Origin of the sequence: Rhodopirellula sp. MGV, assembly GCF_002251265.1 — a bacterium.
GTDB classification, from domain to species: domain Bacteria; phylum Planctomycetota; class Planctomycetia; order Pirellulales; family Pirellulaceae; genus Stieleria; species Stieleria baltica_A.
In genome coordinates, this window is the sequence record NZ_NPDI01000020.1 from 1 (window position 1) to 57,671 (window position 57,671).

At 55.9% G+C, this 57,671-nt stretch carries 40 protein-coding genes, 2 tRNA genes and 1 pseudogene (1 of these 43 running past the window's edge); 23 read left to right on the forward strand and 20 right to left on the reverse strand.

The features are described from left to right. Positions 1-524: 524 nt before the first annotated feature. The 3 genes from CGZ80_RS06160 to CGZ80_RS27860 all read right to left on the reverse strand — a co-directional run bounded on the left by CGZ80_RS06160 (position 525) and on the right by CGZ80_RS27860 (position 1,144). A tRNA-Ala gene (locus tag CGZ80_RS06160) sits at positions 525-597 on the reverse strand. 72 nt (positions 598-669) lie between these two features. Continuing rightward, positions 670-743 (reverse strand) — tRNA-Ile (locus tag CGZ80_RS06165). A gap of 254 nt (positions 744-997) precedes the next feature. Further along, complete coding sequence (locus tag CGZ80_RS27860) at positions 998-1,144, reverse strand: hypothetical protein (RefSeq protein ID WP_158222578.1); 147 nt, start codon at positions 1,142-1,144, stop codon at positions 998-1,000. Between the two features lie 102 nt (positions 1,145-1,246). On the opposite strand from CGZ80_RS27860, the gene CGZ80_RS27545 reads away from it, so the two are divergent. Together CGZ80_RS27545 and CGZ80_RS06185 are read left to right on the forward strand one after the other, a co-directional pair. After that, positions 1,247-2,047 (forward strand): hypothetical protein, encoded by an 801-nt coding sequence (locus CGZ80_RS27545; RefSeq protein WP_143543768.1) that lies wholly within the window; start codon positions 1,247-1,249, stop codon positions 2,045-2,047. After that, the gene (locus CGZ80_RS06185) at positions 2,014-3,174 is read left to right on the forward strand and encodes a TlpA family protein disulfide reductase (protein ID WP_094412450.1); all 1,161 of its coding nucleotides are present in this window, start codon (positions 2,014-2,016) and stop codon (positions 3,172-3,174) included. Before CGZ80_RS27545 ends, CGZ80_RS06185 begins: the two co-directional genes overlap by 34 nt. 15 nt (positions 3,175-3,189) lie before the next feature. Here the strand turns inward: CGZ80_RS06185 and CGZ80_RS06190 are convergent, their stop codons facing one another. Then, on the reverse strand, positions 3,190-3,591 hold the full coding sequence (locus CGZ80_RS06190; RefSeq protein WP_094412696.1) for a GNAT family N-acetyltransferase: 402 nt from the start codon (positions 3,589-3,591) through the stop codon (positions 3,190-3,192). Positions 3,592-3,744: 153 nt separating this feature from the next. Beyond that, positions 3,745-5,238 (reverse strand): shikimate dehydrogenase, encoded by a 1,494-nt coding sequence (gene aroE / locus CGZ80_RS06195; protein WP_094412452.1) that lies wholly within the window; start codon positions 5,236-5,238, stop codon positions 3,745-3,747. Positions 5,239-5,593: 355 nt separating this feature from the next. Between aroE and CGZ80_RS06200 the strand changes: the two genes are divergently transcribed. Continuing rightward, positions 5,594-6,718, forward strand: a complete 1,125-nt coding sequence (locus CGZ80_RS06200) for a PQQ-binding-like beta-propeller repeat protein (RefSeq protein WP_158222579.1) — start codon at positions 5,594-5,596, stop codon at positions 6,716-6,718. 85 nt (positions 6,719-6,803) lie between these two features. On the opposite strand, the gene hisI is transcribed toward CGZ80_RS06200, so the two are convergent. Further along, positions 6,804-7,190 carry a phosphoribosyl-AMP cyclohydrolase gene (gene hisI, locus CGZ80_RS06205; RefSeq protein WP_198953639.1) on the reverse strand — a complete coding sequence of 129 codons (387 nt, stop codon included), beginning with the start codon at positions 7,188-7,190 and terminating at the stop codon, positions 6,804-6,806. Positions 7,191-7,456: 266 nt separating this feature from the next. Between hisI and CGZ80_RS06210 the strand changes: the two genes are divergently transcribed. Next, on the forward strand, positions 7,457-8,131 hold the full coding sequence (locus CGZ80_RS06210) for a glycosyltransferase family 2 protein (protein WP_094412456.1): 675 nt from the start codon (positions 7,457-7,459) through the stop codon (positions 8,129-8,131). Here the strand turns inward: CGZ80_RS06210 and CGZ80_RS06215 are convergent. The 3 genes from CGZ80_RS06215 to CGZ80_RS06225 form a co-directional block, all read right to left on the reverse strand. Then, positions 8,104-9,219, reverse strand: coding sequence for a polyprenyl synthetase family protein (locus tag CGZ80_RS06215; protein WP_094412458.1), 1,116 nt, complete (start codon positions 9,217-9,219; stop codon positions 8,104-8,106). The genes CGZ80_RS06210 and CGZ80_RS06215 overlap by 28 nt on opposite strands. 104 nt (positions 9,220-9,323) lie before the next feature. Next, positions 9,324-9,872, reverse strand: coding sequence for a cyclic pyranopterin monophosphate synthase MoaC (gene moaC, locus CGZ80_RS06220; protein ID WP_094412460.1), 549 nt, complete (start codon positions 9,870-9,872; stop codon positions 9,324-9,326). Between the two features lie 75 nt (positions 9,873-9,947). Beyond that, the gene (locus CGZ80_RS06225) at positions 9,948-10,520 is read right to left on the reverse strand and encodes a response regulator (protein ID WP_094412462.1); all 573 of its coding nucleotides are present in this window, start codon (positions 10,518-10,520) and stop codon (positions 9,948-9,950) included. 1,193 nt (positions 10,521-11,713) lie between these two features. Between CGZ80_RS06225 and CGZ80_RS06235 the strand changes: the two genes are divergently transcribed. Continuing rightward, complete coding sequence (locus CGZ80_RS06235) at positions 11,714-12,799, forward strand: M42 family metallopeptidase (protein ID WP_094412466.1); 1,086 nt, start codon at positions 11,714-11,716, stop codon at positions 12,797-12,799. Positions 12,800-12,801: 2 nt separating this feature from the next. Beyond that, entirely contained in the window at positions 12,802-13,662 is an 861-nt protein-coding gene (locus tag CGZ80_RS06240; RefSeq protein WP_094412468.1) for a hypothetical protein, read from the forward strand. A gap of 89 nt (positions 13,663-13,751) precedes the next feature. Here the strand turns inward: CGZ80_RS06240 and CGZ80_RS06245 are convergent, their stop codons facing one another. Both CGZ80_RS06245 and CGZ80_RS06250 read right to left on the reverse strand, forming a co-directional pair. After that, entirely contained in the window at positions 13,752-15,284 is a 1,533-nt protein-coding gene (locus CGZ80_RS06245) for a S8 family peptidase (protein WP_158222580.1), read from the reverse strand. 294 nt (positions 15,285-15,578) lie between these two features. Beyond that, positions 15,579-16,940: a hypothetical protein gene (locus CGZ80_RS06250; protein ID WP_094412472.1), complete on the reverse strand. Its 1,362-nt coding sequence runs from the start codon at positions 16,938-16,940 to the stop codon at positions 15,579-15,581. Between CGZ80_RS06250 and CGZ80_RS06255 the strand changes: the two genes are divergently transcribed. Continuing rightward, entirely contained in the window at positions 16,928-17,992 is a 1,065-nt protein-coding gene (locus CGZ80_RS06255) for an extracellular solute-binding protein (protein ID WP_094412474.1), read from the forward strand. The two genes, CGZ80_RS06250 and CGZ80_RS06255, sit on opposite strands and share 13 nt — an antisense overlap. A 3-nt stretch (positions 17,993-17,995) precedes the next feature. On the opposite strand, the gene CGZ80_RS06260 is transcribed toward CGZ80_RS06255, so the two are convergent. Further along, a complete protein-coding gene (locus tag CGZ80_RS06260) occupies positions 17,996-20,344 on the reverse strand; it encodes a DUF4159 domain-containing protein (RefSeq protein WP_094412476.1) in 2,349 nt (782 codons plus the stop codon). A gap of 185 nt (positions 20,345-20,529) precedes the next feature. Between CGZ80_RS06260 and CGZ80_RS06265 the strand changes: the two genes are divergently transcribed. Next, positions 20,530-21,519 (forward strand): AAA family ATPase, encoded by a 990-nt coding sequence (locus tag CGZ80_RS06265; protein ID WP_094412700.1) that lies wholly within the window; start codon positions 20,530-20,532, stop codon positions 21,517-21,519. Next, on the forward strand, positions 21,516-22,433 hold the full coding sequence (locus CGZ80_RS06270; RefSeq protein WP_094412478.1) for a DUF58 domain-containing protein: 918 nt from the start codon (positions 21,516-21,518) through the stop codon (positions 22,431-22,433). Before CGZ80_RS06265 ends, CGZ80_RS06270 begins: the two co-directional genes overlap by 4 nt. A gap of 133 nt (positions 22,434-22,566) precedes the next feature. Here CGZ80_RS06270 and CGZ80_RS27550 read toward each other — a convergent pair whose 3' ends face one another. Beyond that, entirely contained in the window at positions 22,567-22,746 is a 180-nt protein-coding gene (locus CGZ80_RS27550; protein WP_143543770.1) for a hypothetical protein, read from the reverse strand. Positions 22,747-23,025: 279 nt separating this feature from the next. Between CGZ80_RS27550 and CGZ80_RS06275 the strand changes: the two genes are divergently transcribed. Together CGZ80_RS06275 and CGZ80_RS06280 are read left to right on the forward strand one after the other, a co-directional pair. Continuing rightward, positions 23,026-26,082 carry an FG-GAP-like repeat-containing protein gene (locus tag CGZ80_RS06275; protein WP_143543771.1) on the forward strand — a complete coding sequence of 1,019 codons (3,057 nt, stop codon included), beginning with the start codon at positions 23,026-23,028 and terminating at the stop codon, positions 26,080-26,082. Beyond that, positions 26,079-29,105 (forward strand): FG-GAP-like repeat-containing protein, encoded by a 3,027-nt coding sequence (locus tag CGZ80_RS06280; RefSeq protein WP_094412482.1) that lies wholly within the window; start codon positions 26,079-26,081, stop codon positions 29,103-29,105. Before CGZ80_RS06275 ends, CGZ80_RS06280 begins: the two co-directional genes overlap by 4 nt. Before the next feature lie 21 nt (positions 29,106-29,126). Here CGZ80_RS06280 and CGZ80_RS06285 read toward each other — a convergent pair whose 3' ends face one another. Continuing rightward, positions 29,127-32,108, reverse strand: coding sequence for an FG-GAP-like repeat-containing protein (locus CGZ80_RS06285; RefSeq protein WP_158249768.1), 2,982 nt, complete (start codon positions 32,106-32,108; stop codon positions 29,127-29,129). A gap of 670 nt (positions 32,109-32,778) precedes the next feature. On the opposite strand from CGZ80_RS06285, the gene CGZ80_RS06295 reads away from it, so the two are divergent. After that, positions 32,779-34,011, forward strand: a complete 1,233-nt coding sequence (locus CGZ80_RS06295; protein ID WP_094412488.1) for a DUF1559 domain-containing protein — start codon at positions 32,779-32,781, stop codon at positions 34,009-34,011. Positions 34,012-34,297: 286 nt separating this feature from the next. Here CGZ80_RS06295 and CGZ80_RS06300 read toward each other — a convergent pair whose 3' ends face one another. Beyond that, positions 34,298-35,455 (reverse strand): DegT/DnrJ/EryC1/StrS family aminotransferase, encoded by a 1,158-nt coding sequence (locus CGZ80_RS06300; RefSeq protein WP_094412490.1) that lies wholly within the window; start codon positions 35,453-35,455, stop codon positions 34,298-34,300. 157 nt (positions 35,456-35,612) lie between these two features. Continuing rightward, positions 35,613-36,905 (reverse strand): anti-sigma factor family protein, encoded by a 1,293-nt coding sequence (locus CGZ80_RS06305; protein WP_094412492.1) that lies wholly within the window; start codon positions 36,903-36,905, stop codon positions 35,613-35,615. Between the two features lie 544 nt (positions 36,906-37,449). On the opposite strand from CGZ80_RS06305, the gene CGZ80_RS06315 reads away from it, so the two are divergent. After that, positions 37,450-38,217 (forward strand): class I SAM-dependent methyltransferase, encoded by a 768-nt coding sequence (locus tag CGZ80_RS06315; RefSeq protein WP_094412702.1) that lies wholly within the window; start codon positions 37,450-37,452, stop codon positions 38,215-38,217. Between the two features lie 8 nt (positions 38,218-38,225). Here the strand turns inward: CGZ80_RS06315 and CGZ80_RS06320 are convergent, their stop codons facing one another. Next, entirely contained in the window at positions 38,226-39,542 is a 1,317-nt protein-coding gene (locus tag CGZ80_RS06320) for a hypothetical protein (RefSeq protein WP_094412496.1), read from the reverse strand. Positions 39,543-39,765: 223 nt separating this feature from the next. On the opposite strand from CGZ80_RS06320, the gene xylB reads away from it, so the two are divergent. Both xylB and CGZ80_RS06330 read left to right on the forward strand, forming a co-directional pair. Further along, the gene (gene xylB / locus CGZ80_RS06325) at positions 39,766-41,286 is read left to right on the forward strand and encodes a xylulokinase (RefSeq protein WP_094412498.1); all 1,521 of its coding nucleotides are present in this window, start codon (positions 39,766-39,768) and stop codon (positions 41,284-41,286) included. An 18-nt stretch (positions 41,287-41,304) separates the two neighbouring features. After that, positions 41,305-42,093, forward strand: coding sequence for an enoyl-CoA hydratase/isomerase family protein (locus CGZ80_RS06330; protein WP_094412500.1), 789 nt, complete (start codon positions 41,305-41,307; stop codon positions 42,091-42,093). A gap of 57 nt (positions 42,094-42,150) precedes the next feature. Here the strand turns inward: CGZ80_RS06330 and CGZ80_RS06335 are convergent, their stop codons facing one another. After that, the gene (locus CGZ80_RS06335; protein ID WP_233148257.1) at positions 42,151-43,236 is read right to left on the reverse strand and encodes a beta-ketoacyl-ACP synthase III; all 1,086 of its coding nucleotides are present in this window, start codon (positions 43,234-43,236) and stop codon (positions 42,151-42,153) included. Positions 43,237-43,647: 411 nt separating this feature from the next. Between CGZ80_RS06335 and CGZ80_RS06340 the strand changes: the two genes are divergently transcribed. Together CGZ80_RS06340 and CGZ80_RS06345 are read left to right on the forward strand one after the other, a co-directional pair. Next, entirely contained in the window at positions 43,648-44,499 is an 852-nt protein-coding gene (locus tag CGZ80_RS06340) for a S26 family signal peptidase (RefSeq protein ID WP_158222582.1), read from the forward strand. Positions 44,500-44,501: 2 nt separating this feature from the next. Then, positions 44,502-45,566, forward strand: a complete 1,065-nt coding sequence (locus CGZ80_RS06345; protein WP_143543773.1) for a tetratricopeptide repeat protein — start codon at positions 44,502-44,504, stop codon at positions 45,564-45,566. Positions 45,567-45,582: 16 nt separating this feature from the next. Here CGZ80_RS06345 and CGZ80_RS06350 read toward each other — a convergent pair whose 3' ends face one another. Continuing rightward, positions 45,583-47,418, reverse strand: coding sequence for a response regulator (locus CGZ80_RS06350; protein WP_094412506.1), 1,836 nt, complete (start codon positions 47,416-47,418; stop codon positions 45,583-45,585). 915 nt (positions 47,419-48,333) lie between these two features. Between CGZ80_RS06350 and CGZ80_RS29210 the strand changes: the two are divergent. From CGZ80_RS29210 to CGZ80_RS06380, 6 genes and pseudogenes are all read left to right on the forward strand, one after another. Continuing rightward, positions 48,334-50,486 (forward strand): annotated as a pseudogene (locus CGZ80_RS29210) (hypothetical protein). A 145-nt stretch (positions 50,487-50,631) separates the two neighbouring features. Then, positions 50,632-51,060 (forward strand): hypothetical protein, encoded by a 429-nt coding sequence (locus CGZ80_RS06365; RefSeq protein ID WP_094412510.1) that lies wholly within the window; start codon positions 50,632-50,634, stop codon positions 51,058-51,060. Between the two features lie 271 nt (positions 51,061-51,331). Continuing rightward, on the forward strand, positions 51,332-52,981 hold the full coding sequence (locus CGZ80_RS06370; RefSeq protein ID WP_094412512.1) for a putative transporter: 1,650 nt from the start codon (positions 51,332-51,334) through the stop codon (positions 52,979-52,981). Between the two features lie 154 nt (positions 52,982-53,135). Beyond that, complete coding sequence (locus tag CGZ80_RS28525) at positions 53,136-54,428, forward strand: phosphoribosylformylglycinamidine synthase subunit PurS (RefSeq protein ID WP_233148258.1); 1,293 nt, start codon at positions 53,136-53,138, stop codon at positions 54,426-54,428. Next, positions 54,395-56,104 (forward strand): AIR synthase-related protein, encoded by a 1,710-nt coding sequence (locus CGZ80_RS28530; protein WP_233148259.1) that lies wholly within the window; start codon positions 54,395-54,397, stop codon positions 56,102-56,104. Before CGZ80_RS28525 ends, CGZ80_RS28530 begins: the two co-directional genes overlap by 34 nt. Beyond that, positions 56,101-57,102, forward strand: coding sequence for a ferredoxin family protein (locus tag CGZ80_RS06380; protein WP_094412514.1), 1,002 nt, complete (start codon positions 56,101-56,103; stop codon positions 57,100-57,102). The genes CGZ80_RS28530 and CGZ80_RS06380 overlap by 4 nt, the downstream gene beginning before the upstream one ends. Before the next feature lie 332 nt (positions 57,103-57,434). Here CGZ80_RS06380 and CGZ80_RS06385 read toward each other — a convergent pair whose 3' ends face one another. Further along, positions 57,435-57,671, reverse strand: the final stretch of a protein-coding gene (locus CGZ80_RS06385) for a YceH family protein (RefSeq protein WP_094412516.1). Its footprint extends 438 nt past the window's final position; only the last 237 of its 675 coding nucleotides appear in the window; its start codon lies beyond the right edge, outside the window; its stop codon occupies positions 57,435-57,437.

Below are 57,671 nucleotides of genomic sequence, written 5' to 3' on the forward strand. Positions count from 1 at the left end.
TGGTTCGTTAAAACCGCTTGGCAGATTACTGATGCCAATTACCAAACAACCAAATTGTCAAATATCAATGTTCCGGCGTTCGCCCTTTCAGGCACGTCTCGGAAGACGCTGCTTATCCGCAGCCGAGTGAAGCACCGCAGTGCGTCACTCGGTTGCCGATCAGCGAGGCGGGAAGATACGGGCGACAGTTCGTGTCGTCAACCGGTCTTCTCGAGAATTTCAAAAATGTTTTTTAAAGCTCTCGAAACCGCTCCGTGAGGAGCAGGTCCCGTTTTCCCCGGGTCGGGGCGGGTAAGATAGAGACTTCCTTGCTCAGGTCAACTCCATCCTTGAAGATTCTTGCGAAGATTTTCGCTGTCGTCTCCGTGCTTCGGTCCGGCGTTTGCTGTCGATCGTTTCTGATCGGGCAGAGCCGTGAAGCGTGAGGATCCGCTGAGTTCAGCGGGGCGAGGAACTTAGTGTCTCGCCAGTTTCTTTGAAACCCCTGGTTCCAAAGAAAGGCTACCCTCTCAGTCTTCCTTCAGTGGAGGTAGACGGACTTGAACCGACGACCTCCTGCGTGCAAAGCAGGCGCTCTCCCAACTGAGCTATACCCCCTTCCGGAAGCTTGAAGTGCTTGCGGTTGTTTTGCGAAATTTACTCTCGCTTGTCAACCGGCTAACTTCAAAGTGGGCGTGCCAGAACTCGAATCTGGGACCTCGTCCTTATCAGGGACGCGCTCTAACCAACTGAGCTACACGCCCGATTCCTTGACGTCGTTCCAACAAGTGGAGGACATCTCGGTCGGCCCTCGCAGTCACATGTGCTGCGAAGCGAGGGAGAAGTGTACGCAAACGATGTGGTCTGTCAAAGCCATCTTGGCTTTTGTTGGACGAAATTTTCCCGAGGGATCGTTTCGCTGCGAATTCCACGATGTTTGCACCCGCAAAAATGGTTCTCGCGAGTGGTCCGAAGTGTGTTTCGGTTGTTGCCATCGCTTTCATTTGCTGCTGGAGCACTAATCTTCGGTCAGTGCCCCCGAATCACTTAAATCGACATTCCAATAAACTTGCAGGTTCGGGCAAAATAGTTTTGGTGGCGGCTCGGTTACCAGCGTTCGGACCAGCGTTCGGTCGGAATCCGACTGGCGATCGTTTTTCGACACCGAGAGTCCTACCTCGAGGAACCTCGGTTTTCGGTCACGTCCTACGATCCGCACAGCCGAAGTATGTGACCAACACAGCCCTTCAACTGGACAGTTTTGAAAATGATGGATCGATTGCACATCGGAAACTTGTTGTTGCCACGCCGCAAACGATGGATGGCACTGGTGGTGCCTTCGCTGATGGCAGCCTTTACGGCGTCAGTTCATGCCGCCGGGCCGTCGGTTGCCAAGGCATTGTCATTGAAACCGATTCAAGCGGATGCCGTTTATGAATCCGTTGAAGAGGCTGACTTCGACCGCTGCCAAGTCGTAACTGTCGACGAATCGGGCCAGTCGGGGTGGGAAGTGATCGGCCCCGAAGGGACGCTTCTTCGCCGTTTTGTCGACACTAACGGCGACAAAAGCATTGATGTGTGGTCGTATTACAACTTCGGAATCGAGTCCTACCGCGACATTGACGACGACGGAAACCGCAAGGCCGACCAATACCGTTGGCTGGGCAACGCTGGCACGCGTTGGGGGATCGACCGAAACGAAGACGGTAAGATTGATGCTTGGAAACGTTTGTCGGCCGAAGAGGTTACATCCGAGGTGGTCAGTGCGCTTCGCGAACAAGATGCAGCGCGGTTCGCGGCCTTGTTGATTACACCAGAAGAGCTCGATTCACTCGGACTAGGCACGGAGAAGTCTGAACAGATCGCTGCCAAAGTACGCTTAGCGAACCGCGAGTTCGGCAAGCTAGCACAAGCACAATCTGCAGTATCAAAAAACGCGAAATGGTTGCAATTTGCTGCGCCAGCACCCGGGATCGTGCCTGCCGGAACCGCCGGATCGAGCAAAGACGTTCTGGTCTATGAAACGTTGTTGCGATGTATGAGGATGCCGGGCAAGGCGGGCAATTGATGGTCGGTACACTCATTCAAGTCGATGATCGCTGGCGATTGGTTTCGCTGCCGACGATCGGCGGTGGGGACGGGACGCTTGCACAAAGCCAGCCGATTTTCTTCTCGCCAGCCGCAGAAACATCCAGCCTGGGTGGCGCACTCGGTAGCGAAGAGATGCAAGCGTTGGTCGCTAACTTGGAGTCCATTGATAAAGAGTTGGCGGGAGCATCTGGCGCCGACGCGGCGAAGCTACATGAGTCGCGGGCAAAGCTTGTGGAGCGTTTGATCGCCCAATCGGTCACTCCCGAAGACAAAGAGTCTTGGGCGAGACAGTTGGTGGACACGTTGCGAGTGGCGGTGCAAAGTGGTCAATACCCCGGCGGCATGGAACGCTTAAAGACGGTCGCAAGCCGCTACGTGCGTCAGAATCCAGAGTTGTCTGCTTACGCGGACTACGAAGCGTTGCAAACCGAGTGGATTGTTCGGCAGCAGCAAGCCAAGGACGAAGAGCAGCCCGAGGTGCAAGAGTGGTACCACGAATCTCTCAACCGTTTCGTTGACGAGCATCAGCGTAGCGTTGAAGCCGCAAAGGCGCTGTTGCAACTGGCGCTTGGCAAAGAGTTTGAGAGCGATAGTGGCGCCGCCCTCGAGTACTACAAGAAAGTTCGCGACAACTACGAGGGAACCGACGAGGCGGAGAAAGCTGCTGGTGCGGTCAATCGTTTGGAATCGGTCGGTCGTCGCATCGAATTGACCGGAAAGACAATCGAGGGCAAGGAATTCAAGCTTTCGGAACTGCGTGGTCGGCCTGTCATTCTGCACTACTGGGCGACATGGTGTGGTCCCTGCAAGCAAGACATGAAATTGCTCAGCCGACTGCAAGCTCGCTATCGTCGTGAAGGATTGACGTTGGTCGGGATCAACGTCGACGCACAGCGAACCGACGCGGTCGCGTTTTTGAACGAGAACCGTTTGCCTTGGGTTCAGCTATTCGAAGAAGGCGGCTTGGAGTACAGCCGGTTGTCAAAAGCGTTCGGCGTTCAGACGTTGCCGACGATGATGTTGATCGACAAGACCGGAACGGTTGTCAGCAACAACATCGGTGCAAACGAATTGGACGAAGCGATTGACAAGTTGGTCAAATAAGCATCACGGCGGTGATTACTCGCGGTCTTCATAAGGCCGCGGGCGGAGCTGGTGAAAGAGAGCTCGCTTCTGATCGGGGAGCGAGTAATCAAATCCGCAGCTCTGTAGGAATCGCTCGGAAGAGCTGATCGCCATGATTTCCATCACGCCGAGCCCACGCGCACGCTCGACACACATGCCGACCAAACGCTTGCCAATGCCCGCATTGTGATAGTCCGGGTGGACGGCCAGGCACTGCAGTTCTGCCAATTTGGGGCTGTAGACCTCAACCGCGCAGAACCCGTAGCACCGCTGTGGCTTTGTTTCTGCGTCTTGTTTTTCTGACAACTTCATCGCGACGAAGCCGTGTCGCGATAGCTCGACGATTTCTGCTTGGGTTCTTGAGAGCAACAAGTGTTGCATCACATAAGGACGCATCAAGGCATGAATCGCTGGGACGTCACTGGGCAAAGCCTGGCGAAATTCCAATTGGTCGATGATCTCGGTCACGTGTCGTCATCCTGCGGCAGAAGGTCTCCGAAGGCCATTGGTACCCAACGGCCGACTTCGCAAGCCATTTCGTGCGACGCGTTAGTGGATTTGGACAGGGTTGGTGGCCTGTTTGATCGTTTTACGCATCAGTCTTGCTGGGGCATCTTTACCGGTAAATAACTTGTACTGGTAGGCGGCTTGCCGGACAAACATATCGATGCCCGTGATGATGCGACACTGGGCCTGTTGGGCGTACTTGATCAGCAGCGTGTTTTCCGGGTTGTAAACGGTGTCAAAGACCACCATGAACTGGTTCAAAGCAGACGCGTTGAACGGGGAGGTGTCGACGTTGGGATGCATCCCAACGGGGGTGCCGTTAATCAGCAATTGAACCTTTTGGTTATGGCGGTCTTCCCAAGGAACGGCTCGGCAGCCGATTTCCGAAGCGAGGTGCTGTGTCCGTTCTTCGTTGCGTGAGGTAACGATCACGTCGGCTTGGCGTTGTTTCAGTCCCCAAGCGATCGCGCGCGAGACTCCGCCGGCACCCAAGACCATCGCGGTTACACCTTGTAGCGAGTTCTCTTTGGGGGCATCGCCGCGTTCCAGAATTTCTACGATGCAGTCCATCGCGGCGCGGTAGTCGGTGTTGTAGCCCAGCTTTTCACCGTTGTGGAAAACCATGGTGTTGATCGCACCGATGCCATTGGCGCTGGCTTCGGCCTGGGTGCAGTAATCGAGTGCACGCTCTTTATGCGGAATCGTAATGCTGATCCCTTTGAGTCCGATTTCTTCGACCGAATCCATGAAGTGGTGAAGGTCGTCGTGTGGGACTCGCAGCGGCAGATAGCGGGCGTTGAGCTGCTGATCGGCGAACGCAGAGTTGTGGATCATCGGGCTGTAGCTGTGACTGACCGGGTCTGCGATCACGCCAAACAATTCGGTGTCTTGATCGATGCCTTTCACATCATAAAGACGCGTCATGTCTTTCCAGTTCAGCTGACCTGGTGCCATCTTTTTGTCCACGCTGTACGTCGCGTAGGTGAACGGCGATCCGAAACGGTTGGCCAGGATTCGCGTGAGCATCCCGATTTCGCCCATGCAAATACCAATCGTCGGAACTTTGGCTTCGCGAACCAGTTTCAACATGCGAACGTTATCGCGGAACGTGTTGGCCATCGTCGCGATCTTGACGATGTCGGCGTCTTCTTCCGCCATCGCCGCGTGCAGGTCCTCGAGGTTTTCGGGGGTGCGTTCGAAATCGTGGTAGCTGATGATTCGCTTGGTTGTCCCGTACCTCGGGATTTGCGACGCAATATCGGTTTCGATGTCGACGTATTCGGCGCCGGCGACGATTGCCGATCGCAGCAGCATCAGCCGTTCTTGTTCGCTTTTTGTCCAGCGTCCGCCGTCGATGCGCCGGCGGGCGGTGATCACCACTGGTCCCGGACGGTTGTCCATCAAACGTCCCAGATTGACCGCGCGGCCGATGTAGTCGACGCGCAGTTCGACCAACTCGGCACCTTGCTCAACGAGTTGTTGATGTTCGCCAATCATCCGTGCATGACGGCTGCGGCCGAGGCTAACGCAAATCATAGGGGCTCAGTTCAGGAGTAAACGCGGGGATAAATAGGTGGTCGATGCGACGTTCGATGATCGAACAAAATCGGTTGGGTGATCGGTTGATGGCCCAGAGGAATCAATTTAGCAGCTAGCTAATTGATGACTTTGCCAGGGGGCGAGTTCGCCTTTCAACACGGGGTCGTATAATAAATCGCCGATACTGCCACGAGCAGGGGGGGGCGTTATTTCCACGATATCAGGTGATCCGCTGTGATCCGCTTGATCACCACTGGTTTTCCGGAGTCTGCAGATGACCGCGTTAAAAATGAACACAATCCGCCGGACACCTGAGTGTGGGCGAGCCTGGACGCGATGTTCGAACGCCGCGATGAGCCGATATCGTCGCCATTTGGGGTTCGGCTGCTTCGCTTTGCTGTGGTTCGGCAGCCTGCTCACTGCCCCTTCAACGGGACTGGCTGAGGATTGGCCGTTTCCACGCGGCGACGTCCATGCATCCGGAGCAAGCCCCACGGTGCTACCCGATTCATTGAAGGTGACGTGGGAATTTAAAGCGGACGAGGCTGTCGAAGTCACCCCTGTGGTGAGTGGCGACCGCGTTGTCGTGGGGGATGTGATGGGGACGCTCTACGCTTTGGACCGAAAAAACGGGAAAGAGGTTTGGCGGCACGCTTATGACACAGGTTTTTTGGCCTCGCCCGTCATTGCCGGTGACAAAGTAATCTGCGGTGACATCGACGGAAATGTCTATGCGTTGTCGCTGCTCGATGGGACTGAGGCATGGAAGCAGTCGACCGACGGCGAAATCAGTGGCTCGGCAGCCGTTTACGAAGGCCACGTTTTGGTCGCCAGCCAAGACGGAAAACTGTATTGCTACGAACTGGAAACTGGTAAACCCGTTTGGACCTACCAAGCGGACGACCAGATTCGCTGCTCACCGACGATTGCCGGCGACGTCACGCTGCTCGGCGGATGTGATGCGAAACTGCACGGAGTGGACTTAAAGAGCGGCGAGGCAGCTGGGGATCAGTTACCGCTTGATGGTCCGACTGGCAGCACGCCTGCGGTTCGAAACGATTTTGCGATTGTTCCGGTGATGGACGGTGTCGTTTACGGATTCGATTGGAAAAAGAAAGCGACACTTTGGAAATACGAAGACGTCGATCAGTCACAGGAATACCGCAGCAGTGCGGCCGTCAATGATTCGGTCGCGGTCGTATCCAGTCAACGCAAGAACATCGATGCACTCGACCTGAAAACGGGCAAGCGGCTGTGGAGATACACGCTGCGTCGTCGCGCCGATGCGTCGCCGGTGATAGCTGGCGATGACGTCTGGGTTCCCGCGACGGACGGACGCTTAGTGCGACTGTCAATCAAAGACGGATCGGAAAAGTGGGTTTATGAAATCCGTGGCGGATTCGTGTCCGGCGTCGCGATTGCTGGCGAACAACTGTTCGTAGCCGATGACGAAGGCGTAGTTCGCTGTTTCCAGTAGGTCGTTCGCTGTTTCCAGTAGACGGTGTGGCGCGAGACCGTTTGGTGCGGCAAACGCAGGTAAAACCACGCCTTGTTGCGAACGTTTAATAGACGTCTTTCGGGTCGACCAAACGCTCGTCAGCGATTTCTAAGGACGCGCCGTCGTTGACGACTTTGCGGAAGAAGCAGCTTTTGTAACCCTCGTGACAGGCCGCTCCGACCTGTTCGACTTTCAGCAATACAGTGTCTTGGTCACAGTCAACGCGAATTTCGGAGACCTTTTGACGGTGTCCACTGGTTTCACCTTTGCGCCACAGTGACTTCCGACTGCGGCTGTAGTAAACCGCGTAGCCTTCATCGAGGGTCGCTTGCCACGCTTCCTCGTTCATCCAAGCCATCATTAGGACTTCGCCGGTGCTCTCGTCTTGAGCGATCGCGGGCAGCAACCCGTTGGTGCCTCGTGAAAAATCGGCGATGGGGTTGGAATTCAATGCAAATCACTCCTTCAATGATGGTGGCGTCAAGGTATGACGGTCCTGAGAATCGGGCGGGCTGCCACGTTTCGGGTGGCCCAGTATTTTGGGTGGGCTCAATTGGCCCCTGAATTATAGGCAGATTCGGTCTGTGCGGAACGTCCCGCGAGAGTTGACCGTCTCTTTCGAAGGCACGACGTCCGCAAGTTGAATTCGACGCCGTTGGTGCGTCGATAGCGTTACCAGTCGGAGACACCAATTCTCTTCAATGGGCGGCCGCGGCTATGCCAGATAGGATCTCGATCGTATTGCCGATCCGAAATCGTGAGCATGAAATCGCGAATCGGGTCGAGGAATTGATTCGCGGTCTGATGGCACTGCTCGATCCGGCTCCCGAGATCTTGCTTGTTGATGACGGCAGTCGTGACCGTACGCCCGAAATTTGCCAACGTTTGGCGCAGCGCTACGATTCGGTGCGTTATCTGCGGCACGATCGGCCGCGTGGAATGGAGGCTGCCGGGCAAACCGGTCTGGAGCGATCAGGTGGCGACGTCGTCTTTATTCAAGAAGGAGACGTCGAGCTGAACTTCATCGATCTGCAGCATCTTTTGCGACTCATCGACGACCCGAGTATTCTCGCCGCGCGGGCCGAAAGCCTTTGTGAGCCGGTCTCGGAGGCTCTGGTGCGAAGAGTCCGCTTGTGGGGTGTCGAGGATTCACACGCATTGCAGTCGCTGCAAAGTCGCGGCGCGTCGTGTGGGTTGCAAATGGTGCGACGTTCCAACGTCCAGCGATTGACCGCACATGGCACCGGGCAAGCGGTCGGCAAACGCTACCGACTCGAAGGTAAATCGAAACGCTTGGTCTCGCTGGCTCGTACGCAACGCAGGGTTTACCGCAAAGGCTTCGCCGACCTTCGCATCCAAGACAATCAGAACGTGCGGTCAACCGAGAAGTAAGCGATTTCGGTCAGGCATCGCCGCGAGTCTTTTTCCGGCAGGTTTGCGATTGCCGCAAGTGCACGATCGCGGTACTCGGCCGCGACGTTTGCGGTGTAAGCTTTGGCGTCGGACTTGTCGAGCAATGGACGAATGCGATCGACTCGCGAATCGGGGGCGCCGGAGAGAATTTCTAGGACAGACTGTTTGACCGTTGATGTCGCGGTCTCCAACAGCCGAATGATCGGCAGCGTGAGTTTGCCTTGTTGCAAATCGGTGCCCAACGTTTTGCCGACCGCACCGTCGTCGCCCCACAGGTCCAAATAGTCATCGGCGATTTGAAATGCGATGCCAAGGTGATCGCCGTACGCCGCGATCGCTTCGATGTCTCGTTCGTTGCGTCCCGCTTCGGCGGCAGCGAGTGAGCAGGCCACGCGACACAGTTCCGCCGTTTTGCCGCGGATCATCGCAAAGTAGGTCGCCTCGTCGAGTTCCAGCCAATCGCGATGCAGGACCTGGCGCAGTTCACCCTCGCAAACCAAACGTGCCGCTTCGCCAACCCATTGGCATGTCCGGGTGTTGTCCAGTGTCGCGGAGAGTCGGAAGCTTTGTGCGAAGAGATAATCGCCGAGCAAAATGCTGGTGTGGTTATTCCATTTCGCGTTAACGGTTTCGACGTGTCGCCGGGTCAATGCGTTGTCGAGCACATCGTCGTGAACCAGAGTCGCCGTATGGACCATTTCCAGGACGGTGGCGATCACGACGTTGTTGTTGGTGACTTCGCCCAAGGCATCGGCGAGCAACAAATGGATTGCGGGGCGGAGTCGTTTACCGCCTAAGTTGACACCGTGTCGCAGCAGCGCGGCGACGTCTTCGAAAGGACTTTGCAGTTCTTTGCGGAGTAGTCTTTCGACCGCTTCGAGAGGTTGTGTGATCGGTCCGTAGAGGCGATCGAGCAGGGACGCCGACGGTGAGTTCTTTGTTCCTTGCTTATTGGCGGGACGCGCGATGGTGCCCGGTTCACGATTGCCGTGATGATTTTGAACGCCATCGCCGATTTCGACCCCGCTGGAGGGCGATCGTTTATCAAACGTGTTGGAAGCGTCCATATCTCTCGGCGTTGGTGCAAGGAAAAGTCTGCAACGTCATACCTTCTATGCGGTAGCAACCGCAATCCGGGGGCGATCGCAACGACGGAACGTCGTTGTGTGGGTCACGATTCTCTTTCGTAGTCGCCGGTTGCCCCGCCGGATTTGTGTGTCAGCTTGACTTGGTGGATTTCGATCCCGCGTTCGACACTTTTTAGCATGTCGTAGACGGTTAACGCACCCACGGTTGCTCCGGTCATCGCTTCCATCTCAATTCCGGTTTTCCCGGTGGTTTGGCAAGTCACGCGGCATTGCAGTGTGTCTGTCTGATCGGAAGTTTCTTTCCAACTGAAATCGACGTCAACCGACTCGATCGGAATCGTGTGGCAGAGGGGGATTAGGTGGGCGGTCCATTTGGTGGCATTGATGGCTGCCAGACGGGCGACCGCCAGGACATCCCCTTTTTTGCTTGTCCCGGTGCGTACGACACCCGCGGTTTCGGTGGACATTGTGACGCAGGCGACGGCGACTGCTTTGCGGACGCTGATCGCTTTGGCGGAGACGTCGACCATGCGTGCGTTTCCCTGAGCGTCAAAATGGTTCGAAGCCACGTGGTGACCGGTGGGCTGGGCGGACGCGAACTTGGCGCGGGACAAATAAAAAACGCCACGCATTTCCCGCAAATGCGTGGCGTCTTTTTACGTTTGGTGGCAGACGAATCAAGAGGCGGCGAACCGCAGACTTGACGCTTACACCAATTCTTTCTTCGCTCCGACGAGCGTTCGCAAGCGTTCTGCCAACAGGTGGGCGTCGAACGGCTTCTTGAACGTTTCGTTGATGCTGCTTCGGTCGAAGCTCATCGGTTGTCCATCATCGGGCAACAGGGCAATCAAGATCACATCGGTGAAATCTGCATTCTTGCGAAGGTTTTGGCAGATTTGGACGGCTTCGATCTTGCCGATCGAGAAGTCCACGATGATGCAATCTGGTGTAAAACTCTCAGCCTGGATGCCGGCTTCAAATCCGCTGGCTGCGACGGCAACCTTGAAGGATTTCTCGGGTGGCAATTCACGCTTGAGGTTCTCGATCAAAACTTGGTCCTGGGCGACGATCAAGCACTTGGCCATCGCTTCGTCTTCCAAGTCACCCAATGGCATGCCGTGTTCCTTCAGGAACTTGATCAGGTATTCACGAGGAATACGACGATCTTGTGATCCTGGGATTCGGTAGCCTTTCAAACGCCCCGAATCGAACCATTTTGAAACGGTTCGGGGTGCGACTTTGCAAATCTTGGCGACCTGTCCAGTCGTAAAGACCTTCATATCAGGCTCTCCATAACGCCTCGTTGATTATTCCCTCGAACAATGGTGCGTCGGTACCCAATGTTCTCATGGCCTAGGTCAATCAGTCACACAAACGGTCTACCGAGAAAGACGTCCGATGCCGCGGTCCTGAACGCGACGAAGGTCGTTTACCCAGTTGACTTTAATGTTTGAGTTGCACCGAAAGCTGGGTCAGGCCACCCGGCTCACATCCTGTGACGCTTGCCGAACGGGATCACTTGCTAGGTTTCAAACGGTCACGGCCGAACGACGATCCGGCCGGTGGGTAGGGAAGAAACTTGGCGTCAGGCGACCAACGCCCAACGTTCCGGCGATCAAGGCTGCGAGCGTGATAATGGGTGCAGTATCACGTCGCTCCTCGTGCAGGAACGTTCGGCTATAGTCGCCATGCGCCCTCGAAAATAAACAGGCGTTGGCCTGCGTCAGATCGATTGCTAGCCCAGAATTCCCCCCTGGGTGGATCTCGATTCGACTGCCACCAGCCCTCTTGTTTCGAGACACCCGAAGGTGCTTGAGAGTAAGAGAACTCAGCCAAAATTTCTTGATCCGAGACTTAGTGTCGAGCAAAACCACCCCAATTCTTTAGGGCGTTTAGAAGGGAACAAGCACCACGACCACTGTGACAGTCCCTGACCGGATTAACCCGGACCTCAGGAATCAACCGGACAGAGCAAAACTCCCGTGTTTCTGACATTTTTGACGCCCACACCCGTCGTCGTGTCGCGATCGGATTTGCGAATTCGGCGAAAAAAAAACTTTTCATAAAGTCGATTTTGTCGGTCGATCAGCCTAGACATGGTCCGTTTTCGAAGCGGATCGCCGACTCAGTCGCGTTGTTTTTCCACTTGAACGCTTCCCGCCGGTTTCTACGGGCAATCCGCCAACGAGGGCTGGCGGACATCGTCGCCTGCTTTCGCACGCATTGCGTGCCGTTGCCCTGCTTACCTGTACTCGCGATCCGACAGGCATGGGGGGCTTGTCGTCCTAAGCCACCATGCGGAGTGTCCCACCATACAGCGTAACCCACCGTCTGGTCTCGAATCGCTCTCGACGCTCCGGTATCCTGCTTGTCAGACTTCTGGTTGCCAGCGAGCTCCTGGTTGCCAGCCAGGCGATCGTATTCATGGCGAATCCACTTTGCCCCAAACTCCACTCCTTTCCATAGCTGCGGAATGAACCACGAAGCGCGTCAGTTTTTCGAAAACGCAATCCACACCCCAAGTCCTTCCGGATACGAAGAACGCATTCAGCAGCTCGTCAATGACTACATCTCACCCCACGCAGATCAAGTCCGCATCGATGTCCATGGCAACCTGATCGCCCAGGCTGGTGACACGTCTGGTCCGCGCCTGATGTACGCCGGGCACTGTGACCAAATCGGGATGCTTGTTTCACACATCGATGAAAACGGGTTTGTGTACGCGCAGACAATCGGTGGTTGGGATCCACAGCAACTGATCGGCCAAGCGATGACGATTTGGACCGACAACGGGCCCGTCCCAGCCTTGATCAGTCGCAAGCCGATTCACTTGTTGAATGACGCCGAACGCAAGCAAGTCGTTGGGATCGACGAAATGTGGCTGGACATCGGTGCTTGCGATGAATCACAAGCTCGCGAGGACATTCGGATCGGTGACCCGATCACATTGGACCTGCGCATGCGGCCGCTGATGAATTCGATCGTTTGCGGCCCGGGGATGGACAACAAAACCGGCATGTGGACCGTGATCGAATCGCTTCGCCGCGCCAATGAGTTCACCAAAGGCAAACTGCAGTGTCACCTGCATAGTGTTTCAACCGTTCAAGAAGAGATCGGACTGCGCGGGGCAAAAACGGCTGCCGGCGGTATCAATCCAACGGTCGCAATCGCTGTCGATGTTACTCACGCGTCGGACTGCCCGACGATCGACAAAAACAAACAGGGGAACATCCGGCTGGGTGGTGGCCCGGTGATCTTCCGTGGGCCAAATATCAATCCTGCCGTGTCCAGACGCCTGATCGACTTGGCCGAACAATACGACATCCCGTACCAACTTGCCGCGATCGGGCGCGCGACTCCCAATGACGCGAACGTATTGCAGTTGCATGGTGCGGGGGTCGCTACGGGACTGGTCGCAATCCCCAACCGCTACATGCACTCGGCCGTCGAAGCGATTTCACTTGACGATATCGATCACGTCGCTGACTTGCTTGCTCGCTTCGCGGAGGCGTTGACGCCAGAAGATGACTTCACGCCGGCGGTCCTTGGCGGGCGCTAACGATGGCTGGGAAACGACGAAGCCCTGCGAAACGTGCACGGCCATCGGCGACTCGTCCGGTGGGAACCGCTGCTTCGACGCCGCAACCGCGTGACCCACAGGTGTTGGGAACGTTGGCCGGTGAGGTGGCACTCCGAAAGTTTGCGCCGCCACAGCGGGAAAAGATGCGGCGTCAGATTTACGACTACGTCTTGATGAGCAGTCGATGTCTGGACGGACCCAATTTTACCAAGGTATCCGTCGAAGACCTCACGCGGATGGTCCGGATGTACGACGACTTGTTTTTCGAGGGTCAGATCATCAAGGCCGCGTCCGCAGAGGGACTGTCGTTCCAACTCTCTTCGCGGATGACCAGCGTCGGTGGCAAACTAGTCACTCAATATCCCAATGGCTTTGCGTCGGGGGCGCGAAAGTTCGAACTGGTGCTTTCAAGCACACTGTTGTTTCAGACGTTTGAAGACGTTTCACGTCCGATCGAAGTCGCGGGCTGTCTCTGCAAAAACCGACTTGAGGCGATGCAGCGTGTCGCCGAGCACGAGTTCGTGCACCTCACCGAAATGCTGATTTGGAACGACGGCAACTGCAACGAAGCCCGCTTCCAGTCGATCGCCGGTCGGTACTTTGGTCATACCGATTACCAACACAACTTGATCACGCAGCGTGAACGGGCGGCGATCAAGTTCGACATACGCGTCGGTGACAACGTTTGTTTCTCGCATGACGGCCACCGTTTACATGGCCGCGTCAACCGCATCACGCGCCGCGCCACCATCCTCGTCCTCAACGCCAAAGGCCAACGCTTCAGCGACGGCAACCGCTACGTCAAATACTACGTCCCACTCGAGCACCTCCGAAAAGCCTAAAAGGTGTCAGGTACCTTTTAGGCAGAATAGGCAGTTTTGAAGTCGATCCGTGAATGGTTCGTGATACTGGAGCGTGAATGCTGAATTGCCTAAGCCTCCAAAAAGGTACCTGACACCTTTTTGGCGAGAGGGATGGTGTAGAGGGTGGAGAGTTGGGTTTGGTTGAGCGCGCCGGTGACGAGGACGTTGCGTAGTTGTGGGGCGGTGAGGTTGGGGGCGGCGGAGAGGACGAGTGCCGCGACGCCGGCGACGTGAGGTGCCGCCATGCTGGTGCCGCTCATCGTTGCGTAGCGTCCGTCGAGATACGTGCTGTAGATCTGCACGCCGGGCGAGTCGACTTGAACTGCGCCGCTGTCGCCGACACGATTGCTGAACGAGGCAACTTGCCCGGACGAATCAAACGCCCCGACAGAAATGACGCCACCTAATTGACTGCTCGACTGGGCCGGATAGCTGGGCACACTTGCCGACTCATTCCCGGCGGCCGCAACAACGAATGATCCCAGCGATGTGGCGTACTCGATCGCGTCGGCGATTTTCGCACTCGCCGTGCCGCCTAAACTGAGATTGATAATCTGCGCACCCAGATCGGCCGCATAGCGTATTCCGGCCGCAACGGTTGCGTCTGTTCCACGCCCTGAGTCATCCAGCACACGCACAGGCAGGATTGTCGCGCCGGGGGCAACGCCAGTCGAACCGATACCATCGTTTGCCGCAGCAATCGTGCCTGCGACGTGGGTTCCGTGGCCATTGCCATCATCGGCAACCGCATCAAGGTCGACGAAATCGTAGCCGCTGACATCATCGACGTACCCGTTGTGGTCATCGTCGAGGCCGTTATCGGGAATCTCGCCCGGATTCACGAATAAGCTGTGTTGCAGTTCGGGATGGTCCAAGTCGACGCCTGTGTCAATCACCGCAACCGTGATGCCTTGACCGGTCGAACCCGCCGCCCACGCTTCTGGCGCGCTGATCGTGTTCAAGTTCCAATCGTTGGCAGAACCAAAGTAGTCAACCTCCGGCAACACTTCGATCGGCGACTCCGCTTCAGGAGCGGTCTCAACGGCTGGAACAATCGTGTCGTTTTCCGTCGTCGTCGGGGCAATTGGTGTCGGTGCGATCGGTATCGGCGGTGTCAACGACTCGACGTCAAAGTTGATGTGGTACCAAGTCGTTCGCGTGGAACGAGCCGCGATCACGAGGAAGTATTCGCCGGCAATCAATTTGCCACGAATAGAGTCGGTTGAAGTGCCCGAGAGTTTCGACGAAGCAAGCTTCTTGCCATTGCGATTGAGCAGGTACAAGTCCGCATTGCGGGTAAGATGGTCGAGCGTCAAGTCGATGTGTGAGTCATCGAGAACTTCAAAGCGAACCACATCCAATCGGTCTGATTGACTGAGTTGCCCCAACCGAGACATCGTCCCCTGCACCACACCAAGGTCCGCTGCTGTTGATAAGGTGCTGCCAGCCGCATCGCTGGCCGCAGTCGCCGTCATTTCGATGCGGACTTCTTGTGAAAGGGATGCAGCTATGATCTCTGCATCCTGTGGAGGCGTCTCAGTCATCACGCCACACCAATCGCTGGCCATCATCCGTCGGCTTTCAAGCGATTGAAGACTCAACCGACGCCGCGAAGTAGAACCCTTTCGAGAGGTTGTCTGGTTCCGACGAGACAATCGCAAGCGGTGGATCATGACGCGCAGTCCGATACAGCGTGATGCAGTCAAACCACCGCGTGGAAGCGACAACAAAAGGAAGCGTTGTCGTCAAGAATCGGACGGTGGAGACAAGAGATTGGTGACAAGACAGTGCAGCGATCCTGTCAAAACCCAGTCACCGCGTCACGACCAATCTGTTGCGAAATGCAGATGCAAGCAACAAGTTTCCAGGTGTCCAGGTTGATTTCGCTTGGCCCACTACGGTGATGTGCGAATGCTCAGTTTGTAGCCGCCTTGATTGTTCCCGAGATCACCCAAGTAGTCGTTCACGCGAAAGAGCAACCAACAGTGCTGGTCGATCACAATCGTTTGAGTTTGGTCGAGTGTAAACGTCTTTAGCGGTGTCGCGTATTGATTGTCATCAGCGAGATTGGGCAGCATGCAACCGATCAACTGTCCGAGTGGACGCCCTTTCGCATAGTGGATCGTGATACCTGCCGGTTCGCTGATCCAAGGTTTGGGTGATTGGTTGACACTGCATTGGCCCGTCGCGGTGATGGTCAGCGTTGTGCCTGGGGCGAAACGAACACCTGTAGATTGCCAACCGCGATCGGCAGAAACGTTCAGGTTCAATTCGGACTGTCGGAACAATGGATCGCGAATCGATAGATCAACCTGCTCTCGCTGCAAATCAAAGCCATAATCAACCGTCTCGGTTAGCAAACGCCAGCGAGCGTTGATGATTGGCCATTGGGATTCCAACTTTCTGCGCATCGCTTGTGTGAACGCTTCCGGCAAATCGTTGGCATCGCGTGCGGCTTGTTGCCAAAGCGATTCATATTCGGGGTACTGATTGAACAGCAAGCTTACCAGCCAACACCAACCGTAGGATTCCACGTCACCACGCAAATCGGTGGGGAGTTCCATGACGGTTGCTAGGCTAGGGATCTTGGCATCGTTGCGAGCTTGTTCGATAAGTTTGAATCGCCCCCAATAAGGCACCTCGCTTTTCGAGCCGGGCACAGTGCCCAATTGGATAGTTCGGCCTTGATCGCGGTGGACACTCAATTGTTCGGCAACGCCTTCGGAGTACCAACTCGGGCCAGTGCTTCCGAATTGGTCGATGGCCAACGCGTGGACTCCTTCGTGCAGCAAAAGGTGTCGGGTATAGTATTGGCTCGGTTGGAGGCGGACCCACACGACGCCTGGCATCGCATAGCCGTGTTTGAAGTCCAACGTTTGTGGCAAGTCCCCGGATGCACGAAAGCGATCGGGCTGTTCCATCAGATACGCTCGGACCTTCCAATGATCAAGCGTTCCGGCGGGCAGCTTCAGCATGCGTTCCCACTGAGGGACAGCCGCATCAAAGGATTCCACCAAATCCTTGAGTGATTCGTCGGTGCCGACATCGCTTTGCAACGTGAGGTGTGTCCCACGAGCCACTTGATAGTCCGATCGACCGGTTGGGGGCGTTGCGGCATCTTGTCCCCAAGCTGGCCTGTTGGCGGCTAGGCCGAACAAGGCGAAGATGCTGGCTGCGGCCACTACAATCACGTGAGCGAATTGAGCTTTCAACAACGTTTCCAGGACCGACTTTCGAAATGAACATGAACGAATCATCGTTGTATTGTAAGCCACAACTCAGTCGTCGGCGATTCGTCGGTTCGTCGCTTCTGTTTTCGTCTGCCAGCTTATTGGGGGGCTGTGTCGCGCGGGCAGAGTCGGACATTGTGCTTTACTGTGCACTCGACGAAGTATTCGCCCGTCCGATTGTCGCGGCGTTTGAACGCAGTACCGAAAATGAAATCGGCGTGGTCGCGAAATACGATGTCGAATCGACGAAGACAGTAGGTCTGGTCAACCAAATCATTGCGGAGCAGCAATCGCCGGTTTGCGATGTGTTTTGGAACAACGAAATCATGCACACGGTCCGGTTGCAAAAACTGGGATTGCTCAAGCCGCGGAATTGGGATGTCGCAGCGGGCTGGCCGAGTGACATGATCGCCAGCGACGGGACGTGGTGTGGGTTTGCGGCGCGTGCGCGTGTCCTGCTTGTCAACACAGACAAGTTGCCGAACAAAGCGGATCGCCCGACAAGTGTCATGGACCTTGCGGACCCAAAATGGAAAGACAACTGTGCGATGGCGCGTCCGCTGTTTGGCACCACAGCAACGCACTTTGCCGTGCTTCGTGAAAAGGATGGGCACGACGAAACCATCGGCTTGTTGGAAAAGATCCATGACAACGCGGTAATCTTGTCGGGCAACAAGCAAGTCGCGCAAGCGGTCGCGTCGGGGCAGGTCGCATGGGGTTTAACCGATACCGACGACGCCGTCATTGAAAAGGACAATTTGCGTAAAGTCGAAATCGTGTTCCCGGACCAGCAAGTCGACCAGCCTGGCGCGATGCGTATCCCAAACACTCTGTCGATCTTGAAGTCGGCATCGCATCCGATTGCTTCGGAGCAGTTTGCTGACTACATCGTCAGTGCTGCGATCGAAGACCGTTTGGCGATGGGCGATAGCAGCCAGTTGCCGATTAGTCGCGACAGTAAATTCACACCACGTGTCATGCCGAAAGATCCGGTGCGGTGGATGAAAGTTGACTTCGAAGCTGCCGCCGAGGACTGGGAATCCTGGGCGAAGGAATTGATGACAATCTTTGAAGAGTAGCCGCTATTGGTGCAGTGTCATTTGCAGCACGTTGGTCACGATTTTGGCGGCGTCTTCGGTTTTATAGCCAGGGCACTGCACGCTGTTTTGACTTTCTAAGGCGCACGAAAGGTCCAGCGGTGAAAAGACGACTGCGACGAAACCGTCGAGCTCGGCGTACTCCAGCATCGGTGGGCCGACTTGTTTTCTTACCGGCATTCCACGGCCCGCGCGGCTGGGGCGACGGATCGTTACCGATCGAATGTCGTAGCCTAAGTACTGCCGTGTCAGCATCGGATGATCGGCTGGCATTGATGCGAGTTTCGTTTGGCCAAGGACTTGGTTGATTTGAGTTCGAAACGAATCGGCGAAGCCTTCGTCACCGCAAATCGCGGTACCCAGGATCACGCCGCCGTTGTTGATGAACTCGCTAAGTGCGTCACGTTGTTTAGGACTCAGCGTGAATTCGCGTCGACCATGCACCCAAAGCAGGTCGACATTGGCGAGATCCAAGGATTCAAATCCGACCTCGGAATCCGGGACCGCGATGTCGATTTGGGCCTGATTTCGGATGATGGTCGCGACGTTGGGCAGGGCGCGTCGTGCGTCGGCACCACCAGCGCCGATTGCCAGACTTGCGATGCGAGTGGATCCACGTGCGGCTTCGGAAAGCGACTCTGATTGCAAAACAATTTGTGCATCGAGTTTGTCTTTCAGTTCTCGTCCGGTCGCGTAGGCGATGATGTTCTGTCCGATACGAACGGAGTGATCGATCTGGCGACGAAGCGGATTGTCGGGGTCACCGCGTGAGAACAGTTTGTCTGATAGTTCCCAGCGGCAGGTCAGACTTTGCGGCACATAGAAAACGGCCGTGCGGCAGCAAGCTTGCACTCCGTAGACCCAGAAATTGGTGGGCATCGCGTCAATGTCGACTTGGCGTTCGGCGTTGAACACTGGGTGTGTCGTTGGCAGCCGTTCCAGAGGTGCATCGGGGTACCATCGTGAGCAGAGGTTGGCGACACTGTTTTGAAAATTTGTCGCGTTGCCACAGCCGAGGTCGCCGCTGGCGTCAAACAAAATCGTTCCACCTTGGTCGATGTATTCTTTCAAAAGGTCGCTTTGCTCATCTGATAAATTCAGCGATTCGCGCCCGCTAATCACCAACACTGGCGTCTGTAAGACGTCGACGACTCCGGCGTCTTTCAATCGCACCGTTTGCCAGGTGAGGTCTCTGCCCCAAGCGCGTTCGACGTGACGCACCAATTGTCGAAGCGAATCGGGGTGTGGCTGCCACTGTTCGCGTTGGTTGTCTTGATAGGCCAGTTGTCCGACGACAACTTGACGTTTTCCTTTGGATAAAAACAGCAGCGAAAACGATGTCGCGATCGCTTCGGGTTCCCAGTCGCCGCCCGACCAAAAACCTTGAAAGCCATCTTGGATTGACAGCAGTTTCTCGGCGCCCTCGCGATACCAATCGTGACCGCCAAAGAAGCGTCGTCCCGACAGTCGTCCCGTCCGCTCGATCGCGTAGAGGTAGTAAAAGTAGGTCGAGGCATGACCGTTCGGATTGTCTTCGACGATGAAGCGGCGAGCCAGCCACTCGAGACCTTGCTGAATGGGGTCGTCTTCACCGATCTCGCCACCACAGCAAACGATCTGGCCGTCTTCGATTCGCGAGCTCGTGTCACCCAAACGGCCCTGGGCGATGATCAACGAGGCGACTCCGGCGCACGTCATACTGCCCGTCGATCCGCCCCCGCTGTAGCTCCAGCCGCCATCAGGGTTTTGGAGCCGCTTCCAGTATTCGATCGCTGCGCGAAAGACCTTTGGGTCAACTTGGACACCATGATCCTGGGCGGCACCGAGGGCGAGTAAAGCGAATTGCGAGTTTGAAGGGTCGCCACGCGACATTCCCCTATCGCCATATCCCCAGGAGCCGTTCGGTTTTTGTCCTTGGACCAACTTGGTGACGTTGTTTCGAATTCGCGGCATGTCGCTTGCCGATCCGTATTGGCAAAAGACCAGTGTTTGTAGCGCGACCGAATAAGTTTGGCTCGTTTCGGTCGCTCGCAAGTAAAGCATCGCGTTTTTGATCGCGTCGTCTTCGCGCGAGACGCCGGCGTTGAGCAATGCCAACGTGCACAACGCACTTAGCCCGCAAGAGTGTCCGGCGTATTCGTTCCAGCCACCGGTTTCTGTCTGAATACCGCGCAGATACGCCACCCCGCGATCAATCGCACGGCTGACGGTGGGGGCATCGACAGCCGCCTTTGTTTGTTTGGGTAAGATGCACGATCCGGCGAGGATTGCGAAAGTGGCGAGTCTTAGCAGTCGGGGCATCGCAACCGTTCGGCGGGGCTGTTGAGGATTCATGTTTACATCAAGTGCGGTAGAGCGACGGTTGCCAGAGCGTTAAATTGCGAGGTAAATCGTTGCACGTTCCAGTTTCCACCATAAAGAGTTCCCCGCCAATCGTGAACGCGTCCACGCCTCCGCCACCACCGCCGGGAAAAGCAGGAAAACCTTCGTCTGGAGGGTCAGGTCGAAACCTTGGCGATGTGCTCCGTGAATTTGCCGACCACCAAGCAACCATCCGGTCGGAACTCTCGAAAGTCATTGTGGGTCAATCGGAAACGATCGAACAGCTGTTGGCTTCCATTTATACCCGCGGGCACTGTTTGTTAGAGGGCGTGCCGGGGTTGGCAAAGACATTGATCGTCAGCACCTTGGCCAGCATTCTGGATGTTTCGTTCAAGCGGATTCAGTTTACGCCGGACTTAATGCCTTCCGATATTACGGGCACACAGGTTCTCGAAGAAGACGAGCACGGCAAACGACAATTTCGATTTGTCGAAGGGCCTATTTTTACCAACATCTTGCTGGCTGACGAAATCAACCGGACGCCGCCAAAGACTCAGGCCGCGTTGCTCGAAGCGATGCAGGAAAGGCAAGTCACCGTTGGGCGAGACACTTATGCGCTGCCCAAACCGTTTTTCACAATCGCCACCCAAAACCCGATCGAACAGGAAGGCACCTACCCGCTGCCCGAAGCCCAGTTGGACCGATTCATGTTCAACATCAAGCTCGACTATCCTTCGGCTGCCGAGGAAGAACAAATCCTAACAGCGACCACCCGTGGTGAGACGCCCACGGTCAACAAGGTATTGTCCGCGCGTGCAATTTTGAATGTGCAGCAACTCGTCACGAGCGTCGCGGTAAACCCCTTTGTGATCCGCTATGTGACAATGTTGGTTCGAGCGACCCGTCCAGCGGATGCGACAGCACCCAGCTATGTTCGCGAGCTGGTCGACTTTGGTGCCGGTCCGCGGGCGGGGCAAAACCTGATCGCTGGTGCGAAAGCGATGGCCGCCATGGAAGGTAGATTTAGCGTCGATGTTGCTGACGTTCGCCGGATCGCGTTGCCTGTGCTTCGCCATCGGATCGGGACCAATTTTCAAGCCACCGCCGAAGGAATGAATTCGGACTCGGTCGTGTCACGGTTGCTTGAAGACATCCAGCCACCGAAGCCAGAAAAGTTGGCCAAATGAGTTCGCCGCTATCACCCGAGGCATTGCAGCAAATCAAACGGCTGGACCTCCGCGCCCGGATGGTGGTTCGTGGATTCTTGCAAGGTTTGCATAGCAGCCCTTTTCAGGGGTTCTCGGTCCAGTTCAGCGAACACCGTCGCTATAACCGCGGCGACGACCCACGACTGATCGACTGGCTGGTCTATGCGAAGACCGACAAGTACTTCATCAAACGGTTCGAATCGGAAACGAACTTGGTCGGTTACTTGGTAATCGACTTGTCCAGTTCAATGGGTTTCACTGAAAGCCAGACGATGACCAAGTTCGAGTACGTCACCTGCCTTGCGGCAGCCCTGACGTATTTGATGATCATGCAGCAAGACCCCGTCGGGCTGATGACGTTTGACGAGAAATTGCACGCGGCGTTGCCCGCGCGTTCGCGGCGCGGACACTTGGGAGACGTGATCGCGCAGCTATCGAACCTAAAGCCAAAAGGTTCGACACATGTACCCGCATCACTGACGCAGATCGCGGCGATGTTAAAGCATCATTCGTTGGTGATGTTGTTCAGTGACTTGTGGCCACCAGATGATCCGGATGCCGATTGGAAATCGCAAATCGACGAGACGATCTCGGCGCTGGCACGACTCCGTCACGCCGGACATGACGTGATCGTCTTTCATGTTCTCGATGCCGCAGAAGTCGAGTTCCCCTACGACGGCCCGGTGCAATTCACGGACTCGGAATCGGGACAGTCTGTCAGCGTCGACGCGACGGGGTTCCGTGATGACTACTTGGCAGCGCTCCAAGAGTTTCGCGATGCCTATAGAGAGGGGTGCAATAAGCTGCAAATCGATTACGTTCCGCTCGATACCAGCATGCCTTTTGACACGGCATTGACCGAGTACCTGACGCAGCGCCAGGGAAGATTTTAGACGCCAATCGGCGTGGCGCGATTCTCGACGCCTTGTATTAGGTGGCGGGAATAAGACGCGAGGGGATGAAAGAACGCGGGCCGAGTTCGAGTCAGCCCAGCGTTCAATCGCAGTGTCGCAAAAGATGCAACGACTAGTTGCCGTAGTTCTTCTTTTGTTCTTCTTGCATCATCTTTTCGTAGTTTTCGTTGTAGTCGATGTCTTCTTGTGTTTGAGCTGGCGACTCGACGAAACCTTCGTCGCTACGTCCGCAACCGGAGAAGCTCAAGGCCAAAGCAAACAATGTCACTGGTAGAAGCTTTGCAATAGACATGCAAATTCAATCCTGAAAGGGGAGGGGCAATGGTTTTTGAAGGCGGCAATTGTGTGATCGTTTCACAATGTAGTCAAGGATCCGCGCCCTTAACGATAGTGGTCCGAAAAGCCCTAGGGGGTATTCTGGAGTAAACGGAAAGCGCCACTTGCTCAATCCGTTTTTGGACTTTGTCGGTGACAGCTCGACTTGGGTGTGGCGAGAATATGCAGGGTGTATATTGTCGGATCCTCCGGACTGGTGCGTTGGGCATCCTAGCAGAGAAGTAGACGTTTGATCGTGAGAAGAAGTGGAGCAATGGGCGGCGTGCGGTTTTGGAAAGCGACAATGGCGTCCATGATGCTGGTCCTAGCATGCATGCATGTCGGCTGTTCGGATAAAACGCGGGTGAACGCGCCGGGCACAAGTCCGTCGGCGGAGGAGACACCTGCTGGGACAAGTCATGAACCGTCTCTCGAATCGACGGCGATGCGGACCCCCAATGAGTTCGTGCGTTGGATCGGGCAAGCGATCTCGCGGAAGGATTTGGCGACTGCCGAAACACGAGCTCGTGATTTTTTGATCGCCTATCCAAACGACCTTCGGGCGATCGAACTGAGTGGTGACATCGCTGCCGGACTTGGCAAACTCGATGCTTCCGTCGAGATGTATCAAACCGCTTTGGAGATGACGAAGTCGGCGAATCTTGGCTTGCTCGACAAGTTGACAAAACGTCTCGTACAGATGGGGCGCGTCTTCGATGCGACCGATGCACTTCAGTCATTCGTTGACCGGTTTCCAGACGAACCGCAGTCCCGCTTTGACTTGGTTGGTCTTGTCACGATGATCGGACTTCCCGAACGGGCGGTACCATCATTGCGTTGGTTGGCTCGGCGCGGAATGGGAGATCCGGATTCGTTGTTGGTGTTGGCGAATCCGCTGCGTGTGGAACCGGATATCGATTGGTGCCAGGAGTTATTGCGAGAACCAAACGCAGATGTGCGTCTGGAGTACTCGTTAGCTCGTTTTGACGCGATCAAACAGGATTGGGATTCAGTGCTAAAACGCACTCGCGGTGTATTGGATTCTCGTCCAGGCGAGGCAGCCGCGTATGTCCTGTATGGTCGTGCGTTGATCGCGACAGGCAAGCTTGATCAGATCCCCGATTGGAATCGCCAAGCCCCTTCATCGGTGCAGCGTGATCCGGAGTATTGGTGTGTGATTGGGAATTGGGCGTTTGAAACCGGACAGCAATCGCTCGCCGCGACATCGTTTTTTAATGTCCAAGGTCTGGCGCCGACGATGTATCCGGCGGAGCTCGCGATGTTACACCAAAGTCTGATTCAGCTTGATCGGGCGGAGGACGCGGATGTGGTTGCGGCGCAAGTCGTTCGGCAAGGCAAGTTGCTCGATGCCGTCAAGACGCACTTGGAACGGAAGGCGAACAGTCATGCAGCGGCAATGGCGGTTGCAGATGCGATGATTGATCTGGGGCGTGTTTGGGAAGCAGAAGCTTGGGCGCGAGTTGCAGTTTCCCTGCCGGGCGGGAAGTCACCGAACAACATCCAGCATTACCAAAACATTCGCTCACAACTCACTTCGTCGACTCCTTGGATCGAGTCCGACAAGTTGCTGTCCAATCGTTTGAATTTAGAAGGGTTGGCGAGCCAAGGTATCGCTGACGTCAGCGATCCGTCGAAGACACGATTCGATTTGGACGGAGCTGCAGATCTGTTCTTTACCGACCAGTCTCAACAACGCGGTTTTGTCCACACTTGTGAAGTCGCCCCCGAAGCGATCAAAGAAGGCCATTGGATCTATCAAAGCGTTGGCGGAGGCGTGGGGATTATCGATTTCGATTTGGACTCGTTCCCGGACGTCGCCATCACGATGTTAGATGGTTCTCCGATGAAAGCGGATTCGTCGCCAAACCGTTTGTTTCGAAATCTGGGAGATCGGTTTGTTGAGTTTGGGCAAACGGCGGGCTACGTCGACAACGGCTTTTCGCAAGGCATTGCGATCGGTGATCTCAACGAGGATGGATTCCCTGACGTGTTCGATGCCAATATCGGACAGAATCGACTGTTCATCAACAATGGAGACGGGACCTTCCGTGAAGCGGCGGTGCCGCTTGGTTTGAGCGATGATGCGTGGTCGACATCGGCATTGATCGCCGACCTTGATGCGGACGGAATTTCCGATTTGTTTGCGACGAATTATTGCGGTGGGGAAGCACCCTATCAGCAGTCTTGTCAGAACCGTGGGCGACATTCGACCTGCCCGCCATTGCAGTTCGAGGCGGCCAAAGACCGGGTCTGGAAGGGCAGCGGCGACGGGACCTTTTCGGACCGAAGCGATGTGTGGATGAATCAAGTCACGCCAGGACGTGGCTTAGGCTTAGTGGGTGGCTCGTTCGACGAGCGTCCAGGCGTTGACGTGTATGTCGCCAATGATATGACGGTCAATCACTTGTGGTCGCCCAATCGAAGCTCACCCAACGAGAACGACAAAGACCAAACGTTTGAATTAATTGACTTGGCAGCCGTGCGTGGTGTGGGGCTAAGTGGCCAGTCGCATTCACAGGCTTCAATGGGAATCGCGACGGCGGATGCCGACGGCGATGGCGATGTCGATTTCTTTGTGACGCACTTTGCCGACGACCACAACACGTTTTACGAACAGGTGTCCGGGGGCTTTTGGAAAGACCAGTCCTATCGCAGCGAACTGGGCGAGGTTTCCAATAAATTACTTGGCTTCGGAACCGAGTGGGCTGACTTTGATAACAACGGAACCCAGGAGTTGATCGTTGCCAACGGACATGTTGATAACGTCTATCGAGATGATGTCAGCTACTATATGCCGGCTCAGGTGTTCTATCGCAAGCGGTCGGGCGAGTGGGCGGAATTCGCACGCGACGGCTTAGGCGAGTACTTCACCAAGGACCATTTAGGGCGAGCTTTGGTAACGGCGGATTTAAATCGTGACGGCAAAGTAGACGTCGTGATTACGCATTTGTACGAGCCTGCGGCGATGTTAATCAATGAATCCGTCAGTGCTGGGAATGTCATCACGTTGGACCTAAAAGGGACGCGATCGCAGCGAGATGCCATTGGCGCGATCGTTCATGCCGACGTCGGTGACCGTCAGGTGATGTTTCCGTTGACTGCCGGTGATGGGTTTATGTGTTCGAATGAACGTCGGATTTCGATCGGACTGGGCGGCGAGATGAAAGCTCGAAACGTGACCGTCACGTGGCCGGGCGGAGAACGCCAATCCTTTTACGATCTCGATGCCGGCTATCATTATCTATTGATTGAAAATTCCGAGTCTGCTTTTCAGTTCAAAGGGTTCCAGTGAAAGTCCGCATCCAACTGTACGGTTCGTTGATGGTGTTGGCATGCATCGGTTGCGGTTCAGGCGGAACGGACCCCACGGCAGCAGAACTCCTGCGGAAACAGCAGAAAAAAGAAACGATCGAAGCGACGAGCGGGCGGACAGCTGCGGATCGGATCGTTGAGGCCGAATCGTTTCTAAGGCAACGCAACTATGTCGAAGCCGAACGCGTTTTGCGCCCGCTGCTGGTTGATCCGCCCGTGGATCCAAAAGTCTTGCTGATTGCGGCGAAATGCCAAGCCGCCGGTGGTGATCTCATTCCCGCCAATGCTTTGGTCGATCAAATCTTGCCCGAAACGCCAGCGATCTACATTCAGGCAATGATCGATTCGTCGGAGTGGTTAACCGCGGCGAATCAATTTGAACTGGCGGAGGGGCAATTGACCAAAGCGATTCCGATTGCCGTCGAACATGATGATCCGCGACTCAATACACTTCGTCATCGCTTGGCGGCGCTGTTGAACAACCAGGGCAAACGTATCGAAGCGGCAACGTATCTATGGCGACTGGCGAAATCTGGTGAGATCACGGAAAAGGAATTATTCGCCCTCAATACGCTCAGCGACGCTTTTGTCGACACAACGTTGCCGAAGCCAGAATTCGGACAGCAGTTGGTTCCCGCCGCACTGGCTGTGGCACAGCGTTATCGCGCGGATCGGAAACTGGATCAAGCCGCACGCTTGACGGAACAGCTGTATTTAACGTTTCCTGATTCGACAGCGATCGCGGCTTTCTTTTGCCGTCTGATGATCGAGATGAACCACGACGATTCATTGCGACAATTGTTGCCTGATTTGAAGAGTGAGATCGTCGTGCAGCCTTCGTACTGGTACAGCGCCGGAGTGCTTCTCCAACACGACAACCAGCATCGCGAGGCGGCACGATGTTTACTTGAAGCCGTCAAACTGGATCCTACCGATCCGCAAGCTTTCTTGGCCTTGTCCCGATCACTGGACATGCTCGAGAAATCGTCTGCTGCTACCGCGTCGCGAGAGTCATTCGAACGCCTTACCGAAGCGGCACAGATCGTCAGCCGGATCGGACTTCGTCCCGGAACTCATGACGAACTGTTTCGGTTAGCAGAACTGCTCGATTCCCTTGGCCGGCAATGGGAAGCGATCGCATGGTTGGAGATCGATCAAAAGCTCCGTCCGAATTTGGAGGAAACTTCGACGCGAATTGCTGACTTGCGACGGAAGGCCGAACATTCAACGAATGACTCAATTGCCGGAATCGAAAACGCAATCGGAATCGACGCCGCCAATTGGACGCGCCCCGAGCCGGAAACGATCGCGGCATTGTTGAATGATCGAGAATCGGACTCTGGCGTTGATGTGAATCGCGAGGTGACAGAGCGTGAACCAGAGAAGACGGTCGACATCGTGCTAGATGATGTCGCATCACAAGTCGGCCTGGATTTTTCCTATGACAGCGGGAATGATCCGGCAGCGGAAAGCCATGCGTTACACCAACTCACCGGCGGCGGAATAGCGGCGATGGACTACGACTTGGACGGTGCACCTGACCTTTACTTCGTCCAGGGAGGTGGTGAAGCATTCGATCCGACAGGGAGTCGGCCTAACGTGTTGATGCGAAATCTCGATGGCAAACGTTGGACGGAGGTCAGTCTTGGTGCCGGTGTTGGTGATCGTGGCTATGGGCAAGGCGCAACGGCGATCGATGTGAACCAAGACGGTTTTGTTGACATTGCACTGTCCAATATCGGGCCGAATGTTTTTTACCGAAACAACGGCGACGGTTCATTCTCGCGTGAAGTGATTGACCAAGAACCATTGCGCCCACTGTGGACTTCATCGATCCTGGCCGGCGATCTCGATGGTGACGGCTTACCAGAGCTTGTGGAAGTCAATTACGTTGACGATCCGACGGCGTTGACAACGAGATGCACTCCTAAGAACGATATATGCAATCCGAGCGGGTTTAAGCCTGCGCTCGATCGAGTTTGGCATTTGACCAATGATGGACAGTTCCAAATTTGGGACGGGTGCTTGGAAATGGATCAAAAACCGAACTTCGGCTTCGGCGGAGTCATCGCAAATTTTGATGGTGTCGCCGGCAACGATGTTTTCATCGCCAATGACACCGAAGCAAACCATTTTTGGCTGTCAGAGAATGTCGATCGAGACGAATCGGGTGGCGGTTCGTTTCGTTTGTCAGAGTGCGCACCAATTCTGGGGTGTGCATTCGGTGTACTCGGACAACGCAATGGATGCATGGGGGTCGCATCCGGGGATTTCGATCGCAACGGGTCGTTGGATTTGCATGTCACGAATTTTTGGAATCAGTCCGCCGATTTGTTCCTGCAACAAGATGGCGGCTTGTTCGCAAATGGTGCTGCGGCTGCGGGGATTTATGAACCCACTCGTTTGACCGTCGGGTGGGGAACTCAAGCGGTCGATTTCGATCGTGACGGGTTTTTAGATCTTGCGGTGCTCAATGGCAATTTGGTTGACCACCGTTGGAAAGGTCGGCCCTTTCAAATGCTGCCTCAGTTTTTTCGCGGGGATGGTGACCGATTCAATTTAGAAACGCCTGTGGGTGATTATTGGTCCAAGCCGACGTTAGGACGCATCATGGCAACGCTCGATTGGAACCTGGATGGCAAGGTCGATTTGGTATTGAATCATTTGGATCAACCGGTCGCGCTGCTCGAAAATCAAACCCTTAGCAGAAACGGCGTTCAGTTTCGATTGATTGGCACCGACAGTGAACGCGATGCGAATGGCGCGAAGCTGACAATCGAGTGTGGTACCGAATCGTGGACAGGCTGGCTGGTCGGTGGAGACGGGATGCTCTGCACGAATGAACCGATTGTGGATTTCGGGATTGCGGGGCATGATCAGGTCGATCGCGCCCAAATCACTTGGCCCTCCGGGTACGTTCAAGAATTGAAAGACCTGGACGCAAACCGATGCTACACGGTGATTGAAGGGCAAGGGATCGCTACGGAACTGCTCGAAAAGTAATCTGCGGCGAACCTGTTGAGACTACCAACGTGGTGCCAATTGGTCGTCGCCTTCGATCAGCAAGTAGCGTTGGTCAGCGTCGATGTCTGAAAAGCTTTGCGTCTTTCCCGACGGCCAGTCGATCTTGACTTCGTCGATCCGTGTTGCGGAACCCAAACCGATGTGGAGCACGGGCTCGTTGCTGCACATGTATCCGTCGCCGCCGGTTTGCCAAGCGTGCCATGTTTGAGTGCCTGATCGGACGCTGATTTCGGCGCCAATTGCGTCTCTTTCGCTTTCGACACCGATCAGTTCAAGCTGAAACCAATGGCCGGAGTCCGATCGGTTTTTTAGCAGCGCGATTGGCAAGTCCAAGTGGCTGCTGACCAAGTCAATTTGTCCGTCGTGCTGCAGATCCAGTACGGCGAGTGTTCGTCCGAGTTGCTCTTGTTGCCAATAGTCGCTGAGGTCTTCGTCGTTCTGCAATGCGAATCCGTTGGAACTGCCCCGGAACAATTGTGGTTTCATTCGAAACGGAACGCCCTCGGCTGTCGCATTAAAGACGTGACCGCTTAGTGCAGCTAGGTCAGGCCACCCATCGTTATCAAAGTCAGACGATTGAGTTCCGAAGCCGAGTACCGAGTAAGTTGGCTCAAACAATCCGTAGCGAACGGATTCGTCGGCGAAGAATCCGGATCGGGATTGCAGAAAAAGGTTGACCGGTTCGTTATGGAAGTTGGTGATCAAAAGGTCCAACGTCCCATTGCGGTCCAGGTCACCGGATGCGACGCCCATGCAAGCTTGGCTGTTCCCACCACGCCCGATGCTGCATCCGCGAATGCTTGCCGATTCGGCCAATTCATAGGGTGAGGTGTCGGTGCGTTCGTTTGGAACACTGACCCAGTAGTGGTTTAAGTCGCCGTCGTTGGCGACGAAGAAATCGTTGCCAAGTTTGCGATCAAAGTTGGCGATGACAAGCCCGAAGCCGTGCTGTCGAACGTCACGATGGGCATCGAATTGATCCCAAGCTGTAAAGTGGCCTTGGCCTTGGTTGACGAACACCCGGTCAGCAGCTGCGTTGAATCGTTGTGGTTGACACGTCAGGTAGTCTTCTTCGCAACGGGCGTCGAAGGACTTTGGGTCGTCGATGTAGTTCACCTCGATAATCTCTGGCAGATGGTCGCCGGTCACGTCCGCGATCCCCACACAGGATGTCCAGGCAGACTGGTCGTCGATTTTGTCTGCGGCGAGTTCAAGAAACGTCCCATCGCCTTGATTCAAGTAGATGTCGTTCCGCCCGATGTTGCCAACCACCAAGTCAAGAAAACCGTCTTGGTTTAAGTCGCCAGCCGCAACGCCTTGACCGAAGTGTCGTGAAGTAACGCCCGCCATCTCGGAAACGTCTTGGAATTGTTCGTCATGTTGCGAACGATAGAGACGATTGGGTTGACTCGCGTTGTCATTGCGTGGGTCGTCGCCAGCATTTGCGAAGTACAAATCATTCCATCCGTCAAGATCGAAGTCGATCACCGCGATGCCACCGCCGTTGACTTGGTAGGGATGAAAGCCCATGCCGTCGTGTGGGAATCCGCTTTCGAATGTCATCTGGATTCCACACTGCGACGCGATGTCGGCAAAGTCGATGCGTCTTCCTTCGGAAGCTTGGTTCGCGGTGTTATCCCCAGAAGGCGTCTGCGTGGAATCGGTGACGCCTTTCAAGTTAGGCAGCGGAATCTCGTTGATGTTGAAACCCAACAGGCTGTTCAGTCGAACGCTACGAAGTTGTTCTTCGCTTGCGGCGCTCTCCCATTGCTTGACGGCGTCGGCACGTTTTCCGATTTGCGGAATTCGCAGTGCCATTTGACCGGTGACTTGGGCATCATAGATCAGCCATCCGATCGATTCCCAAGGACGAGTCAGTTGTTGTAGTTGTTCGGCGATCCAACGCATTTGATCCGGATCGGCCTGCTTGGCAATGCGGAAGATTCGATCGAGTGTGACCAGGTTTTGTCTGGCCTTCTCCGCTTGGGTGTCGAGATCAAGTCGTGTCAGCACCTGTAGTAATTGACGTAGCGACTCGCGATCGGTGGGGTCACGACGTAGCGATTCTCCGAACGCTCGGATGGCGGAACGGTCTTCGCCACGATGGACCAACCAGTTGCCAATCGTGCTCCAGTATTCAGGTTGTTCGCTGGTGTTCTCGGGCAACGCATCGAGCCATTGAGCGAGTTCATCAAAATGCGCCGATTCGGTCAGAACGCGTCCTTGAAATGCCGCCAGAGCCGCATTGTCGGGGAACGCTTCACGCAGCTCACGCAATTTTTGGAGTATTCGATCGGGATCGACATTCAGTTTCGTGTACTGCTCACGAAGCTTGCCAAGCTGGAAAAGAGACGGCTTGTCAAGCGAAATGAACTCGTCGAAAGAGGCCAGGTAATAAGGTCCGGAGAGGTCGATCAGACTTAGTACTTCTGCAGGGTTTACCGCTCGAAGCCGTATCAATTCTCGCGCGTACTCGCTCGCTTCGAAGCGTCGGCCTTGGGCATTTAGAAGCTGTGCGAGTAAACGGTTGAAATTCACGTTGTTCGGATCGACCGCTAAACCGTCTTTCAAATTCTGTTCCGCGGCGGCGAAGTTGCCACACTTGATGTACCAATCGAATACGCGGAGGCGGATCTTGTCAGAGTTCTGTGAATCCAGATCAGCCAGCTTGCTTGCGAACTCCGCGGCTAAGCAATAGTCAGCGCTTTGGGAATACAGTTCGACTGCCAATCGAAGCGTGGCGATGTCCGTGGGGTCTTGGATCAACGATTGCTGAACCAAACGCATTGCACGTTGCGAGTTTCCCAGTCGGTGTTCGCGATAAGCCTGTTCTGCGAGGCTCGCATCCTGTGTTTCTGTTTTTTCGTTCGCCGCCGCGTCTTGTTTCGCTGGTTGGAAATTTGTTTCGCTTTTCTGCGGTTCGACATTTGAGCGATTGCATCCGGCGACCAACAGGAGTACGGCGGCAAAACAGCAGGCCAAGCAGGGAGTCTGGGGCCTCAACCGCTTGTGCACGTTAAGAGACACCTGCGTCGGCGACGGAATTTGAAAGCGTTGTTGATACATAGGGCGAGAAGTTGGGAAGAGCATTAGACAGCCGCCGTTCCTTTAAACGCCTGTCTGTCGCATCTCAAAATCGATGCCGGGTGTGGAGCATGATCAATCGGAAAAGCGTTTCTGTTTTCATTCACCGACGATCCGCCAAAGAATGGATTGTGAGTACACGCATTGATGTCGGGATATGTCACTGGTGACCGATTGCACTTCACCAGGTCAAGATCGTCGCAAATAAGCGCGTCGTGGTGCTGGTTTATCGGGGGACGTAGTTTTCGTTAACCGATGGGGAAGTTGTGGTCGAAAATGAACCAACTTTCAATTGTTGACATGTCAACAGAGGGGGCTTTACGAGCCTGCAGAATAAAACTCAACTTAAGTTTGTTTGAACGATTCGTCGTGCTGCACCGATACAGGAGTGCATAGTCGCACCATTTCAGTTTTTGTGTAAGAAATTGCAGGATTGGGCGAATCCCCCAAACGCTTATCTGGTTAGTATACCCGTCAAATCCCATTCTCAATCCGCTGACGTTTTATTTATTGCCCTGGTGGGCGGGTTGATCGGGGTACGGTTTAATCTTTTCTCTACGAGGATCTTATGCGACAGAGACGTTTTTCAGGACGTAAGAAGGCGTTCACGCTTGTTGAACTGCTGGTAGTCATCGCCATTATCGGAATCTTGGTTGGTCTTTTGCTTCCAGCGGTTCAAGCCGCTCGTGAAGCCGCTCGCCGTATGAGCTGCAGCAATAACTTCAAGCAAATCGGCTTGGCCCTGCACAACTATCACTCGGCATACAAGAACTTGCCGATGAACCGTGGTGGTACCTACCGCACCCACTCGCACGGCGACAGTGGTGACTTCAATAACTACTTTAGCCTGAGCTGGATGGTCGGGATTCTTCCGTTCCTCGAGCAACAAGGTATGTGGGATCAGATCAGCAATCCGCTCGACTTGAACCGCGACGGCACGCGCCGTACGGACGGTGGTAACCTGCCCTACCCAGCGATGGGGCCTGTGCCATGGAACGATAATTACCAGCCTTGGTTGACCCAGGTTGCCGCTTATCGCTGCCCCAGCGACCCGACCGAATCGGCACCTTACCGCCTCGGTTACACCAACTACTCGGCATGTGCCGGTGACGCGTACTTCGAGCAACACCACGGCGGTGTGAACGACGAAGGCGTCGCGAGCAGTGACGGTACTTGGGGTTCGGAAGCTGGAAGCCGTTGGGCGCGTGGTGTCTTCCACGCTCGCCACTTCACCAAGTTCCGCGACATCCGCGACGGTCTTTCGAACACTGCAATGTGTGGCGAAAACATCGTCGATGCCCGTGAGCGTTTGGTTGCGACGGTTCCTTACCGTGAAGCAGAAGCTGCTGACATGGCTCAAGCGCCAAACACTTGGGAACAGTATCTCGACCCAGAACGTCCACGTTACTGGTCGCCAACGTTGACCGATGGTGACCCAGGTTTGGACGAAGCAGACCGCCACGGTCGTGGTCGTCGTTGGTCGGATGGTCGTCCACAGTTCTCTGTGTTCAACACCATTCGTCCACCGAACAGCTACTGCGTTTACCGTGGTCACGGCGACTTCGGTTACGGATCGGCGTCCAGCTTGCACCAAGGTGGCGTTCACATCCTGATGGGTGACGGTGCGGTTACGTTCATCACCGACAGCATCGACACCGGCGATCAAACTCAAGTGCCTTACCACAACCTGGATCCGACCTACGGAACCGCAGGTGCAGGTCGTAAGAGCCCTTACGGTGTTTGGGGTGCGATGGGAACGAAAGCTTCGGGTGAAGTCATCGAGGAAGCCCTCGGTCAGTAACTTCGAAAGCATTCACTGCTAACGATCGATGCGAGGCTGGGTTCTGGAATCAGGACCCGGCCTCGCTTTTTTTATTGCAGGGGAGTTGCCTATCGCAGTCGCCATTTCCTGAGTCACAAGCGGTTGCGGTTTGCGTCATCAGCCGATGGATTGGAAGCCGTTGGATTGTCCTGGCGGCGTGTGACGTTCGAGAGTGAATGCCTCTCATCCATTGCCCAACAAAAAAAAGCCGCGTCAGCGAACTGACACGGCTTTTGTCTGCTTTGAATCGATTTGGCGTGGCGAGTTACGCGGCCACTCGTGCGCCGGCGCGATAGTAGGCGGCGATCCCGTCGACCACTTGCTCTTGTTCGCGAGCGGTAAGTGTTGGGAAGATCGGCAGGTTCAAAATTTCTGCGCAAGCTCGCTCGGTCTCCGGCAAAGTCGCCGAATCAATTTTCAGGCTCGCGTAGCACTCTTGGCGATGAACAGGAACGGGGTAGTAGATCTCGCTTCCGATACCGCGGTCACCGAGGTGTGAACGCAAAGCGTCGCGACGTCCGCCACCGACACGCACACCGAATTGGTTCCAGACGTGGAATGCGTTCGCATCGACAGTAGGCAAAACGATTTGATCGGGGCCAACCAATCCTGCATCGGTCAGCAAAGTCATGTAGCGTGACGCGATCGCTTGGCGTGACTCGACGGCTTCATCGAGGTGTCGCAGTTTGATTCGCAGGACCGCTGCTTGGAACGTGTCCAAGCGGCTGTTGATGCCGACTTCTTGGTGATAGTATCGCGGTCGCATGCCGTGTCCGGCCAATAGACGCAGGCGGTCGGCATAGGTTTCGTCGTTGCTAGTCAGCATCCCGCCGTCACCCATCCCGCCAAGGTTTTTGGTGGGGTAGAAACTGAAGCAGCCGGCCAATCCCCAGCTACCTGCGGGGCGGGAGTGATACGCCGCACCGATTGCTTGGGCGGCATCTTCGATCACAGGGATATCGTGTTGCGTGGCGATCTGGCAGATCCGATCGATTTGGGCGCACTGGCCAAACAGGTGTACCGGGATGATCGCCCGTGTCTTGCTGGTGATCGCGTCGGCAATGCACTGCGGGTCGACGTTGAAGGTATCGGGGCAGATGTCGACAAAAACCGGAGTCGCACCCAGTCGCGTGATGCAGCTGACCGAAGCGAAGAACGTGAAGCTTGGCACGATCACTTCATCGCCGGGACCGATGTCGAGTGCCATCAGGGCGAGCAATAACGCGTCGCTTCCGGATGCACAGCCCACGGCGAATTCGGCTTGGCTGTGTGTGGCAACTTCTTTTTCAAGGTCGACCACATCGGGACCAAAAAGAAAACGCCCACTGTCGACGACGGCGGTCAGCGCCTCTACGAACTCATCGCGATGTGGAAGATTGTCGCGGTTGATATCCAACAGCGGCACATGGGTCGAGCCAGTCATGGGAAAGCCTTCCTTGCTTTTTATCTGTTTGGCAATTGGTAGGGTGGCTGATCGAGGCGCGTGGGAGGTCCGGTCTTGCTGCCTCGCTCTGCTGATTCTTTGCGGGGAATCGTGTTTTTGATACCCGGTTTTCGCAGTCAGCGTCAATAGAAATCGATCAGCGGATCAGAAACAGAATGTTCGCCATTTGGTCAGGCTCTTCATTCAAACTGCCGTCAAGATCGGCAGCATTTGTGGGCAATTCGAGTGGCTGCCCCGAGCCCATGCTGGACACCATTGCGGCGGTCGTTGGCGTGATTGGGGCAAAGACTCGATCCCCGAATTCGTCTTGCCAAAGTCCGACGGACGCATCGTTGCCTTCGCCTACCAGAGGGGTGCTTCGGCCTTGGTGGCGAATTCGGGTGGGATCTGGAAGTCGAGCCGCATTCACCGCTTTCAGGATAGGAGCATCATGCTCCGCGTACAGCAAGCTGAACGAAAGTGATGCCACGTGGTCGCGATCATTTGCCAAGGCATTGACGAGCAAATCGAGTTTCTTTGCGGGTGACTCCAGAAGCAGCACCCGTTGCGGAGCCCCAAGGTCACTCTCACCAGACTCGCGATTGGCCGCGGCAGCCAAGTCGTTACCAACGGGGCGTTCTTCGCTCGTTTGAAACTGCAGGGTATTCGTCGCTTGACTGAACGAATCGGCAGTTCGTCCTGCTTCGGTCAATTCGACTTTGATGACCAAAAGGGTGTTCAGTGGACGTAGTGTCGCTGGCGATTGCTCCACCGACGCTTCGATCGGCTCTCGGTCAGGAGTGTCGATCGTTGCCGCGGACGACGGTGCGTCCATCGCGATCATCGGTTCTATTTCCGTAGTTCCGGCTTCGTCTATTGCCGGAAGGGGCTCTGAAGTGCTTCCCTGGGAATCGGCGTTTCCCTGGGATTCTGATTCGGCGAGCATTTCGGTCACAGGCGACGGGCTGTCACTCTGTGAGTGCTCGGCGGTTTCTTGCGGGGCGGGACTGTTCTCGGCGATTGCGGGGTGATCGCTTGGGGCAGGTTCACGCAGCACGCCGATGGCAAACAGCACTGATGCCGCCAAGGCGGCCACCCCGATTGTGATTGATCTCGCCGAGATTCGTGAATCAGAGCGACCGGCAGGACGAAGTTCCTGGTCGGCAACAAGCAATGGGTGGTGATCGATCCCACTTTGCGACTTGACGTGATCGATTGCCGCGGCAACAACATTGTCGGCAAAGTTAGCGGGCAAGCGATACGCGGTTTGCTGGTTACTGCGGGCGATCGCCTGCAGGTGTTCACGTTGCTCAATGAAGGCTTGGAACCGTTCTGCGACTTCTGGGTCGCTGTCGATCAACTGTTCGGCACGAGCGCACTCATCCGAACTCGCCGCACCATCCAGGTACGCCGACAGCAGTTCGTCGAGAAGGTCGTCAGGTAAAGCCATTACAACATCCAGCCCGTCGCCGGGTTGCTTGCGATTCAGTTCGAAGCACCGGCCAAGAGGATAACCTAGTTTTGCACTGTCAAGTCAAACCCAACCGTGACGGTCGTCAGGGGAGGGGGGATTCCCAGGGGATTCCTCCGACGCGTGGCGGTGATGAAGGCGTGCCACGGTCGGTATAACCTTCGGATGAAATGGAATCGCGAAAGTTCCCTATTTTTCGCGGTCCTAGTTCGGAAAGGGGCGGTAAACCCGTGTTTTAGGTTGTTTTTCCGTGACTCAGCGGATTTTTTTGGGTCCCCTGGCGGCTGACCGCTTTCCCTCTCTGTTTTCGATTGTCGGAATTCTCGCCTGCGATTAGGTTCAGCTGCTTGAACATTGGGGCTGTTTTGTCGACCGCCCGTGATGGTTCTCCCAGATCCCCCAACGTGATCAAGCCACGCCCGTGAGCGAGTTTCCACCGAACGATCGATCGCCATTTTCGGGAAATCGCCAACAGCAAGCGGACCCAGGCGTGCTTGACGCAAACCAGCGGGTTTACGACCGGATGGCTGCATCGGGTGATCCTCTTTGCCGACCGGCGACCGCTGAAGAGCTTTCGCGGCCGTTGTCAGTGGTTGATCAGGCGGGATGGCTTGAAGGCGACATCTCTGGCAAACACGTGTTGTGCTTGGCTGCCGGCGGGGGGCGTCAAAGTTCGCTGTATGCCGCTGCCGGAGCGAACGTAACCGTGGTCGATCTGAGCGGGGCGATGTTGGAACTTGATCGTCAAGTTGCGGCGAAGCGAGGCTATTCTTTGCGGATCTTGCAAACCACGATGGAGGATCTGTCCGGTCTCGCCAGTGCCTCGTTCGACATCGTGATTCATCCGGTCAGTACCTGCTACGTTCCCGACATACGTCCCGTCTTTGACGAAGTCGCTCGGGTCACGAAGCCTGGCGGCATCTATATCAGCCAGCACAAACAGCCAGTGAGTTTGCAAGCGGACTATCAACGTGCCGAACGTGGGTACCCGGTGCTGCACACGTATTATCGCAGCCAGCCCGTTCCTCCGCCGCGTCAAGCGACTGCGGCATCAAAGCGATTGCGGGAAAGCGGTGCGATTGAGTACCTGCACCGTTGGGAGCAGATCGTTGGCGGGATGTGCCGTTCGGGGTTTATGATCGAAGACTTGGTTGAACCGGTACATGCGAAGCCGGAGGCCCCAGCCAACAGTTTTGCCGACCGGGCAAAATTCATTGCCCCGTACGTGCGAATCAAGGCACGGCGCCGGGGCGAGGTCGGTGAGTCCAAGCCAAAAATCGTTCTGCTGTAACGTCGCGATTAAACGTCCAGCTTCTTCCACGCGGCCGTTTGTTTTTCGATACCGTTGCGATCGCTGATTTCGTTCCAGCGTTCTGCAACCTGATTGAGCGCCGCTTGCGGATCGGTTTCTCCGCCAATGCATCGGCGCACTTGATCGTCGAGAACTTGGTAGTATTCGGTGCCGTTCGGCAGCCAAGGGCCGCTGACGACGAGCGATGTGTTCAACTGCTCCTTCGCCCAGCGCGCGTAGCCGGTCAACTGTCCGCCGACGGTCGATTCGCGAGGCGTGCGTGTTGGCGAAACCAGCTCCGTTTGTTGTGTTAGCGTGGAGTGTGACGGGGTTCCTGAGATCCAGCCAACGAATCTTCGCGACGCCTCCGTTTGGCGGCAGCCGGTGCTGACGCATGCGATCAAGGTTTGGCGGCCGAGCCACAGACGCTCCGTTTCGGTTTCGTTGGGGCAAGCCGTTGCCGAAACGTCAAAAAACTCTGCGGACGCGTCCGGTGCTGCTGCCGTGATCGGCGTTTGGAATGCGATGCCACCTTTTAGCTCGCCTTGGCGGATGCCGTTGTAAATCATCGCAGGCGTCATCTCGGTCGATGCATAAAGCTTTGAGTCGGCAAGCAACGCCTGCAGCTGTTCGACATATTCGGGTTGATTGATTTGTGCTTTGAGTGTCAATCGATCAAACAACCATGCGCGATCGATTGTCAATGCGCACCGATTCAGAAACGAATTTGCCGCCCAAGACGTCGCGAGTGGTTCACCCGATTTGCCTTTTTTGTCGCCAAGCCAAGTGTGATAGTCGGCCCAGTTTTCGAGAGTCAAATCGGGATCCAGGGACAGTACCGCGAGTGGCTTGGCGCCAGCAGCGACGCCCCACCGCAATCCGTCGTAGCGGCCGAATGAATGTTCAAGTGCGGGAAGCAATGGTCCATGGTTTGACGCGATGTCATCCAAGACTTCTTGATTGATATCGACGATCGTTTCATTCGCGATCAATGTCCCAATCAAAGCGTGTGAAACGATAGCCACATCACTGTTGCGGACGGCGTCGATGATCGATTCAATCTGACCGGCTTGGCTGGAATCGATTGCCGTGATTTGTAGTGATTGTTCCGCTTCGGTTCCGTAAGCGCGCCGGATCGCCGCGGCGTCATCTTCGGAGCCATCAAAGACGATTCGCAAGGGAACGTCGCGGCGCTCGCCCGATGGCTTGTTGTCCGGAGTCGGTTCTGAGGAGCTACCGCAGCCGGTCACGGCCAAGGCTGAAAGGATCCCGATTGCATGGCGTCGGTTGAGGTTCCGGTGACTTCCGTGATCGAAGCTTGGCATCGTAGCGGTGTGATAGATTGAATGGGGAAGTTGTAGACGCGGTAATATATCTCCGAGGCCGAGCTTATTTCGGGAAAACAATTCGGTTCGGCCTGATCTGGAAATGACGACGCGGCTTGGCTCTCGGTACGATACGCAATCCCTTCGAATCCGGTTCGGCTTGCCTGTCTCTACAGCAGCACCGGGTTGAATCTTCATCCTACCCTCATCATCAATCTTCACCATGAGTCACTATCTAGGAATCGACGTCGGAACCAGCGGAACCAAAACGTTGTTGATCGACGAAAAAGGTGCGTTGTTGGCGGAAGCCGATGCGAGCTATCCGATGGAGCAACCCAAGCCCGGTTGGACTCAGCAAGACCCCGACGATTGGTGGGCCGCGACGGTTAAGACTGTTCGCGAGGTGATGAACAAGGCTCAGCTCAAACCGCAAGACGTCAAAGCGATTGGCCTGAGTGGTCAAATGCACGGCAGCGTTTTCTTGGACTCACAGAGCAACGTGATCCGGCCGGCGTTGCTGTGGAACGACCAACGTACCGCAGCGGAGTGCGATGAAATCACTTCGGCGGCCGGCGGACGCAAGAAGCTGATCAAGATGGTCGCCAACCCGGCGTTGACCGGTTTTCAGGCTCCCAAAATCCTGTGGCTGCGCAACAACGAACCCAAGAACTTCGAACGGCTGGCCAAGGTATTGCTGCCGAAGGACGAGATTCGTCGACGCTTGACCGGCGAGTTCTTTAGCGAAGTCAGTGACGCCAGCGGAACGTTGCTGCTGGACGTCGTGAAACGCCAGTGGTCAAAGAAGTTGCTGACGAAGTTGGATTTGGATATCGACTTGCTGCCTGAAGTCGTCGAGAGTGAACAGGTCACTGGGACTCTGACACAGGCCGCAGCAACGGCACTTGGATTGACGACCGATTGCAAAGTTGTCGGCGGTGCCGGGGATTGTGCCGCGGGGGCGGTTGGCAATGGCGTTGTCAAGAAAGGGGTGTTGAGCACCTCGATCGGAACCAGTGGCGTGATGTTCGTTCATAGCGACGAACCACAGTATGACGAGTCTGGACGTCTACATACGTTTTGTCACGCGGTGAACGGTGCGTGGCACATGATGGGCGTCAACTTGACCAGCGGCGGATCGCTGCAATGGTGGGTTGAGTCGATCCTGCAAGGCTTGTCCGGAATTGGCGACGGCGAAGCTTATGCCGCGGCGACCGCCGAAGCGCAAAAGGTCGACGCGGGCAGCGGCGGTGTCGTCTTTCTGCCCTACCTGAACGGCGAGCGTACCCCACACGCCGATCCCAAGGCACGTGGCTCATTCGTCGGTTTGAATTTGACGCACACACGCGGCGCGATGACCCGCAGTGTGATGGAAGGCATCACGTTCGCTTTGCGTGACAGTTTGGAAATTATCCAGTCGCTCGGCGTGCCTGTCAAAGAAATCCGAGCGTCAGGCGGCGGAAGTAAAAATCCGTTCTGGCGACAAATGCAAGCAGACGTGTTTGGAAAGAAAATCACGACCCTGAAAGTCGAGCAAGGTCCTGCCTACGGTGTCGCTTTGTTGGCGGCCGTCGGCGACGGTGCGTACAAGAACATTCAATCGGCTTGCAAAGCAACAATCGAAAAAGCAGAATCGACCAGTGTTGATCGCAAGGCAGCGGCAGCCTATGACAAGCTGTTCCCTGTTTACCGAAAGCTGTACAGTGATCTGGCCGATTCGATGCACGCATTGGCCGACTTCGAATAACCCCTTTGTATCAGGACGATGAGCCAACAAGTCGATATCAAAGTGATGGACTCGGTCGCCACAATCGTGATAGACCGACCCGATGCATGTAACGCGTTGAATGCTTCTTTGATTCATCAGTTGATCGAAGCGTTTGGAGACATCCATCAAGAAAAGAAGGTATCGGCCGTCGTGTTGACCGGTCGCGGCAATCACTTTTGCAGCGGTGTTGACCTCAAGGACTTTGCCAAGATCGCGACGATGGAACCGATCGACGCGCATCCCGAGTGGATGGACGCGTGGCGTCAGTTGACTGAGCTTTGCGAGACGTTGCTGCGTTTCCCGAAGCCGATTATCGCGGCGGTCGATGGCGATGCGATTGGTGCCGGCTTGGCACTTGCACTTTCATGCGACTTGATGGTGCTTTCCAAACAGGCTCAGTTGATTGCAAACGCCGCACAGCGTGGTTTAATCGGCGGGCTGACCGCACCGCTGCTTGAGTTCCGCTTCGGAGCTGCGACGGCAGCACGGATGTTGTTGACCGGTGATGCGATCGACGCTGCTGAAGCATACCGTTTAGGCATGTGCGGCGAAGTGATTGCCGCAGATCAAGTGTGGGTGCAAGCCAATGCGTTGGCAAAACGCTGTGGGCAGTCGCCGCGTGAATCGGTGCAGGCGACGAAGCGCATCTTAAATGAAGCGATCGGCGAAACGTTGTTGACCAATCTGGCCGGCGGAGCCGCAACAGCTGCCGCGCTATGCACGACCGATTCGGCCGCCGAAGGGATTCAGGCATTTGTCGAGAAACGCCCACCGGAGTGGCCATAGGCGGCCACTTTTATGAGACTCGCGGTTTGGAACGAGGCAGTCCAAACCGGATAGGGGCTAATAACGGATCAGTGCCGTGCCCCAGGCCAAGCCACTGCCGAACCCGCACAGCAAGACGTAATCTCCGCGTTCGATGCGGCCAGCTTTGAAGGCTTCGTCAAGTGCCAACGGAATGCTCGCGCCGGAGGTATTGCCGTAGCGATCAAGGTTGACCAGGACTTTGTCCGGGGTAACTTCGAGATCGGAAACGGCCGAGTCGATGATTCGTTGATTGGCCTGGTGGAGGACGACCAAAGAAAGCTCGTCGGATCCGATCCCGGCATCTTTCAAAACGTCTTTGGCGCTCTCGTCGAAGACTCGGACTGCCCATTTGAAAACGTTGCGGCCGTCCATCTGCAAGTATTGCAAACCTTGCTCTTTGGCTTCGTCGGTCAGCGACATGCGTGTACCCCCGGCTGGGATGCATAGCATTTCGCCGCCGCAGCCTTCGCTGCCCAGTTGATAGGACAAGATGCCAGACGGGCCTGCCGCATCGCCATCGGAACCTTCGGTGTCGTCAGGGCCGACGATCACCGCACCGGCACCGTCGCCGAAAAGCGGGTAGGTTTTTTTGTCGTTCGGGTCGATCAGGCGACTCATCAAATCGGCGCCCACGACCAAAACGCGTTTGGCGTTTCCGTTGGCAACAAATTGTGCTGCCGTCGTGAACGCGTACATGAAACCAGCACACGCGGCGCCAACATCCATTGCTGGGGCAAACGCACCAAGACGTCGTTGCAAGTGGCAAGCGGTGGACGGGGTGAAGTGATCCGGGGTGATCGTGGCGACCAGGATCAAGTCGATCTCTTCGATCGAAACGCCGGCGTCATCTAAGCACCGAACCGCGGCTTCGTAACACAGATCGCTGGTGGCTTGGTCGGGCGTCGCGTGTCGGCGTTGTAGGATGCCAGTGCGGCGGACGATCCATTCGCTGTCGCAACCCAATTCGGCCAGGTCCTCGTTGGTGATCACGTTGTCAGGCACAAACGCGCCGGATCCGAGGATTCGAACTCCGGGGACGCTGCCCATGCGGCCGCGTGCTGCTTTGGCTTCTGTCGATGGCGTCTCTTGCGATCGGCAGTCAATCTCGTTCTCTGATTTCATTTCCGCAGCAGGCGGGGTTTCTTGAAGGACTGTGGATTGGTCTCGCATCAGGCAGTTTGCAAATCCGTGTTGAACGGGGCGACGGCGAGCCGACAAGTATTGGGCTCGAACCGCGACCTTGGGAAAAGTCCGATGTGTACGTCGGTTGAGAGTATAACGAGAGGTGCGATCGAGCGTCAGCCGAATCGCGCACCCCGGCGATTGTCGCCGCAGTTCCGCCCCACCAAGGCGGATTGTTTGCCCCTCTTTCCCTGTCGTGTGAAGTTGTCGAACCGTTCAATTTTGCTGTGTATTGCCGGTTTTGTGGGACTCGTGATCGCAGTTTCACGGCTGGGGTTTCACGCCGGTTCGCAGCCCCCCGGTTCACTGTCTGCTGCTTCGCGGCCCCCCATTCGTCCGACAACTTTTGTCGTGCGTGGGCATTCCATGATGCCGACATTGCGGGACGGTGATCTGTGTCAGCTCGATCATCCGACTGGCCAGTTGAAAATCGGTGATGTGGTCGCAACTCGTTTCAACGGGGCAGACCATGTCAAGCGTGTGGCCGCGTTGGCGGGAGATCAGGTGTCGCTTGATCGCGGTCGGTTGTTGGTCAACGGACGACGTTTGGAAGATTGGTTTGCCGAGCGTCAAGTCGAGCTTGCCATTCCGCCAGGTAACGTCCGTGTGGCGACTTCGCCGGATGATTGGCATGTTACTGACGACGGCCGTTGGTTGGTGCTGACCACACGCAACCCGTACCGCGATGGGGCCGAATCGCCAGTGCTGGACGACTATCCGGGGAATACCGAGGTCCGCCGGGGACTGAATCCAGTCGATCGCTTGTTGTTGGTCGTCAATCAAGTTGATCATGACAGTCGCGTTGTTTTCTTCGTCGATCAGCACTTGCGATTCACTGAGGTGTTTAATCGCCGAGCGTTGTCGCGGTTCGGATCGCTCGCTGCGTCGAGTGATGGCAGCCTGCCAACGCTTGATGCCGCGCATCCCGTCGCGGTGGAGTTGCCACCGAGCAATGACGCGGTCGACGTAGAATCGCGATGGCCCCACCGGTTCGAGTTGTGGCGTGAAATCGAGTACCGCGATGACATTCCTCGTCGACGTGCGAACTACCCGCTAGAAGTCGAAGAAGGACAGGTTTTTGTCGTTGGCGACAATGTTCCTGTTTCGATCGACAGTCGCGAAGTTGGCTCAGTCCCCGAGGCAGCGATTTTTGGGCAAGTCAGTGCTGTCCGGTCACCAGGGATTGAAGCGTTGGAAGATTGATCTTGACCGCCGTGTTTGCGATGTCTTATCGCAAACGCATGATCGGCAAATTGAATCGCTATCTGCTGCAGGGTCTGCTGTGTTTCACGTTCGGGCTGTGCCTTGTGGTCGGATCTGGATGTCGCGTGACAGCGCCTGTGCATCGCTGGGTGCCGCCGGGATTGCATGCCGCAGTGGATCAGACCGTTGTGCTGTCTGAAATTGAGGGCCCCGCTGAGCTCGCCGCATCGCTTCGGCAACGGTTGCTGGATACCGCACCTCGTGACGAAGGTCGTAAACTAGCAATTATCGATGTTAACCGACTGCGGCAACAATCTTCCGATAGCGAAACCAACCCGATCGCATTGGTTTCACACCAGGAAAGCGTTGCGAGCGATGTCTCTCTGCTGCCGCTGGCAAAACGAGGTGATGTGAACTATCTGCTGCGTGGTGAGGTCTTGGTAGATCAGACCGCACCGTGGTTGGCCGACCGTGATCAACGGTTGGTGGTTTCCTGGTGTTTGACGCCGGTCAATTCTGATCGCGACTTATCGCCGGGCGATGACCGCCAGCAATCCGAGCACCAGCAAGCGCAGTACGGCACGCCGCTGACGATCAATCTTGCTGACGCGTTGAAGAAGTATCCCGACTTGGCGTGGCTGAACGACAAGCACGCTGCATTAGAAACAGCGATGGTGCGCGAGACGTTTGCGTTGCTGTCGCCGACCGTTCAGCGCGACAAGGTGCGGCTCGATAACCCGTTGCCCCTGCCGGGGAGCTGGCACACGGTGGCTGGAAACTTTTATGCCAAATCCGGGCGCTGGGCTGATGCAGAAACCCAATGGCAGCGTGCGTTGAAGTGGAATCCGTTCTCGTCCGCCGCGATGCACAACTTGGCGTTGGCAAAGTCAGCGAAGCAGGATTTCTCGCAGGCGCGTCACTGGGCCAGCCGATCGGTTGTGTTTGGACCCACGAAGCGCCACCAGCGCGCCGCGGTTTGGGTGGAGCAGGCGCAGCGGGACTACCACGAGGCGTTTGATCTCGCAGATCCGCCAGAGGGTTGGTCCGTGACGCGGCCAGTCGAATAAGCGACGGCAGCGTCGCTTATTTAGGCGAGAAGCTTTCGGTTTGGTCCGAGTTGTTGTTCTCGGTTGCGTCGGCGTCATCTGCCGCCGCGTAAGCTTCCAAGACTGTTTTGACGACGTCGATCAATTGGTCCAGGCGGAACGGTTTGTAAAGTCGAGCCTTGGGGTGCAAGCCGTTTTGCAATGCGTTGACAATCGAGTGTCCCGGGTCATAGCCGAAGCCGGTCATCAGGATCATCGGGACCGGATCGATCAGTTCCTTCAGCCGCATCATCAGCTGGAATCCGCTGTATTCGGGCAGCTTAATGTCGCTGATGATGACGTCGTATTTATTTTCTTCGCTGGCGTCACGAACCATGGGGACTGCTTGGACGGCACCGCGAGCGGTTTCGACGATGCAGCCGTAGCGTTCGAGCAATCGGTGGGCGTCCTCGCGGACGGTGGCGTCTTCGTCGACGACGAGGACGCGTTTGTCGCGAAGTAGGGCGTGTTCAACGGAGGAGATTCCCGGTGGCACAGCTTCCAGCGGTGTCATGCGTTGGCCGATCTGCTGGATTGTTTGCTTGATGTCGCGGGCGTTCTTTAGGATCCGTCGGATGCGGTCGACCATTTCAGGCGAGTGCCCGATGTAGTCTTCCATGACATTGACGGCGTCGTTCAGGATTTCGTCGACCGGCATCGCGACCGCACTGTGGATCGCGTTGCAGCTTTGCTGGGCCGTGTCTGCCTTTTGGGCGACCAGCAATTCCAGGGTGTTGAGCGCGTAGCTGATATCGCGGGCGAAGATTTCCAGGAACTGCAGATCGCTTTCGGTGAAGGCGGCGACCTGCGGGCTTTCGACATTGATCGTACCGAGGACCTGATCGTTCAAAATCAGTGGCACGGTCAGCGAGCTACGTGAGTTAGCGACGCCAGGGATGAACAGCGGATCGTTGATCACGTCGTAACACAGGTAGCTAGTTCCGCTGGAAGCGGCGTACCCGGTGATCCCATTACCGTGTGGATGGGCGTAAAGCTGGCGATCAGCGGCCTCTTGATCAATTCCCACGCTCAACAAAGGCAGCAGGTACCCGGTTGCTTGTTCGAGCAAGCGGATTTCGATCACGTCGAAGTTCAGCAGATCTTGTAGGTAGTGGCGAATATTGTCCTTGAGCAAGTCGATGCGTTCATCGACACCCATTTGGAAAATTTCGCTGGGGCGAAGGTCGGCAAGCTCACGGCCGGCGCGGTGAATCGCGGCCAGCTTTTGTTGCTGCAGAATTTCTTCGGTGATGTCGCCGACGGTAATGACGAGTTGTGTTGCCGGCGAGTGGTCACCAACCGGAGCGGCGCGAACTTGGTAGTAACGGCTGCTTTCCGTTTGGAAGGTGCCGCTGCTTTCTTCGCCAGTGGTGAATGCGGTGTGGAAGGGGCAAAGGTCCGAACCCAAAATTTCTGGGTTGCCCATCATCTCGTAGATCGTGTCGCCAACCGGATCGATGTCCAGTTTGTCGAACCAGCGTCGGAGTCGGCGGTTCGCCCAAAGCACGCGGTTCTTTTGATCCAGCAGTGCGGCGCCTTCGGGGAAGTCGCGGAGCATGAGTCCGCTTTGACAAAGACCGCGAAGTTCGCCCAGTTCGGGCAGCAAGTCGCGTGCGATCCAAACACCTTCGATCTTTTGATCGGAGAGTTGGTCAAGCACCGTTGCCGATGAATCCAGCACCAGGACATCGTCAGACGAGTAGTCTTCGGGCAGACTGCCGAGATTGCCGACGCAAATCAACCGTTTTTGACCGGTTCCAGGCTCCGAAGGTGCAGACTGATCTCCTTGGCTGACTTGATTAGCAGCATCGAAGGAGGAAGTCGATTGTGTCATTGAAGACGCCTCTGACCACGCGACACAACGAATGGAGCGGAGGGATTCTCTCGAGCCCGCCTGCTCGGTATGACCAATGATTGGAACTTTCATCCACGGGTGTTCATCGGCAACCGCTCACCATGAATGATAAGAGAAAACCGTTTCGGATACACCTTTACTCGGGACCGAATTTGTCCAGGAGTAATCATAGCGGAACAGTTTGCAGTTAGGCCCCGTTTGCGTCCATTCATCTGCCGCTAACAGGATCTCCATCGGATCGAAAAAAGCTTTCCTCCACCAGAAAACTTATTCGAGACCAAGAGACCCCTGGGTAAATTCACTGTAGCAGTGCGTTTTAGTTCGCTACAAAACGCACTGCCGAACGTTTCCGAGCCCTTCCCGCGATGTCGTGGCTGCATGTTCTTAGCTCTCAGATAAATCATTCGTCGTTCTGGGGCGAGAAACGGACGTCGGTTCATCCAATTCCGATCAGGCTGTCTGCCGATCGACCGCGTTGGTGCGTTTGGAATCGGACTCTGGTCCCCCGGCTGTCGGGACTTTCTGCATGAAACGTGCCGCCAGTTCGATCGCCGCTAAAAAAGTTACGCGGCGCGATTTCGTCAGTGGCGTGCAAATACCCGTTGCTGAGCTTGTTTTTCAAATTACCTGAACGAATGCACGGGTTTGATTTAAGAAAAACGCGTGCTTTGCCGGCACGCCTGGCGCACCGTTTGAATACGGCGAGCGTGCTGTTTAGGCAAAATTGCTAATTTGAGGAAACTGGTTCGAGCGGATTGTTGACAGTGTTTAGGGCAGGTCTACATTCAAGGGACAAGGGCATAGCCCAGTCTACGCAGCCGTTGCATTTTCTCGAAATTTTCCATTGACGAACATAAGCTTGCGGGCTGTGAAACTACCTGGAGGAATCACTGAATGTTGAAGAGTCTTGTCCGAGGCATCGCGGGCGTGTGTTCCGCGCTGTTCCTCGCTGCCAATCTGTTCGCCGGTTGCGGCGACTGCAGTGGCTGTGCAGCCGGCGCGGCGTGTGTCACCGCCGCCGATTGTGCACCGACCGTGTCGTATGAAGAACGCACGGTGATGAAAAACCAATGGGTCACCGAAACACGCCAAGTGCCGGTGACCAGCTACGAATGCGAAACACGAACCCGCATGCGCACCGTCACCCGACAGGTCGCCAAGGTCGAAACCCGCGAAGAGACCTACACGGTCAACGTTCCTGAAGTCCGTACCCGCACCGAATCGTACAAGGTCATGGTGCCGGTTTCGTACACCGAAGAAGTCCCCTACACCGTAACCATTCCGGTGACGACTGAAGTCGAAGAGGAATACCAAGTTTGTGTTCCTTACACCGAAGAAGTTGAAAAGACCTACAAGGTGTGCGTGCCTCAAACGACCGAAGTCGAGCAGACCTACACCGTTTGCGTGCCTTACAAGGAAAAGAAGCAGTACACCGTCTGCGTTCCTTACACCGAACAGGTCGAGCAAGAGTACACCGTTCAGGTTCCAGTGAAGCAGACCCGCACTGAGACCTACAACGTGTGCGTCCCCTACATCGAGCAAGTCGAAAAAGAGTACCAGGTCAAAGTGCCGGTGCGGAAGACTCGTACAGTTGAGTACCAGGTCTGTGTTCCTTACACCGACCACGTGACCCAAACGTACAGCGTCAAAGTTCCTTACACCGAACAGAAGACTTACACCGTTCAGGTCCCTACACCGAAACGGTTGAGCAGCCATACTCGGTCAGCGTTCCTTACACCGAAGCGATCGAGCGTGAATACACCGTTCAAGTTCCTTACACCGAGGAAGTTGAAAAAGAGTACACCGTTCAAGTTCCCGTCACGGAAACCCAATCGGCAACTCGTACGATCACCAAGTGCGTGCCAGTGACCACCACCAAAAACGTCACCGAAGATCACGGCAGCTATCAATGCCAAGCGATCGAGTCGGCACCGGCGGCTTGTGGCGGATGCGGGACGAGTGCTTGCGGCGGGTGTGGCGGATGCCAAACCGGTTGCGGAAGCGTGAGCCCTTGCGGATGCGGCGGTGCAGTCGTTGGCTGTGGCAATGCGTGTGCACCAGCAGTGACTTACAAGCGTGTTTGGGTTCCTAACTTGGTGACCAAGGAAGTCCCTGTGACGACTTACGAGCGTCAAACGGTTGAAGAGCCCTACACCTACACGACGACCCGCTGCGTTCCTGAAGTTCGTACTCGCAAAGTTTGCGTGACCAAGTACCGTCCCGAGACTCGTACTTGCACCACCAACGTGACGAAGTATCGCACCGAGCAACGCACCCGTCCGGTTACCGTTTGCAAAACTCGCACCGAAGAGCGTACCTGCAACGTCACCAAGTACCGCACCGAAACTCGCAGCCGCGAAGTGCCGGTTTGCAAGACTCGTATGGAAACTCGCACCCGCGAAGTTCCTTACTGCGAATACGTTACCGAAACTCGCACCTGCACCGTTCCGGTTCGCAAGACCCGTACGGAAGAGCGTACTCGCGAAGTTCAGTTTTGCGTCATGCAGCCTGAGACGCGTACACGCACGATCTGCGTACGCAAGACTCGCGAAGAAACTCGCGAATGCGAAGTCACCAAGTACCGCAACGAGACCCGTTCGAAAACGGTTCCCGTAACCAAGATGGTCACCGAGACTCGCACCAAGATGGTTCCGGTTCAAAAGACCCGTTTGGAAACCCGCACTCGTATGGTTACCAAGACGACTTGCACCACCGAAAATCGCACTCGCGAAGTCACCAAGACTCGTATGGAAGAGCAAACGAAAGAACGCGAAGTGAAGTACACCGTCTGTGTTCCAGAGGAACGCACTCGTACTTACAACGTCACCGTTTGTGAAACCGTCAGCGAAGAAGTTCCCGAGACTTATCAGGTTCGCGTTCCTGTCGAGTCGGTGAAGGAAGTTCAAGTTCGTGTCTGCAAGCAAGTTCCAACGACCGTCAAGGTTCCTGTGTACTGCTACGGCACGTCTGCCCCTTCGGCAGCCGGTTGTGCTTCATGTGGCGAAACCGTCGCTGAAGGCCAAGGCTGCACCGATTGCGGAAAGTAATCGAAATCCCAGCGGCGCGTCGCTGATGTGCTGCTGGTGAATCTGTAAACTGCGAAACGGCTTCGGAGCACCATTGCTTCGAAGCCGTTTTTCGTTAGCGTTTGCAACGCATTTTGTTTCTGCCTGTGGATCAATGACCAGCCCTATGACGGATGATATTTTTGCCGACCCAATGTCGAGCGGCCAACCACAGCGTTCCAGCGGAGCGTGGAAGTGGGTGCTTGTTGCGCTGTTGTCGGGAGTCTTGCTGACGGGGCTGATGTGCTGCGGCGGATTTCTGTTCCTCGCGAACTTCGGGATGGGGTTGGTCTCTCGGGAGATCGCCGAGCAGCTGGAGGTGACGCCAGAGTTTCAATCGCAAATCGGGGAGATCGTTTCGTTTGATCCGAACTACACCGAAAGCTTTAGCGAAGACGACGAGAACACTTTTGTGTACGACGTGGTCGGCAAGCTCGGTTCAGGCCAGGTCGTGGTCCAGCATCTGACCGATGACGACGGCAATGAGGTTGTCGTGCAAGCTTGGTTGGTCGATGAAGCGGGACAGCGATCCCCAGTGACATTGTCCACTGAATAGCGAAGTGGGCGTATGTGTCACGCTTCTTCATTCCGTTTTAAGATGACACTTCGCGCGACAGGTAACCCTCGCTTTGTGATAAGGGTTTGATATCGTTCCGCAGCTTGCTCCTAGGGAGTCGCGTGCGTTGCTTGTAGGAGCGATTCGGTCGTGATGTTGTCGGGACCACCCGCATCTGTACATTGCCAGCAGATGGAGCTTTTTGTCGGCGAACAATTGAATGTTATTCGTCGCGCCAAACGCATGAGAAGGTTTTCGGAGTATCGAGACTGTGTCCACGATCACCACCGCCATTTTGATTATCTCTGCTGTCGCGGTCAGCGGATTGGTCTTCGGAAGTCTGCGTATTCGCGGGATCGGGCTCGGTCCGGCAGGTGTGCTTTTCTCGGGGTTGGTCTTCGCGCATTTCGGCGCGACCATTAATCCGGAAATCAATCACTTTGCCAAAGAGTTCGGGTTGATCTTGTTCGTCTTTACGATTGGCATTCAGCTCGGACCAGGGATCATCCAGCTTTGGAAGCAGCAAGGCTTGCTGCTCAATGGGTTGACGTTGCTGATTGTCTTGCAGGGTTTCGGGCTGGTCGTGCTGTTTGGGTACTTGTACGGGTTTCCGGGAACGGCGGTTGCCGGTTTGTTTAGCGGTTCGACCACAAACACGCCTTCACTTGGCGCTGCCGAGCAAGCGGCCGCGATGATGGGTGATGGTGAAGAGTCTTTGGAGATGTCGTATCTGGCGTCGGCCTACGCAGTGGCGTATCCCGGCGGAATCTTGGGAATCATCGCGTCGATGCTGTTGCTCAAGAAAATTTTCAAGGTCGACTTAGATGAAGAGGTGGAGCAGTACCAGTCAAAGAACGGAAACGGGCACGAGCCAATTGAGCGACAAAGTGTGATTGTCGAAAACGCGCGTTTGGATCTGGTGCCGTTTGGCGAGATCCCCGGCATCGATGAAACCGGCGTGCGACTTTCGCGTGTTCGCCGCTGTGACGACACCGAGGTCGAAGCGGCGACCGAGCAGACATTACTTGGTGAAGGCGACGTGATCCAAGTTGTTGGGCCGAGGAGCGGCTTGGCACGGTTCGTGCCATTGATTGGGCGACGAAGTGACGAGGACTTGATGATGACGTCCGGCAATGTGACCTATCGACGGGTTTATGTGACCGAGACTCATGCGCTCAACAAGTCGCTGGCCGAGTTGTCACTGGACCGATTTTACAACGTGACGATCACGCGAATCATTCGTGGCGGGGTTGAGATGGCTCCGCGTGGTTCCAGTCGCTTGTTCTATGGCGACATCGTCCAGATCGTTGGTGACAACAAAAGCCTTGATCGCGCGACAAGCTTTCTGGGGAACTCCACCAAGTCGATGAAGGAAACCCAGTTCTCGCCACTGTTCGTTGGCATCGCTGTCGGCGTGCTCGCAGGGATGATTCCGCTGTCGATTCCCGGTGTGCCTTTTCCCGTACGGCTGGGGCTTGCCGGCGGCCCGTTGATCGCCGCAATCGTGCTTAGCTTGGTCGGCAGTATCGGTAGCTTCGTTTGGTACATCCCGTCGTCGGCGAACCTCGCGCTTCGTGAGTTGGGCATCATCCTGTTCTTGGCCTGTGCCGGTTTGGGGGCGGGTGAGACCTTCTTTGAATCAGCGATGAGTCTCAACGGCGCCAAGTGGATCTCGGCGGGGTTGGTGATCACGATGGTGCCGCTGCTGGTCGCAGGCATTTTGGCCAGGGTGGTCTGGAAGCAAAATTACTTGACGATCTGCGGCGTGATCGCGGGAAGTATGACCGACCCACCGGCGCTGGCGTTCGCCGGGTCAATGCGTGACTGCGACGCGAGCGCGACGGCTTACGCGGCCGTTTATCCGCTGACGATGATTTTGCGGATCATCGTCGCCCAGTCACTGATTTTCATTTTCGCCTGACCGTTGCGTCTGGCCATTCGCCGGAACGCAGCGCCGAATTCTCTGCCCACCCGGCCAGTTCTCTGGCAGCCTGCCCATTACCCGAGACGCCCGATTTCGATAGACTTCCGGGCAGTCATGTCACTGGTAATTCCCCTCTGGTCAGGTCACAACGATGCCACTTTGGCAAATCGACATTTATCCCGCAGAAAACGAGATTGATCGCGAAGGCGCTCGGACGAGCGAAGAGATCGGCGAACTCGGACTGGGCGATCAAATCTCTGTTGTTTTTGCCCGAGGTTTTCTTGTCCAAGGCGAATTGGACGCTGACCAAGCCCAGCGATTGGCCGCCGAATTACTGAGTGATAATGTCACCGAACGCAGCGTCGTCGCGCAGGTCGGTGACGCTGATCTGGCCGCTCCCCCCAGCGGTGCCGAATCGTTCCGCTTGGTCAACGTCATGCCTAAGGCGGGCGTGATGGACCCCGTCGCCAGCAGCACGATCAACGCCGCACGTGATATCGGCTTCGAAGTTGATGCTGTCCGCACGATGCGAAAGTACTGGATCGGAGAATCGGACGACGCAGTCTTTGATTCGATCTGCCGCCGTGCCCTGTCGAATGACTCGATCGAACAAGTCGTCGTCGGTCCTCTGGACATGGACGAGTTGGAAGTCGGCAGTCACTATGAATTCAGCTTGGTACGGATCCCAATTCGCTCGCTCAGTGACGAAGAACTGGAGCGTCTGTCCAAAGAAGGTCAGCTCTACCTAACACTGGTCGAGATGCAGACGATCCGTGATCACTTTGTGTCGCTCGACCGAGATCCCACCGACGTCGAGTTGGAAACGATCGCGCAGACTTGGTCGGAGCACTGCAGCCACAAGACGCTGGCCGGACGGATTCACTACCGCGGCATCGGCGCTGACGGTACGCCAGGCGGTGACGAACGCCAGTACGACAACATGCTGAAGGAAACCGTCTTTGCCGCGACGCAAACCATCCGCAAGCAACTCGCCGATGACGATTGGTGTGTCAGCGTGTTCAAGGACAACGCGGGCGTTGTGACGTTCAACGACAAGTTCCATGCTTGCTTCAAAGTCGAAACGCACAACCACCCCTCGGCACTGGAACCCTACGGCGGAGCGAACACCGGTATCGGCGGTGTGATCCGCGACCCGATGGGAACCGGGATGGGCGCCAAGCCAGTTTGTAATACGGACGTGTTCTGCTTTGCACCGCCAGACACCTCACCAGAATCGTTGCCGCCGGGTGTCTTGCACCCACGTCGCGTGATGAAAGGCGTTGTCGCCGGGGTGCGTGACTATGGTAACCGAATGGGGATCCCAACCGTCAACGGCGCCGTTTACTTCGACGAACGCTACCTGGGCAACCCGTTGGTCTATGCCGGAAACGTCGGCATGATCCTGTCGGAATGGAAGACAAGCAAGTTCACGCCGGCGACCTGATCGTTTCGCTGGGTGGCCGCACCGGGCGCGACGGGATCCACGGGGCGACGTTCAGTAGCGCCGAGTTGACCAGCGAATCCGAATCGCTGTCCGGTGGAGCCGTCCAGATCGGGAACGCGATCACCGAAAAAATGGTGCTCGACGTGTTGATGCAAGCTCGCGATCGCGGCTTGTACAACGCCGTTACCGACTGTGGAGCAGGTGGCTTTTCGAGTGCAGTCGGCGAAATGGGTGAAGACGTCGGTGCGGAAGTTTGGCTGGACAAGGCTCCGCTGAAGTACGACGGTTTGTCCTACACCGAAATTTGGATCTCCGAAGCGCAGGAACGCATGGTGTTGGCTGTGCCGCGTGAAAAGTGGGACGAGTTGCGTGAGCTTTGCGACAGCGAAGGCGTCGAGTCGGCAGTCTTGGGCGAGTTCAAGCCGACCGGCCAATTGCACCTGACCTATCACGGCGAAACCGTCGGCAACGTCAGCATGGAGTTCCTGCACGATGGCCGTCCACCGGTCATTCGCGATGCCGTCTACCAACCGCCTGAAACCAAGACGCTGTCACTCTCCGAGAACGCGTCGTCAGAGCATCACGGTGAAAGCCTGCTCAAAATTCTGGGCAGCCTGAACGTTGCCAGCAAGCACTGGGTGATTCGTCAGTACGATCACGAAGTCCAGGGCGGCAGCGTCGTTAAGCCTTTGGTCGGGCCAATGTGCGATGGGCCGAGTGATGCCGCCGTCGTGCGACCACTTTTGGACAGCCAACGCGGTCTGGTGATCTCTTGCGGGATGAACCCACACTTCGGCGATTTCGATACCTATCACATGGCCGCTTCGGCGATCGACGAAGCGATGCGTAACGCGGTCGCAGTTGGTGCCGATCCGTCGCGGATCGCGATCTTGGACAACTTCTGCTGGGGCTATACCGATCGACCCGAAACACTCGGTTCGTTGGTCCGCGCCGCGATCGCATGTCACGACGTGGCGATCGGCTTGGGCACCCCGTTCATCAGCGGGAAAGACAGTTTGAACAACGAGTTCAGCTACTTTGACGATGGTGGCGAAAAACAAACGATCTCGATCCCGCCAAGTTTGCTGATCAGTGCGATGGGCCAGATCGAAGACGTTTCCCATGCGATCACGATGGACGCCAAAGAAGCGGGCAACGTTGTGTTCCTGGTCGGCGGCACTAAAGACGAAATGGGCGGTTCCCATTACTGCTTGGTCAGTGACCTTGATGGCGGCCAAGTTCCCGTGATGGACGTCCCGGTTGCCAAAGCGACTTTTGCCGCCGTGCACGAAGTGATCCGCGGACGCTTGGTCCGCAGTTGCCACGACCTTTCCGAAGGCGGTTTGGCCGTCGCGGCTTGCGAAATGGCAATGGCAGGCGGCTTGGGCATGCAGGTCGACTTGTCGGTCGCGAGCGACCAAATGGCGATCGAATTGTCCGATACCCAGTGGCTGTTCAGCGAATCGAACTCGCGTTTCTTGTTGGAAGCTCCCGCTTCGGCGGCTGACGAGATTGCCGAGATCTTCCGCAAACACGGTGTTGCCGCTGCCCAGCTAGGTACAATGCAGGCAGAACCGGTGCTGTCGGTCAAAGGCCAGGACGGAACGTCGACCTGCCTTGAAGTTGCCATGGACAGTGCCAAACGAGCCTGGAAAAAGCCACTGGATTTGCAATGATTTCTGCCAACGTGCAGCCTGAAACCAGCACGAATTGGACGGTCGTAATTTCGAAAGGGCAATCGCGTAACCCTGTGAAGCGATCGCTCGAACAAGCCCTCGCCGACGCCGCCAGCAAACTGGATGGCGTTGCGGTGGTGGTGGTGCCGCACCTCTACGATTTGCCCAAAGGCGGCGAGTCGCTGACAACGCTGGCAGAGATCGATTCCAACATCATTGTTGCTTCGTGGATCTTTCCCCGGGCCGCACACTGGGTCCTCGATCGCAACGGTGTCCGCGGCCAATTCGTGGCCGTTGACGACGACCAAGATGATGACGAGGAGCCGTCCAGCGCGAGTGCACGTGACGTCGACCGAGTGGCGGATTTGTATCCGCGCCCGGATCGGGAAATTCACTGTATCGATTTGAAAAACGGCGAAGACCCACAGCGGTTTATCGAACTGTTGCAGCAGATCGTTTTGGCCGAACAAGCGGATCATTCGGCTGCTGATCGTTCGTTGCCGATCATCGGCGGGAAGCTCGTAGAGGTCGACGAAACGACTGCCCGGCGTTGGTATCCCGTGATCGATTTTAGTCGCTGCACGAACTGCATGGAGTGCGTCGACTTTTGCCTGTTCGGTGTCTACGGTGTCGACCAAGCCGAAACGATCTTGGTCGAGCAGCCAGACAACTGTCGCAAGGGCTGCCCGGCGTGTAGCCGTGTTTGTCCTGAGAACGCGATTATCTTTCCGCAGCACAAGGCGCCTGCCATTGCCGGTGCTGATATCGGTGGTGACGAAGGTTTTAAAATCGACCTTTCGAAACTGTTTGGTGCGCCAGACGGAGGCGAAGACGCGATCGCGACCGCGGCACGAGAACGCGATGAGCAATTGTTGTTGACGGGGCGAGATGCGGTCGGAATCGATGACCAATTGAAACGCCGTCAACGCGATGTCGCGCAAAAACCAAAAGACGATCTCGACAAGCTGATCGATTCGCTCGATGCCCTCGACCTCTAGGTCCGGTTCTTTAACAAGTTCACGACCCAGCGACGTCTTCTTGGTAGTGGATCTTGTCAAAGATCCGAGCCCTTTTGCGTCAGGTCTGCCGAAGGATCTTTAACAAGATCCACTACGTTGTGGGACCTTCGAGTTTTGCTGGTGGTGCTAGGATTCGAGGTCGACGATTTTGGTCAGATTGCCACGCCCGGATCGTTGGCAAGATTCACGACCCAGGGCGATTTTTTTGTAGTGGATCTTGTCAAAGATCCGAGCTCCCTGGTGTCAGGTCTGCCGAAGGATCTTTAACAAGATCCACTACGTTGTGGAGCCTTCGAGCTTGGCTGGCGGTGCTAGGATTCGAGGCGTTTGATGCGTTCTTCGAGGTCGTCGATTCTGATCGTGACCGCTTCGAGACGTTCGATCAGCATCTCGATCGCGTCCTTTTGCTCTTCGCTGACGGCAGACGACTTTGCCGCTTGCTTCTCAACGCGAGCTTCTAAGTACTGGCGTTCCGATGGCGGGTACAGTTTGTGGGCAAACGTTTGGCCTCGGCCCGGTGGCGAGAGGGCTTCGACCAAGTCCTTCTC

What these genes read in the sequence shown, in the direction of transcription:
- CGZ80_RS27545 (WP_143543768.1), top strand. Translation starts at nt 1,247, where the DNA reads ATGATGGATCGATTGCACATCGGAAACTTGTTGTTGCCACGCCGCAAA.
- CGZ80_RS06185 (WP_094412450.1), top strand. Translation starts at nt 2,014, where the DNA reads ATGTATGAGGATGCCGGGCAAGGCGGGCAATTGATGGTCGGTACACTC.
- CGZ80_RS06190 (WP_094412696.1), bottom strand. Translation starts at nt 3,591, where the DNA reads ATGCGTCCTTATGTGATGCAACACTTGTTGCTCTCAAGAACCCAAGCA.
- aroE (WP_094412452.1), bottom strand. Translation starts at nt 5,238, where the DNA reads ATGATTTGCGTTAGCCTCGGCCGCAGCCGTCATGCACGGATGATTGGC.
- CGZ80_RS06200 (WP_158222579.1), top strand. Translation starts at nt 5,594, where the DNA reads ATGAGCCGATATCGTCGCCATTTGGGGTTCGGCTGCTTCGCTTTGCTG.
- CGZ80_RS06210 (WP_094412456.1), top strand. Translation starts at nt 7,457, where the DNA reads ATGCCAGATAGGATCTCGATCGTATTGCCGATCCGAAATCGTGAGCAT.
- CGZ80_RS06215 (WP_094412458.1), bottom strand. Translation starts at nt 9,219, where the DNA reads ATGGACGCTTCCAACACGTTTGATAAACGATCGCCCTCCAGCGGGGTC.
- moaC (WP_094412460.1), bottom strand. Translation starts at nt 9,872, where the DNA reads ATGCGTGGCGTTTTTTATTTGTCCCGCGCCAAGTTCGCGTCCGCCCAG.
- CGZ80_RS06225 (WP_094412462.1), bottom strand. Translation starts at nt 10,520, where the DNA reads ATGAAGGTCTTTACGACTGGACAGGTCGCCAAGATTTGCAAAGTCGCA.
- CGZ80_RS06235 (WP_094412466.1), top strand. Translation starts at nt 11,714, where the DNA reads ATGAACCACGAAGCGCGTCAGTTTTTCGAAAACGCAATCCACACCCCA.
- CGZ80_RS06240 (WP_094412468.1), top strand. Translation starts at nt 12,802, where the DNA reads ATGGCTGGGAAACGACGAAGCCCTGCGAAACGTGCACGGCCATCGGCG.
- CGZ80_RS06255 (WP_094412474.1), top strand. Translation starts at nt 16,928, where the DNA reads ATGAACGAATCATCGTTGTATTGTAAGCCACAACTCAGTCGTCGGCGA.
- CGZ80_RS06250 (WP_094412472.1), bottom strand. Translation starts at nt 16,940, where the DNA reads ATGATTCGTTCATGTTCATTTCGAAAGTCGGTCCTGGAAACGTTGTTG.
- CGZ80_RS06260 (WP_094412476.1), bottom strand. Translation starts at nt 20,344, where the DNA reads ATGAATCCTCAACAGCCCCGCCGAACGGTTGCGATGCCCCGACTGCTA.
- CGZ80_RS06270 (WP_094412478.1), top strand. Translation starts at nt 21,516, where the DNA reads ATGAGTTCGCCGCTATCACCCGAGGCATTGCAGCAAATCAAACGGCTG.
- CGZ80_RS27550 (WP_143543770.1), bottom strand. Translation starts at nt 22,746, where the DNA reads ATGTCTATTGCAAAGCTTCTACCAGTGACATTGTTTGCTTTGGCCTTG.
- CGZ80_RS06295 (WP_094412488.1), top strand. Translation starts at nt 32,779, where the DNA reads ATGCGACAGAGACGTTTTTCAGGACGTAAGAAGGCGTTCACGCTTGTT.
- CGZ80_RS06300 (WP_094412490.1), bottom strand. Translation starts at nt 35,455, where the DNA reads ATGACTGGCTCGACCCATGTGCCGCTGTTGGATATCAACCGCGACAAT.
- CGZ80_RS06305 (WP_094412492.1), bottom strand. Translation starts at nt 36,905, where the DNA reads ATGGCTTTACCTGACGACCTTCTCGACGAACTGCTGTCGGCGTACCTG.
- CGZ80_RS06315 (WP_094412702.1), top strand. Translation starts at nt 37,450, where the DNA reads ATGGCTGCATCGGGTGATCCTCTTTGCCGACCGGCGACCGCTGAAGAG.
- CGZ80_RS06320 (WP_094412496.1), bottom strand. Translation starts at nt 39,542, where the DNA reads ATGCCAAGCTTCGATCACGGAAGTCACCGGAACCTCAACCGACGCCAT.
- xylB (WP_094412498.1), top strand. Translation starts at nt 39,766, where the DNA reads ATGAGTCACTATCTAGGAATCGACGTCGGAACCAGCGGAACCAAAACG.
- CGZ80_RS06330 (WP_094412500.1), top strand. Translation starts at nt 41,305, where the DNA reads ATGAGCCAACAAGTCGATATCAAAGTGATGGACTCGGTCGCCACAATC.
- CGZ80_RS06335 (WP_233148257.1), bottom strand. Translation starts at nt 43,236, where the DNA reads ATGAAATCAGAGAACGAGATTGACTGCCGATCGCAAGAGACGCCATCG.
- CGZ80_RS06350 (WP_094412506.1), bottom strand. Translation starts at nt 47,418, where the DNA reads ATGACACAATCGACTTCCTCCTTCGATGCTGCTAATCAAGTCAGCCAA.
- CGZ80_RS06365 (WP_094412510.1), top strand. Translation starts at nt 50,632, where the DNA reads ATGACGGATGATATTTTTGCCGACCCAATGTCGAGCGGCCAACCACAG.
- CGZ80_RS28525 (WP_233148258.1), top strand. Translation starts at nt 53,136, where the DNA reads ATGCCACTTTGGCAAATCGACATTTATCCCGCAGAAAACGAGATTGAT.
- CGZ80_RS28530 (WP_233148259.1), top strand. Translation starts at nt 54,395, where the DNA reads ATGGAAGACAAGCAAGTTCACGCCGGCGACCTGATCGTTTCGCTGGGT.
- CGZ80_RS06380 (WP_094412514.1), top strand. Translation starts at nt 56,101, where the DNA reads ATGATTTCTGCCAACGTGCAGCCTGAAACCAGCACGAATTGGACGGTC.